This window comes from Pseudomonas sp. CHM02, assembly GCF_000612585.1.
In the GTDB taxonomy this organism is placed as follows: domain Bacteria; phylum Pseudomonadota; class Gammaproteobacteria; order Pseudomonadales; family Pseudomonadaceae; genus Aquipseudomonas.
This window is the reverse complement of record NZ_JFCA01000029.1, coordinates 57,672-100,984: the sequence shown is the minus strand read 5'-3', so window position 1 is coordinate 100,984 and position 43,313 is coordinate 57,672. Positions and strand designations below refer to the sequence as shown.

Annotated in this window: 41 protein-coding genes and 1 pseudogene (1 of these 42 only partly in view); 19 read left to right on the top strand and 23 right to left on the bottom strand. The window is 61.4% G+C overall.

Annotated elements, in window-relative coordinates; all coding sequences use genetic code 11:
• Positions 1-25: 25 nt before the first annotated feature.
• Positions 26-1,651 (bottom strand): methyl-accepting chemotaxis protein, encoded by a 1,626-nt coding sequence (locus BM70_RS0118165; RefSeq protein WP_025857296.1) that lies wholly within the window; start codon positions 1,649-1,651, stop codon positions 26-28.
• A 234-nt stretch (positions 1,652-1,885) separates the two neighbouring features.
• Between BM70_RS0118165 and BM70_RS0118160 the strand changes: the two genes are divergently transcribed.
• From BM70_RS0118160 to BM70_RS0118150, 3 genes and pseudogenes are all read left to right on the top strand, one after another.
• Positions 1,886-3,313, top strand: coding sequence for a nucleobase:cation symporter-2 family protein (locus BM70_RS0118160; RefSeq protein WP_025857295.1), 1,428 nt, complete (start codon positions 1,886-1,888; stop codon positions 3,311-3,313).
• Between the two features lie 13 nt (positions 3,314-3,326).
• Positions 3,327-3,788 carry an LEA type 2 family protein gene (locus tag BM70_RS0118155; protein WP_025857294.1) on the top strand — a complete coding sequence of 154 codons (462 nt, stop codon included), beginning with the start codon at positions 3,327-3,329 and terminating at the stop codon, positions 3,786-3,788.
• A 41-nt stretch (positions 3,789-3,829) separates the two neighbouring features.
• A pseudogene (locus BM70_RS0118150) lies at positions 3,830-4,021 on the top strand (hypothetical protein); the annotation flags it as partial.
• On the opposite strand, the gene BM70_RS0118145 reads toward BM70_RS0118150, so the two are convergent.
• A complete protein-coding gene (locus tag BM70_RS0118145) occupies positions 4,011-4,937 on the bottom strand; it encodes a carbon-nitrogen hydrolase family protein (RefSeq protein ID WP_025857292.1) in 927 nt (308 codons plus the stop codon). The pseudogene BM70_RS0118150 and the gene BM70_RS0118145 overlap by 11 nt on opposite strands.
• A gap of 201 nt (positions 4,938-5,138) precedes the next feature.
• Here BM70_RS0118145 and BM70_RS0118140 point away from each other — a divergent pair, with 201 nt between their 5' ends.
• Positions 5,139-6,032, top strand: coding sequence for a LysR family transcriptional regulator (locus BM70_RS0118140; RefSeq protein ID WP_025857291.1), 894 nt, complete (start codon positions 5,139-5,141; stop codon positions 6,030-6,032).
• Here BM70_RS0118140 and BM70_RS0118135 read toward each other — a convergent pair.
• A complete protein-coding gene (locus BM70_RS0118135; RefSeq protein WP_003190904.1) occupies positions 6,025-6,279 on the bottom strand; it encodes a hypothetical protein in 255 nt (84 codons plus the stop codon). The genes BM70_RS0118140 and BM70_RS0118135 overlap by 8 nt on opposite strands.
• A gap of 163 nt (positions 6,280-6,442) precedes the next feature.
• Between BM70_RS0118135 and BM70_RS0118130 the strand changes: the two genes are divergently transcribed.
• Positions 6,443-6,772 (top strand): YqjD family protein, encoded by a 330-nt coding sequence (locus tag BM70_RS0118130; RefSeq protein WP_025857290.1) that lies wholly within the window; start codon positions 6,443-6,445, stop codon positions 6,770-6,772.
• Between the two features lie 38 nt (positions 6,773-6,810).
• On the opposite strand, the gene BM70_RS0118125 is transcribed toward BM70_RS0118130, so the two are convergent.
• Complete coding sequence (locus BM70_RS0118125) at positions 6,811-7,848, bottom strand: Ldh family oxidoreductase (protein ID WP_025857289.1); 1,038 nt, start codon at positions 7,846-7,848, stop codon at positions 6,811-6,813.
• 266 nt (positions 7,849-8,114) lie between these two features.
• Positions 8,115-8,384 (bottom strand): PepSY domain-containing protein, encoded by a 270-nt coding sequence (locus BM70_RS0118115; protein ID WP_025857288.1) that lies wholly within the window; start codon positions 8,382-8,384, stop codon positions 8,115-8,117.
• A 153-nt stretch (positions 8,385-8,537) separates the two neighbouring features.
• Between BM70_RS0118115 and BM70_RS0118110 the strand changes: the two genes are divergently transcribed.
• From BM70_RS0118110 to BM70_RS0118080, 7 genes are all read left to right on the top strand, one after another.
• Complete coding sequence (locus BM70_RS0118110) at positions 8,538-9,533, top strand: FecR family protein (protein WP_025857287.1); 996 nt, start codon at positions 8,538-8,540, stop codon at positions 9,531-9,533.
• A 329-nt stretch (positions 9,534-9,862) separates the two neighbouring features.
• A complete protein-coding gene (locus BM70_RS0118105; protein ID WP_025857286.1) occupies positions 9,863-10,315 on the top strand; it encodes a hypothetical protein in 453 nt (150 codons plus the stop codon).
• 1 nt (position 10,316) lies between these two features.
• Positions 10,317-10,880 (top strand): hypothetical protein, encoded by a 564-nt coding sequence (locus tag BM70_RS0118100; RefSeq protein ID WP_025857285.1) that lies wholly within the window; start codon positions 10,317-10,319, stop codon positions 10,878-10,880.
• A 67-nt stretch (positions 10,881-10,947) separates the two neighbouring features.
• Complete coding sequence (locus BM70_RS0118095; protein WP_025857284.1) at positions 10,948-11,670, top strand: hypothetical protein; 723 nt, start codon at positions 10,948-10,950, stop codon at positions 11,668-11,670.
• Positions 11,671-11,731: 61 nt separating this feature from the next.
• A complete protein-coding gene (locus BM70_RS0118090; RefSeq protein ID WP_025857283.1) occupies positions 11,732-12,409 on the top strand; it encodes a C39 family peptidase in 678 nt (225 codons plus the stop codon).
• A gap of 37 nt (positions 12,410-12,446) precedes the next feature.
• Positions 12,447-13,196 carry a hypothetical protein gene (locus BM70_RS0118085; RefSeq protein WP_025857282.1) on the top strand — a complete coding sequence of 250 codons (750 nt, stop codon included), beginning with the start codon at positions 12,447-12,449 and terminating at the stop codon, positions 13,194-13,196.
• Between the two features lie 51 nt (positions 13,197-13,247).
• Entirely contained in the window at positions 13,248-14,552 is a 1,305-nt protein-coding gene (locus tag BM70_RS0118080) for a transporter (protein ID WP_025857281.1), read from the top strand.
• A 178-nt stretch (positions 14,553-14,730) separates the two neighbouring features.
• Here the strand turns inward: BM70_RS0118080 and BM70_RS0118075 are convergent, their stop codons facing one another.
• Entirely contained in the window at positions 14,731-16,056 is a 1,326-nt protein-coding gene (locus BM70_RS0118075) for a sigma-54 dependent transcriptional regulator (RefSeq protein ID WP_025857280.1), read from the bottom strand.
• Positions 16,057-16,398: 342 nt separating this feature from the next.
• On the opposite strand from BM70_RS0118075, the gene BM70_RS0118070 reads away from it, so the two are divergent.
• Entirely contained in the window at positions 16,399-16,659 is a 261-nt protein-coding gene (locus tag BM70_RS0118070) for a hypothetical protein (RefSeq protein ID WP_025857279.1), read from the top strand.
• 65 nt (positions 16,660-16,724) lie between these two features.
• On the opposite strand, the gene BM70_RS0118065 is transcribed toward BM70_RS0118070, so the two are convergent.
• Genes BM70_RS0118065 through gnd form a run of 3 tightly spaced genes read right to left on the bottom strand, consistent with a single transcriptional unit; the run spans position 16,725 to position 20,049 of the window.
• Positions 16,725-17,549, bottom strand: coding sequence for a Cof-type HAD-IIB family hydrolase (locus tag BM70_RS0118065; protein WP_025857278.1), 825 nt, complete (start codon positions 17,547-17,549; stop codon positions 16,725-16,727).
• Complete coding sequence (gene zwf / locus BM70_RS0118060; protein WP_025857277.1) at positions 17,546-19,069, bottom strand: glucose-6-phosphate dehydrogenase; 1,524 nt, start codon at positions 19,067-19,069, stop codon at positions 17,546-17,548. Before zwf ends, BM70_RS0118065 begins: the two co-directional genes overlap by 4 nt.
• Positions 19,066-20,049: a phosphogluconate dehydrogenase (NAD(+)-dependent, decarboxylating) gene (gnd, locus tag BM70_RS0118055; RefSeq protein ID WP_025857276.1), complete on the bottom strand. Its 984-nt coding sequence runs from the start codon at positions 20,047-20,049 to the stop codon at positions 19,066-19,068. The genes zwf and gnd overlap by 4 nt, the downstream gene beginning before the upstream one ends.
• Before the next feature lie 271 nt (positions 20,050-20,320).
• On the opposite strand from gnd, the gene BM70_RS33130 reads away from it, so the two are divergent.
• The 4 genes from BM70_RS33130 to BM70_RS0118035 all read left to right on the top strand — a co-directional run bounded on the left by BM70_RS33130 (position 20,321) and on the right by BM70_RS0118035 (position 25,119).
• Complete coding sequence (locus tag BM70_RS33130; RefSeq protein ID WP_155952171.1) at positions 20,321-20,500, top strand: DUF6026 family protein; 180 nt, start codon at positions 20,321-20,323, stop codon at positions 20,498-20,500.
• Between the two features lie 161 nt (positions 20,501-20,661).
• On the top strand, positions 20,662-22,410 hold the full coding sequence (locus BM70_RS0118045) for a phosphoethanolamine transferase CptA (protein WP_025857275.1): 1,749 nt from the start codon (positions 20,662-20,664) through the stop codon (positions 22,408-22,410).
• 114 nt (positions 22,411-22,524) lie between these two features.
• Positions 22,525-24,753, top strand: coding sequence for a TonB-dependent siderophore receptor (locus BM70_RS0118040; protein ID WP_025857274.1), 2,229 nt, complete (start codon positions 22,525-22,527; stop codon positions 24,751-24,753).
• 144 nt (positions 24,754-24,897) lie between these two features.
• The gene (locus BM70_RS0118035; protein ID WP_025857273.1) at positions 24,898-25,119 is read left to right on the top strand and encodes a hypothetical protein; all 222 of its coding nucleotides are present in this window, start codon (positions 24,898-24,900) and stop codon (positions 25,117-25,119) included.
• Between the two features lie 102 nt (positions 25,120-25,221).
• Here BM70_RS0118035 and BM70_RS0118030 read toward each other — a convergent pair whose 3' ends face one another.
• From BM70_RS0118030 to BM70_RS0118015, 4 genes are all read right to left on the bottom strand, one after another.
• Positions 25,222-25,713 carry a GNAT family N-acetyltransferase gene (locus BM70_RS0118030; RefSeq protein ID WP_025857272.1) on the bottom strand — a complete coding sequence of 164 codons (492 nt, stop codon included), beginning with the start codon at positions 25,711-25,713 and terminating at the stop codon, positions 25,222-25,224.
• A gap of 173 nt (positions 25,714-25,886) precedes the next feature.
• Positions 25,887-26,990 carry a cell division protein ZapE gene (gene zapE / locus BM70_RS0118025; protein WP_025857271.1) on the bottom strand — a complete coding sequence of 368 codons (1,104 nt, stop codon included), beginning with the start codon at positions 26,988-26,990 and terminating at the stop codon, positions 25,887-25,889.
• Between the two features lie 15 nt (positions 26,991-27,005).
• Positions 27,006-27,341, bottom strand: coding sequence for a nuclear transport factor 2 family protein (locus tag BM70_RS0118020; protein ID WP_025857270.1), 336 nt, complete (start codon positions 27,339-27,341; stop codon positions 27,006-27,008).
• Positions 27,342-27,393: 52 nt separating this feature from the next.
• On the bottom strand, positions 27,394-28,110 hold the full coding sequence (locus BM70_RS0118015) for a YafY family protein (protein ID WP_025857269.1): 717 nt from the start codon (positions 28,108-28,110) through the stop codon (positions 27,394-27,396).
• 157 nt (positions 28,111-28,267) lie between these two features.
• Between BM70_RS0118015 and BM70_RS0118010 the strand changes: the two genes are divergently transcribed.
• Positions 28,268-29,314, top strand: coding sequence for an aldo/keto reductase (locus BM70_RS0118010; protein WP_025857268.1), 1,047 nt, complete (start codon positions 28,268-28,270; stop codon positions 29,312-29,314).
• Between the two features lie 52 nt (positions 29,315-29,366).
• Here BM70_RS0118010 and pepN read toward each other — a convergent pair whose 3' ends face one another.
• The 6 genes from pepN to BM70_RS0117980 are packed head-to-tail and all read right to left on the bottom strand — an operon-like array spanning position 29,367 to position 35,867.
• Positions 29,367-32,024: an aminopeptidase N gene (pepN, locus tag BM70_RS0118005; protein ID WP_025857267.1), complete on the bottom strand. Its 2,658-nt coding sequence runs from the start codon at positions 32,022-32,024 to the stop codon at positions 29,367-29,369.
• A 13-nt stretch (positions 32,025-32,037) separates the two neighbouring features.
• A complete protein-coding gene (locus tag BM70_RS0118000) occupies positions 32,038-32,868 on the bottom strand; it encodes a DUF2797 domain-containing protein (RefSeq protein WP_025857266.1) in 831 nt (276 codons plus the stop codon).
• Positions 32,865-33,125 (bottom strand): YeaC family protein, encoded by a 261-nt coding sequence (locus BM70_RS0117995; protein ID WP_025857265.1) that lies wholly within the window; start codon positions 33,123-33,125, stop codon positions 32,865-32,867. Before BM70_RS0117995 ends, BM70_RS0118000 begins: the two co-directional genes overlap by 4 nt.
• A 14-nt stretch (positions 33,126-33,139) precedes the next feature.
• Positions 33,140-34,009: a rhomboid family intramembrane serine protease gene (locus BM70_RS0117990; RefSeq protein ID WP_025857264.1), complete on the bottom strand. Its 870-nt coding sequence runs from the start codon at positions 34,007-34,009 to the stop codon at positions 33,140-33,142.
• Positions 34,006-34,980, bottom strand: a complete 975-nt coding sequence (locus BM70_RS0117985) for a metallophosphoesterase (protein WP_371262163.1) — start codon at positions 34,978-34,980, stop codon at positions 34,006-34,008. Before BM70_RS0117985 ends, BM70_RS0117990 begins: the two co-directional genes overlap by 4 nt.
• Positions 34,977-35,867 (bottom strand): NAD(+) kinase, encoded by an 891-nt coding sequence (locus BM70_RS0117980; protein ID WP_003217892.1) that lies wholly within the window; start codon positions 35,865-35,867, stop codon positions 34,977-34,979. The genes BM70_RS0117985 and BM70_RS0117980 overlap by 4 nt, the downstream gene beginning before the upstream one ends.
• Before the next feature lie 145 nt (positions 35,868-36,012).
• Here BM70_RS0117980 and BM70_RS0117975 point away from each other — a divergent pair, with 145 nt between their 5' ends.
• Positions 36,013-36,960, top strand: coding sequence for a DUF1853 family protein (locus BM70_RS0117975; RefSeq protein ID WP_025857262.1), 948 nt, complete (start codon positions 36,013-36,015; stop codon positions 36,958-36,960).
• On the opposite strand, the gene BM70_RS0117970 is transcribed toward BM70_RS0117975, so the two are convergent.
• The 4 genes in view from BM70_RS0117970 to cobW are tightly spaced (at most 3 nt apart) and all read right to left on the bottom strand, a layout consistent with a single transcriptional unit that may run on beyond the window.
• A complete protein-coding gene (locus BM70_RS0117970) occupies positions 36,957-37,685 on the bottom strand; it encodes a VWA domain-containing protein (RefSeq protein ID WP_155952170.1) in 729 nt (242 codons plus the stop codon). The two genes, BM70_RS0117975 and BM70_RS0117970, sit on opposite strands and share 4 nt — an antisense overlap.
• A complete protein-coding gene (locus BM70_RS0117965; protein ID WP_025857260.1) occupies positions 37,610-38,608 on the bottom strand; it encodes an ATP-binding protein in 999 nt (332 codons plus the stop codon). Before BM70_RS0117965 ends, BM70_RS0117970 begins: the two co-directional genes overlap by 76 nt.
• On the bottom strand, positions 38,608-42,369 hold the full coding sequence (cobN, locus tag BM70_RS0117960) for a cobaltochelatase subunit CobN (RefSeq protein WP_025857259.1): 3,762 nt from the start codon (positions 42,367-42,369) through the stop codon (positions 38,608-38,610). The genes BM70_RS0117965 and cobN overlap by 1 nt, the downstream gene beginning before the upstream one ends.
• Positions 42,370-42,372: 3 nt before the next feature.
• A protein-coding gene (gene cobW, locus BM70_RS0117955) for a cobalamin biosynthesis protein CobW (RefSeq protein WP_025857258.1) crosses the window boundary here: on the bottom strand, positions 42,373-43,313 show its 3' portion. 127 nt of this gene lie beyond the right edge of the window; only the last 941 of its 1,068 coding nucleotides appear in the window; its start codon lies beyond the right edge, outside the window; the stop codon is at positions 42,373-42,375.

Genomic DNA, 43,313 nt, shown 5'->3' with positions numbered 1-43,313 from the left:
TACAAAAAGCAGGTTCCTGACGCCTTCAAATCACAAAACGCGCCACCATCCCATTCAAATCCACCGCCAGGCGCGACAGCTCATGGCTGGCCGCGCTGGTCTGGTTGGCACCCGCCGCCGACTGGGTCGCCAGGTCGCGGATGTTGACCAGGTTGCGGTCCACTTCGCGGGAGACCTGGGCCTGTTCTTCCGACGCGCTGGCAATCACCAGGTTGCGTTCGTTGATCAGGCTGATGGACTGGGTGATCTGCTCGAGGGCAACGCCAGCGGCGCGGGCCATTTCCAGAGTGTCCTGGGTGCGCTGGTTGCTCTGTTGCATGGACTGCACGGCTTCACCGGTGCCGTTCTGGATACCGGCGACCATTTTTTCGATTTCCTGGGTCGACTGCGCAGTGCGATGGGCCAGCGCCCGCACTTCGTCGGCCACCACCGCAAAGCCACGTCCGGCTTCACCGGCACGTGCGGCTTCGATGGCTGCGTTGAGCGCCAGCAGGTTGGTCTGTTCGGCAATCGCGCGGATCACGTCCAGCACCTTGCCGATGTCACGCCCCTGCGTGGCCAGGCCCTCGATCATCGCCGCGGTGTTTTGCACATCCTGGGTCATGGTCTGGATCGCGCCGACGGTTTCCATCACACGGTCGCGGCCTTCACGCGCAGCCTGGTTGGACTGCCCGGACGCTTCGGAAGTCGACACCGCATTGCGTGCCACTTCTTCCACCGCCGCCGTCATCTCGTTGACCGCCGTGGCGGCCTGGTCGATTTCATTGTTCTGCTGCTGCAAGCCCTTGGAAGCTTCTTCGGTGACCGCGCTCAGCTCTTCCGCGGCGGAGGCCAGCTGCGTCGCCGAACCGGCGATATGCTGGATGGTCTGGCGCAGATTGGCCTGCATGGTCGACAAGGCGTTGAGCAACCGTGCGGGCTCATCCTTGCCATCGTCTTCGATGGTCTTGCTCAGGTTGCCAGCGGCGATGGTTTCAGCCACTTCCACGGCCTTGCGCAACGGCGTGACGATGCTGCGGGTGAGCAGCCAGGCGAGCAATACGGTGAGCAACGCGGCAGCCACCGATACGGCGATCACACCGGTAATCGCGCCTTGGTAACTCAGCCCGGCTTCATCGTCGGCCTGCTTGGCGTCGGCCGCATTGATGGCAATGAGCTTGTTCAATTGCTCGCCCATCTGGTCGGTGCCGTCCTTGATGCGGCTGTTGATCAGTGCACGCATCTCATCGACCTTGCCTTGCTTGGACAGGGCCAGCATCTCGGCCTGGGCCTTGAAGTAGTTGTCCAGGGTGACCACAAACACCTTGTATAACGCAGCCTCTTCCGGGCCGGCAGGCAACGCGGCGTAACTGGCCTGGGCGGTTTTCACCTTGTCGGCCAGCACCCCCATGCGGGTTTCGGCTTCCTGCAGGCTGGCAGGCTCACGGTTGACCAATACGCGGAACGACAGGATACGCAGGCGCAGCACGTTTTCCGTGATGATGCCCAATGAGGTCACGCTGGGCAGTTGGGTGAGGCTCATGTCCACCGAGGACTGGCGGATCTGCGTCATGCGGTTGACCGCAAACACCCCCAGTAAAACCACCAACAACGCAATGAACGCAAAACCGAGGAACGCTCGAGGGGCAATATTCAGCTGACGGAGGGACATAGGGGGAGCTCTCAGAAATAGTGTTTGCGAGCGTCCCTGCCGCGAAACGATCCATCAGCGTCAACGCGCTGCTCAGACCTTGGTCACCACTGTTGTCATGGGTATGTGGGCCTATATGAGATATCGGCAGGGCCTGGGGTTTTGCGCAGGGGCCTTATAAATATTTTTTTACACTTCTGACGACCGGCAGTTTCTGGCATCCTGCGCCTCCATTTTCTGACCCGAGCCCGCATTTTGTCTGACGCTCAAGCTCCTCGCCCCCGCTATAAATCCGACCTGATCTACGGCCTGGAAGACCGCCCGCACTTCACGGCAGCGATTTTTGCCGCCTTGCAGCACGTGCTGGCGAGTTTCGTCGGGATCATCACCCCCACGCTGATCGTCGGCGGCGTGCTGGGCCTGGAAAGCGAAGTGCCGTACCTGGTGAGCATGGCGCTGTTTGTGTCGGGGCTCGGCACCTTTGTGCAGGCGCGCAAGTTCGGCCCGATCGGCTCGGGGCTGTTGTGCCTGCAGGGCACCAGCTTTTCCTTTATCAGCGTGATTCTCAGCGCGGGTTTCATGGTCAAGGCCCGGGGCGGCGGCACCGATGAGATCCTCTCGACGATCTTTGGCATCTGTTTTTTCGCGGCGTTTATCGAAGTGGTGCTCAGCCAGTTCATCGGCAAGCTGCGCAAGCTGATCACTCCGGTGGTCACCGGCACCATCATTACCTTGATGGGCCTGTCGCTGATCAAGGTGGCGGTCACCGACATGGCGGGCGGTTTTGGCGCCAGCGACCTCGGCGCCGCGAGCAATATGGGCCTGGCCGCGCTGGTGTTGCTGACCATCGTGGTGCTCAACCGCTTCAACAACCCGTTCCTGCGCCTGGGTTCGATCGTGATCGGCCTGACCCTGGGTTTCGTGGTGGCTTGGCTGCTGGGCCGCGTGGATATGGCCGCACTGCCTCACGTGCCGCTGATCAGCGTGCCGGTACCGTTCAAATACGGGTTCTCGTTCGACTGGGTGGCGTTTATCCCGGTGGCGGTGATCTTCCTGATTTCGCCCCTGGAAGCCGCCGGTGACCTGACGGCCAACTCGATGATTTCCCAACAGCCGGTCAAGGGCCCGCTGTACATCAAGCGCATCAAGTCCGGCCTGTTGGCGGACGGCCTCAACTCGGCGATGGCCGCCACTTTCAACAGCCTGCCGATGGTGACGTTCGCCCAGAACAACGGCGTGATCCAGTTGACCGGCGTGGCCAGCCGCTACGTGGCGTACTTTATCGCCGGCCTGCTGGTGCTGCTGGGCCTGTTCCCGATGATCGGCGCGGTGCTGCAACTGATGCCCAAGCCGGTACTGGGCGGCGCGACCCTGATCATGTTCGGCACCGTGGCCGTGGCCGGGATCAAGATCCTCGCCGAAGCCGGGCTGCACCGACGCAATGTGCTGATCGTGGCGATTTCGCTCGGCATGGGCCTGGGTGTCGCTGCGGTGCCGGAAGTGCTGCGCGACCTGCCCAAGGCATTGCATAACATCTTTGAATCGCCGATCACCGTGGGCGCGTTCTGTGCAATCCTGCTGAACATTTTCCTGCCGGAAGAGTTCATAGAACTGGAAGAAGATGAATTTGATCCAGAGTCCTCTACCCTCAAAGTCATGCAGGACCCGGACGTCACGAAATAGGAGCACTTTTTACATGCGCAAGCTCATGGTTCTATCGCTGTTGCTGCTGACCCTGAGCGCCTGCGCCCTGTTTCCCAACCGTGATCCGGTGAACATCAACGTGGTGGGCATCGAGCCCCTGCAAAGCCAGGACCTGGAAGTACGCTTCGCCGTGAAACTGCGGGTGCAGAACCCCAATGAAACGGCGATCGACTACAACGGCGTGGCCCTGGACCTGGAGGTCAATGGCCGGCCGCTGGCGTCAGGGGTCAGCGACCAAAGCGGATCCATCCCACGCTTTTCCGAGACCGTGCTGATGGTGCCGGTGAGCGTTTCGGCGTTTTCTGTGTTGCGTCAGACCCTGGGCCTGAGCCAGACCCAGAGCTTGAACAACCTGCCCTACGTGCTGCGGGGCAAACTCGCGGGAGGCCTGTTCGGCACGATGCGCTTTGTGGACCGTGGCACGCTGGACCTGCCGAATACCGTCACCTGGTAAACGCCATGCAACCGACGCTGTTCACCGAACACCTGATCCTGCGCCCGTTGCTGCGCGTACCCAAGGCTGCACCGAACCTGGGATCGCGACGGATTTCCGAGCGCACCGGCATGCGTTTGATCAGGACGGATACAGGCAACTTCGTCGAAGGCACCTTCCCACGGGACATCTGGGAAATGACCCGTGAGGAATGGCTGGCATCACACCCTCTGCAGGAGCCGTTCAGTCGGTGATGTAGCGCACGCCAGGCTTGGTGCGCTCGTCCACTACCAACTCGAATACGTCCGGCCGGGCGTAGTGCCCCACCACGTCATAGTCGTACCGCGCGCGCACCAGTTCATCGGTATCGATGCGGGCCGTCAGCAGCCCGGCTTCACCGCGCAGCGGCCCGGCGAGAATGTCGCCCATGGGGCCGATGATCACGCTGCCGCCGGCAATCAACGGACGGTCCGATGGCCAGTTGGCAACCTCGACGCCCAGGGCTTCAGGCGAGGCCTGGACCTGGCACGCGCTGATCACAAAGCAGCGCCCCTCATGGGCGACATGGCGCATGCTCACTTGCCACATCTCGCGCTCGTCCACGGTCGGCGCGCACCACACCTCCACGCCCTTGGCGTACATCGCCGTGCGCAGCAGCGGCATCATGTTTTCCCAGCACACTGCGCCGCCAATGCGCCCCACCGCTGCGTCGATCACCGGCAGCGTCGAGCCATCGCCCTTGCCCCAGATCAGCCGTTCGGTGCCAGTGGGCATCAGCTTGCGATGCTTGGCCACCAGGCCATCGGCGGGCTCGAAGTACAACACGGTGCAGTACAGGGTGCTGCCACTGCGCTCGATAACGCCAAGTACCAAACTGGCAGCGGTGCGCGCGGACAGGCCCGCCAGCGCCTCGGTCTCTGCACCAGGCACCTCAATCGCGTTGGCGAAATAACGCGCATAGGCTTCACGCCCTTCAGGCAGGCGGTAGCCCAACTGCGTGCCGAAACCTTCACCTTTGGGATAGCCCCCCAGCAGCGCTTCGGGCATGACCACCAGTTGCGCACCACTGCGCTGGATGTCGTCCTCATAGCTGAGGATTTGCGCCAGGGTCTCGGCCTTGCCACCCGGCAACGCGCCAATCTGCAAAGCCGCCACAATAGAAACAGGCATCACGATCACTCCGAATAAAGAAGATAGGCAGCCCATCTGGAGCGAGCTTGCTCGCGAAAAACGTCAACGATAACGCCTTACTGACGGGTTACCACGGCGCTCCCAAACGCTTCGCGAGCAAGCTCGGTCCTGCAAGGGTTGGGTTGCCCATTCTCTTGCGTGCAGCGATCATGAATAAAGCCCACCTCAGTGCTGAATGATATGAGCCAGATGAATATCGCGAATATTGACCTGAACCTGCTGAAAACCTTTGAAGCCCTGCATGACGAGTCCAGCGCCAGTCGCGCGGCGTTGCGCCTGGGCGTGACGCAATCGGCGATCAGTGCGGGCTTGCGGCGTTTGCGCGAGGTCTATGACGATCAACTGTTCGTGCGCACCGGTCGGGGACTGGCGCCGACGTTGCGGGCCAATCAGTTGAAGCCGGTGATCAGCGAAGCGCTGGACCGCTGTCGGCAGAGCCTGGCGATGGTCAATCCGGATAACCAGCAGTACCAGGGCCGGTCCGTGGTGCTGGGTTTGTCCGATGATTTCGAGATTGCCTACGGCCGCCGGCTGATCGCTGAGATTGCGCAACGAGCGCCCAGACTGCGGGTGATTTTCCGCCAGACTCACAGCCAGATCGTCGCCGGTGCATTACTCGATCGCACCCTGGACCTGGCGATTACCGCCGGCGGTTTCGCGCACAGTCGGTTGAGCCGGCAGGTGCTGGGGGAAGGCGATTATCGCTGCCTGGTGGATTCCGACCAACCCGAGATCAGCCTGGACGAATTCGTCGCACGCGAACATGTGCTGGTGTCTTCAGGCGGGTTTATCGGGATCACTGACGAAGGCCTGGCCGCACACGGATTGAGCCGCCAGGTGTGCGCGTCCACCAGCCACTTTGCTGCGCTGCCCTTCTTGCTCAAGGGCAGCCAGGCGGTGGCGACCATTCCGGGGCACGCTGCGCAGGCCATCGCCGACATGACCGGGCTGCGCGTCCTGCGCTGCCCGCTGGCGCTACCGCGCTACCCGGTCGAACTGGGCTGGCGCACCCAGGCGCAGCTCGATCCGGTGGTGCTGAAAGTGCGCGAGGCCATTGTGGCGAGTTTTATTTAGCCGCGGCCATCAGCTTGTTGACTTCACTGCGCACCATGTTGGAAAACTCCGGCGGCGACATGCCGTCGAGTTCGGCGCGCACCCATTCGGCCCACTTGCCCTTGCGCTTGGCGCGTTCGCCGAACAACCGTGCCGCTTCGCCCTTGGCCTTGCCCAGGTTGGTTTGCCACAGGTCGTAGAGACGGGACTTTTCATCTTCCAGCTCGGCGCGTTCGGCGAGGGTCTTGTTGGCGAGATTGAAGCTCATGTTGAATTACCTGCTGCATAAATAGGTGCCATCTTACACTGTAGGTCGAAATTTCCTGATCCGGAATTTACCCGAACCCACGCCGAGGGAAAAAAACTGCAACTTTTGCCACCGCCCGGCACTCCATTGTTCACTGTCACATTCACCTGCAAGGAGTCACACAATGGCCCGCAAAACCGCCGCCCAAGCCGCCCAAGCTGTCGAAGATCAAATCAAGGATCAAGCCTTCAGCGAACTTACGGCGCTGATCGAAGAGTCTGACAAACTGCTCAAGAGCAGCGCTTCCCTGGTAGGTGAAGAAGGTGAAACCCTGCGTGAGCAGGTCGCCATCAAACTCAAGCAAGCGCTGGACTCGGTGTCCAACGTGCGCGAGCGCAGCAAGCCAGTGGTCGACGCGACCGAAACCTACATCGGTGGCCATCCATGGCAGACCGTGGCCATCTCTGCCGGCTTCGGCCTGGTGGTCGGCCTGTTGCTGGGTCGCCGCAACTGATCTGCCGGGTGGCGGCGCCGGCTGGCGCCGCCACCTGTTCAATCGACCGACAATGCCTGCAATCGCGCCAGTTCCTGCGCGTCCAACTCAACACCCTGCTGCTCCGACTTCGCCCGTGTGCGATGACGTCGATCCCCCGGTAAACGCCGCAAGCCCGCCGCATGCATCTGCCGCACCAGTTCCTGGCTGCGCTCGGCGAAGCTTTGCCCGGCGGTTTTGCTCGGGTCGATGACAATCAGCAACTGGCCGGTCCAGGGCGTGCGGGCACCGGGGTGGTCGGCCCAGTTGAACTCGAACGAGAAGTTGCCACCGGTCAAGGCCGCCGCCAGCAGTTCGACCATCATCGATAACGCCGACCCCTTGTGCCCGCCGAAAGGCAGCAGTGCGCCGCCTTCGAGCACGGCCTTGGGGTCCTGGGTGGGCTGGCCGAGGCTGTCGACGCCCATGCCCGGCGGCAGGCGCTCGCCCTTGCGGGCGGCAATCTGTACGTCGCCGTGGGCGATAGCGCTGGTGGCCAGGTCGAACACAATCGGCAAGCCGTCGGCACGCGGCGCGGCGAAGGCGATGGGGTTGGTGCCGAACAGCGGCCGGTCGGCGCCATGGGGCACCACGCAAGTCATGCTGTTGACCACGCTCAACGCCACCAGCCCTTCTTCGGCGAAAGGCTCGACATCCGGCCACAGCGCGGCAAAGTGATGGGAGTTGTGGATGGCCAGCAGCGCGATGCCGGCGCTGCGTGCCTTGTCCACCAGCAGTGCACGGGCCGCTTCAAGGGCCGGCTGGGCGAAGCCGTTGCCTGCGTCTACCCGCACGAAGCCGGACGCCACATCCGTGACCACAGGCACAGCCTTGCCATTGACCCAACCACTGGCCAGCGTGCTGAGGTAACCGGGGATGCGGAAGATGCCGTGACTGTGCGCACCGTCGCGCTCGGCGCTGGCGCAGTTGCGCGCCAGGATCGCGGCAACCTCGGGCGAGGTGCCATGTTTGACGAATATGGCGTGCAGCAACCCCACCAGGTCGTTGAAACCGATGAAGGCTGAAGGACTGTCGACTATCGGGGACTGGGCAGACATCTGTAGCTCCGATTTTATAATTGGAAGAGACAACAAGAATCCAGATCGTCGATTAAACAACGCCTCCCGTGCCTGCTGTCAACGGGCGCTTGCGATCCGCCTCCGTTATCTACCGCCACACGCACGGTGCCCGGGCATTGTTCATGAGCAACGTCGATAAACGGATTGACACCATGCTGGCCAATGCCGACTCGATCACCTGCATGATCAGCCAGTTGGGGCGGGAATCGGATGCGGGAGCCTGAGCAGGCTCCCGGCGGGGAACGTCAGTCTTTCTGGTCACGCAGGATATTGCCCGACGCGCCGTCGATTCGCGCTTCGTACACGGTGCCGTCGGACTTGCGCCCTTTGACTTCCCAATAGCCGTTGTCGTCGGCCTCGGCTGCATATACCTCGATATAGCCGGCCTTGGTCTTGGCCACTTCGATGGCTTTCTCAATGGTAATCCAGCCCGCCCCCGGCTTGTCGGCCAAGGCAGCGCCCGCGCTGAGCAGAGCAGTGGTTGCACACAGGGCGACTAAGGTTTTCTTCAGCATATTCGTACTCCATTGTGGGAATGACAGACTCATGTCCTGAATTTTTTGGGCATTGCCAAACGAGAATAAGTTCCAATTGATGTGCAATCGCCATGATGGCTGTTCTCGCCATCCGCCTCGGGAGGTTAGAATGTCGGAAATCAGGATGAGTAAATGAGCGAAAAAGCCCTTTCAGAAGCCGAATATGACGCCATCACCGACGCCGCTGCGCATTGGTGCATGCGTCTGCACGCGTGTGATTGCACGCCTGGCGAGCGTCAGGCTTTTGCGCAATGGCACGATGCTCATCCGCTGCACGCCTTTGAATACGCGGCCATGCTCGAAATCTGGGACGTCGCCGATCACCTGCCCCGCAGCGAACCTACCCCTGTGGTGGTGCCGTTCAAGCCCCGCAGCCGGGTGCGTACCTATGCGGTGGCGGCAGCGATTTGCCTGGCCGCCCTGCCCCTGGCCGCCTTTACCGGCTGGGAGGCCGGGTGGCTACCAAGCGCCTATGAACGCTTCGACGCCGCCAATGGTTTACGCCAGGTCACGCTGGGTGATGGCAGCCAGGTGGAGCTCAACCTCGGTACCGAGCTGATCTACAGCAATTACAAGGACCAGCGCCGGGTCACGCTGAAAAAGGGCGAGGCGTTCTTCAAGGTCAGCCATGACAACAACCACCCGTTCATCGTGCATGCAGCCAATGGCCAGGTGCGGGTCACGGGAACCCAGTTCAACGTCTGGAAATACGAAGACCAGGTGCGAGTGATGCTGCTCGAAGGCTCGGTACAGATTGCCAGCGACCAGGTGCACGGCAGCGTCCCGCTCACCCCCGGCATGCAGGCCAGCTATCAACAGGGCGATGCCACACCCCGTGTGCGTGCGATCAACCCCAACGATACCGCGCTGGCCTGGCGCCAGGGTAAACTGATCCTCGACAACCTGGCCCTGGCCGATGCGTTGCCACTGATCAACCGCTACCTGAGCAAACCGGTGATGCTGGCAGACGCCAGTACCGGGACGATTCGCATCGGCGGCATCTACAACATCAACGAGGTCAACAACCTCGTCCCCTCCCTGCCCAAGGTCTTGCCGGTCTACCTGACCCAGAACCAGGACGGCAACCCCGTACTCAATTCCATACCGCGTAAAGCCCCCAAAGGCTGAGCCCCCGCCAGCAGGCAAAGGCTTGCGCACGCCTGAAGTGTCCGTTTTTTTTACACCTCCCTGCCCTGAACCGCCCGTGGCAAGCGGATTCATGCTTTTGTCATGCGCGGTGTTACAGCGCTGATACAGGGTGGTGAAGCGATTGTGCAGCGGCTGGGTAGCCTGGGATTCATGGGTCGCTGTCTCACGGCTGATACAGCGCGGCCATCATTTTGCCTGGCCTTTTGCGCAACCCTTTGAATAACCGAAACAAACAAAAAGCGGCACAGCTTCTGCTCTATCCCTTACAGCGCTGTTTAGGGTCAGCGTGAAGAATAAGGAATATTGCCGTGGTCACTCACACTCAAGGTTCATTGAGCCTCCTTCTGATCAGCTGTGTACTCAGTACCAGCGTGAGCCTTCCAGCGCTCGCCGAAGGTAACGGTGTGATCGTGATTGAACGCGCTGTCCGTGGCCACATGTACGGCCGCACCGCCGGCTCCGACCCCAGCCCGACCACCGCGAATGCCAACCCGTCCGTCCAGATCTATCGCGCCCTCAACAACACTGAATTGAACGACAGCGACATCGCCGGGATCGCCAGCGGCTCCAGCCTCACTCGCACGATCATGCCAGGCGGCAACCTTCCCGGATTTGACAATAACGGCGGCGGCATCGGCCTGGGTGCAGGCGCCGCAGCCAGCCATGTCGGTGGCAGCAGTATTTCCGGCACGGTCAACGGCGCAGTCTCTCGCGGCCTACAACCGCTGAACAACATCGGCAGCATGGTCGGAGGGCGCTGAGATGAAGTATTCCTGGATGATCCTGACCGTGCTGGGTTGCGGTGCCGCGATGGCCGACAGCAACAACAACGCAACCATCGACAACTCGGGCAAGCACTACAACGGCGTAGTCACGGTCAACCAGGCCGCCGGCGACCAGCAGCAACTGAGCAATAACGTCGCCATTGCGGTCGGCCACAACGCCCAGGCGAACATCAATGTCACCCAGCACATCAGCGGCGCTCCCTCCGACCGCAACCTGAACGCCAAAGCGGCCATCCAGGGCAACTCATTCAGCAATGGCAACGGCGTACTGAGCATCAACCAGTCGGCCGGGGCCCAGAACCAATCGATCAATGCCGTGCGCATCAGCATTAACGCTGGCCCGCAGAGCATCGATGACAGCGTCATGTCGCAACAGAACGTTGCGCTTGCAACAGACTCAGGGTTGACCCCTACCACTGGCAGCCGCCAGGTCGTTACCAGCGACCAGGCCTTCACCGGCAGCCGTGGAGTGGTACAGGTCACCCAGAGCGCCGGGGTGGGGAACCGAGTGGCTAACACCCTGAACCTGCGACTCAACTGATGGAGCTGAGTCGATAGCTAGACCGTACCAACACTTAACCAACTAAATAGAAGCAAGGAGAAACACCATGAAACCTACAATGGCTCTTAAACCACTGGCTTTCGCTCTCGCTGCTCTCATGGCTGTTGCTGCTCACGCTAACCCACCAGGCGGCGGTGGCGGTGGCGGCCCACAACCGGCTCCAACCACTTCAGCCACCGCTACGTCCAACGACGGTCAAAGCAACCATGGCAACGTGGTGCTCAATGACAAAACCAAAAACAACGCTTCGGCCAATGAGTCCTACAACCACATCAGTGGCATTGCCAACGGCAACGTGCTGAGTGGTGACAACAACCAGGGCAAAAACGACGTAGTCGTTCAGTCCGCCGATGCAGACTTCGTGTTCGCGACCGTGAACTCGGCTCAATCGAACACCGGTAACCTGGTGATCAACAGCAGCACCAAAAACAACGCTTCGCTCAACGACAGTGGCAACAATGCTTCCGGCGTGCTTCAACTGAACGCCGCTTCGGGTACCTCCAACCAGGCCAGCAACAGCACCGTTATCCAGGCTAACAAAGATGGTACCGGCGGCGCTGCAACCGTCAATGGCGTGCAGGATGTGTCCGGCAACCTGACCCTCAACCTGGCCAGCGGCCATGGCTGGAACACCAAGCCAGTGGTCAACAACGCCAGCGTGAACAACTCGATGAACTTCAGCTCCGGGGTGTCGAACTCCAACGTTCTGTCGGGTAGCAACAACCAAGGTCAGAACAACGTAGTCGTGCAGTCCACCACTCGCTTCTGATCCTGACAGGGCCTTGGCAACAAGGCCCTTTTCATTCCAGTGTCCAACAGGTCATACGATCATGCGCCTCGTTGCCTTCCTCCTTCTGCTAGCACTCACCGGCCCGACCTGGGCGGGGCAAATGGCTGTGGTCATGCCGGGTGGTGGGTTGATCTACAAGAAGGTCGAGAGCATCCGCGAACGCAAATTCGCCAACCTGGTGGAACAGAAAACCGATTTCAGCTGTGGCGCCGCTGCACTGGCCACCATCCTGCGTCAAGCCTATTGGATGGATGTGGATGAAGACCACGTCATCAAGGGCATGCTGGTCAACGCAGACCAGGACCTGGTGCGCACCCAGGGCTTTTCCATGCTCGACATGAAGCGCTATCTGGAAAGCATCGGCATGCGCGCCAAGGGCTACCGGATTACGCCAGAAGTGTTGATCACCGTCAAAGTCCCGGTTGTGGTGCTGCTGGAAATCCGCGGCTACAAGCACTTCGTGGTGTTGCAGCGCGCCGACAAGGACTGGGTCTATATCGGCGACCCCGTGCTGGGCCACAAGCGCTATACAAAGGACGATTTCATCAAAGGCTGGAACGGCATCGTTTTCGCCGTATTGGGTGAAGGCTACGACAAGACCAACGCCCTGCTCTCCCCGCCCACACCGTTGACCGCCAAGAACCAGCTGAACACGTTCAGCCCCGTGCGCGACAGCGAATTGATGGACTTCGGTTTCATCCAGAGCGACTTCTTCTAGAAGCGCAATAAGGGGCAGGACGCTCCAGGAGCAGACGATGAACACTTACCGTTGGCTGACGGTCATGTGCCTGGCGGCCTCAATGCCCGCCTATGCGTCATCGGCCTTCAAGCCTATCGAGCTCAAGGATTCGGAAATGGCGGATCTGCGCGGGCGCTTCGTAATGCCTGGGCGGATCATCAGTTTCGGCATCGTGATGAGCACCACCTGGACCAACTCCAGCGGCGCCACCGTGACGGGCAGCGCCAGCATGCAAATCGACAAATCGACCGTCACCCCGCAGTTCTACGTACAGATCACCGGCAACGATGGCAACGGCCAGACCCAACAACCCAACGGCACCGGCACCGTGGTGGGCGGCGCCGGCCTGGGCACCGGCCAAGGCGTGACCCAAAGCGTGCGCGCTGCCGGGGATGGCAACACGGCCAACAACGCGGTGGACATCAACGTCACCAAAAACGGCCTGGCGCCGGCCAACTACGCGCAATCCGGCCAGGCCCTGGTCGCCGGTCAACCGATCACCGGCAGTACCGCCGCAGGCCAGGTCACCGTCTCGGCCAAGAATGGTGGGCTGCAGATGTCGCTCCTGGCCAATAACAATCAGGGCAATGTGGTGCAGCAGATCGGCGGTGGCAATGTCCTGCAGGGCACCGTTATCAGCGGCAACAGCAACTTCATCAACAATTTGACCCAGCTTAACGTGGTGATGGGCAACAACGGTTTGAACAACATCACGCAGAACCTCAACTTGGATCAACTCAAGGGCCTACGCACTATCGGTTATTGAACTACGCTGAGCCACGACACTTACGCATTAAAAAAAGGGACGGCTTACTTCATGCATCGATCTTTATCGTTACGTGCCGTGGTTTGTTTGAGTACGCTCCTGCCTGCAACGATGTTGTATGCCGCGCCGGATGCCGATATTGAAACGCTGAAACAGGAACTCCTGGAACTCAAGCAGCGTTACGAAGTACAGCAAAAAGCACTGGCGGTATTGGAGCAAAGGGTCAGGCAGGTAGAAGATCAGCCAGCCACGCCGGCGCCCAGGCGCCTGGCCAAATCCCCGGCTGATTTCAGCAAGAGCACCACCGTGGCCGGCGCGCCCGGGGTAGGCGCGGCGGCCGCATCGGGCGGTGCGGGCGGCGGCAGTTCCTATGGGCAAAGCCTCAAGGATGATTCGGCCCCCGCACAAAGCGTCAGCAACCTGTACAACGAGGCCAGCGGCTTTTTCGGCAATGGCAAGTTCAGCTTCGAGACCGGTATCACCTACGCCCGTTATGACGCGCGCCAGCTGACGCTCAACGGTTTCCTGGCACTGGACTCGATCTTCCTCGGCAATATCAACCTGGACCGGATCAAGGCCGATAACTGGACCCTGGACCTGACGGGGCGCTACAACCTCGATAACCGCTGGCAGTTCGATGTAAACGTGCCGGTGGTGTACCGCGAGTCCACTTACCAGTCGGGTGGTGCCAACAACAGTGGTACCACCACCTCGGAAGCCTCGGTCACTCGCGACCCGACCATCGGCGACGTAAACTTCGGCATTGCCTACAAATTCCTCGACGAAACCGACACCCTGCCGGATGCGGTGGTATCGGTACGGGTCAAGGCGCCTACGGGTAAGGAACCCTATGGCATCAAACTGATCGAGTCGCCCAACAACGACAACCTGTTCGTGCCGGAAAGCCTGCCCACGGGTAACGGCGTCTGGTCGGTCACACCGGGCATTTCGCTGGTCAAGACCTTCGACCCCGCCGTACTGTTCGGCTCGTTGTCCTATACCCACAACTTCGAGGACTCGTTCGACGACATCAGTTCCAATGCCAATCAGAAAGTCGGCGGCAAGGTCAGCCTCGGCGACAGCTTCCAAGTGGGCGTGGGCGTCGCCTTCGCGCTGAACGAGAAGATGAGTATGTCGTTCTCGGTCTCCGACCTGGTACAACGCAAGAGCAAGCTCAAGCCTGACGGCGGGGACTGGCAATCAGTGGTGTCCAGCGATGCGAACGCCGGCTACTTCAACGTGGGGATGACGATTGCGGCGTCGGAAAACCTGACGATCGTGCCGAACCTGTCGATCGGGATGACGGACGATGCGCCGGACTTTACGTTCAGCCTGAAATTCCCGTACTACTTCTAACCGCAGACACGGTAGGAGCGGGCTTGCCCGCGAAGGACGGCAACGATAACGCGTGGTACCAGGAAAAATGTGGTGCCATTGCGTTTTTTCGCGAGCACGCTCGCTCCTGCAGGTTTTGAGGCCAAGGAAAAGCCCCGCAACGATAAGGGTCGTTGCGGGGCTCTTCGGTTTACCCGCCCTAGCGGATCTGGTGTTTGTGCAGCAACCGGTAGAACGTGGGCCGGGAAACCCCCAGCACGCGGGCGGCGACGCTGAAGTTGTCGCTGTGCCGGTTGAGCACATCGCACAGTGCCTGGCGTTCGGCACGGTGCTTATAGTCTTCCAGTGTAGCCATGGGCGGAGAAATTGCCTGCTGGCCCTGCAATCCCAGATCAACGGCTTCGATCTGACGCCCTTCGGCGAGCACCAAACCGCGGCGCACACGGTTGGCCAGCTCACGCACATTGCCCGGCCAAGCGTGTTCGCCCATGACCACCAAGGCATCATCACTGAAGCTGCGCGGGCGGCGGCCGGTTTCCTGGCTGTAGAAGCGGGAAAAGTGGTTGGCCAACATTGCGATATCGCCATGGCGCTCACGCAAAGGCGCGGTGACCACTTGCAGGACATTGAGCCGGTAATACAAATCTTCACGGAAGGCGCCCTTCTCCACGGCGGCTTCCAGGTCGACGTGAGTGGCCGCCAGCACCCTTACATCCACGGGAATCGGCTGGCTGCCACCGACGCGTTCGATCTGTTTCTCTTGAAGAAAACGCAGCAGGTTGGCCTGCAGCTCCATGGGCAGGTCGCCGATTTCATCCAGGAACAGCGTGCCACCGTTAGCGGCTTCGATGCGCCCGACCTTGCGCTGATGGGCGCCGGTAAACGCGCCCTTTTCATGGCCGAACAGCTCGGATTGAATCAAATGCTCCGGGATCGCCCCGCAATTGATCGCCACGAACGGTTTGGCGTGGCGCTGGGATTGGCGATGCAGGGTCTTGGCGACCAGCTCTTTACCGGTGCCGCTGTCGCCACGGATCAACACCGGGGACTCGGTGGGCGCCAGTTTGGACAGCAATTTGCGCAGTTCGCGGATCGGTCGACTGTCTCCCAGCAGTTCATGCTCGGGCTCGTCCACCGGCGTGTGGCCCTTGCCGCGCAAGCGTGCCATGCCGAAGGCGCGGCCCAGGGTGACCTGTACACGGGCGACGTCGAACGGCAAGGTATGAAAATCGAAAAACCACTCGCAGACGAAGTCACCAACGTTCTGCAGGCGCAAAACGTCCTGGCTGAGCACGGCAATCCACTCGGTACCGCTGCGGCCAATCAGTTCCTTGACCGCCTCCGGACGTTCGAGGTGATAAGGCTGCAGGCGCAACAGGCCGACATCACAGGACCGGTCACCCACCGCTTCCAATGTGCAACTGTCGACTTCCCACCCCGCCGTGCGCAAACCGGGCAGCAGCCCGTGGCAGTCGTCGCAGGGATCGACCACTAGCAATCGGCGCTGAACGGGGGGCACACCCATGACTGTTCCTTGGCGTCAAAATTGTTAAATTTATTTAGAAACAACAGTTTGTGACGTCTGCAGCTAACCCTAGCAAGGTCTTGACGCAAGGCTTGTACCGTTTCGCTATAAGTCTGGGCAAAAAGCCACTTCGCCGCGTTTACGCCAAAAAAGTTAGGCCAGGTCGAAACTTTCATTCAGCTTTCAAAACAGCTGCTTACATGACGTTAATCACTAAAAGTCGAAAAAAGTTGCTCTAACATGTGACCCGTACCCGGCCATCGTGCATCAGTACAAGTAACCCGCCGCACGGTCAGCCCAACCGCCGGCACTCACTTGAATGGGCAATGAGAGAGAACCCACATGAACGCCCCGCTCCGCATCAACGAAGCTCTTTTGATCGCAGACCGTGCTTTCCAGCCCTTTCAGTGCGTGGCCTGGCACGATGGCAACGGCGCCCTCAGCCTGAGCGTCATCGACCGCACCAATACCCGTATCGGCAGCAAACAATTATCGTCGAGCGCTTATACCGACCCTGCGCAGTTGGAAGACTTGCTGTTGCAAGCCCGCGCCGAGCTCGATAAAGATGGCTACCAGTTGCAATCCTGGGCAATGCCGAAGTAAGTCGGCACTGTAACTTGCGCGCCGTGGATTAATGGCGCGCAAGTTCAGCGTTAGAGCGCAATCGCTTATTGCGCGGCAAGAATAAATCGTTCGATCGCTTCCGCCGCGCCATCCTCGACATTGCTGCCAGTCACCACACTGGCCTGGCGCTTGACGGTTTCTTCCGCCTGCCCCATGGCAATCGACAACCCCGCCATGTGGAACATCGCCGGGTCATTGCCGCCATCACCGATCGCCGCCGTCTGCTCCATGGGAACACCCAGGTGCGCGGCCAAGGTCTTCAAGGCCTCGCCCTTGTTGGCCAGCATCGCGGTCACGTCCAAGTACACCGGTTGTGAACGCGACACCTGGGCCAGCCCCTGCACCTTGGGCTGCAAACGCGCCTCCAGTTCCACCAGCAACTGCGTGTTGTTACTGGCGGCGACGATCTTGTCGACCCGGTCCAGGTAGGGCTCGAAGCTCTCCACCACTACCGGCCCATAGCCCAGGCCATCGGCCTCGCGCTGCACCATCGGCCCTGGCGGGTCGCGGCGCAGCCAGTCACCATCGGCAAACACCCACACTTCCACATCCGGCTCGCCCGAAAACAGCGCCAGGGTGACCAGCGCTGCCTCCGCTGGCAGGTGATGGGCAACCAGGATGCTGCCATCCGGGTTGATCAAGGTGCCGCCATTGAAACCGGCCACCGGCACATCGATACCGAAGGTCTCGATCAACTGCAGCATGGCCTTGGGCGGTCGCCCGCTGGCCAAGCTGAAAAACACCCCACTGTCGCGCAGCGCACGCACTGCATCAGCGGTGCGCTGGCTGAGACTGTGATCCGGGTGCAGCAAGGTGCCGTCCACGTCACTGAGGATAAAACGGATGGGATGAATCGCTGCGTCACTCATCCGAGGCTATGCCAGGCACGCCCATCGCGGGCCAGCAACGCATCGGCGGCGGCCGGACCGTCTTCACCTGCCTTGTAGGCCTGGATGCCGTCGTCTTCCTTCCACGCATCGAGGAACGGCTGCACCGCACGCCAGCCGTTCTCGATGTTGTCGGCGCGCTGGAACAAGGTCTGGTCGCCGGTCATGCAGTCGTAGATCAGGGTTTCGTACCCGGTCGATGGCTGCATTTCGAAGAAGTCCTTGTAGGCAAAGCCCAGCTGGATGTTCGCCATGTCCAGGGTCGGCCCGGGCTTTTTCGCCAGCAGGTCGAACCACATGCCTTCATTGGGCTGGATCTGGATTTTCAGGTAGGTGGGCTTGAGCTCATCGACCTCGGTGTCGCGAAACTGTGCATAGGGCGCCGGCTTGAAGCAGATGACGATTTCGGTGTCGCGCACGCTCATGCGCTTGCCGGTGCGCAGGTAGAACGGCACGCCGACCCAGCGCCAGTTGTCGATCATCACCTTGAGGGCGACAAACGTCTCGGTGCTGCTGTCAGGCGCCACGTTGGCTTCTTCGCGATAGCCCGGCAGTTGCTTGCCGCCGATTTCACCGGCGGTGTACTGCCCACGAACCGAGTTGGCCCGCGCATCTTCCAGCGACCACGGGCGTACCGCACCAATGACCTTGGCTTTTTCACCGCGCACAGCGTCGGCGCCAAAGGCCGCGGGCGGTTCCATGGCCACCATCGCCAGCAACTGAAACAGGTGGTTGGGCACCATGTCGCGCAGGGTGCCGGTTTTTTCGAAGAAATTGCCCCGGGTTTCCACGCCGACGGTTTCGGCGGCGGTGATTTGCACGTGGTCGATGTAATGGTTGTTCCAGAACGCTTCGAACAGCACGTTGGAGAAACGGCTGATCAGGATGTTCTGCACCGTTTCCTTGCCCAGGTAATGGTCGATGCGATAGATCTGCTTCTCGCTCATCACCTTGAGCAGGCTGGCGTTGAGGGCTTCGGCGGTGGCCAGGTCGGAACCGAAAGGCTTCTCGATGACCACGCGACGGAAACTGTCATCGGTTTCGGTCAACAGGCCGGCACTGCCCAGGCGCTGCACCACGTCGCTGAAGAAACGCGGTGCGGTGGCCAGGTAGAACACCGCGTTGCCGGTGCCGCTGTCGGCGATTTTCTTGCCAATGTCGGCATAGGTGCTGTCGTCGAGGAAATCGCCCTCGACGTAGCTGATGCCCTTGGCCAATTGCGCCCACCGCTCAGGGTCCAGGGCGTTATCGGCATTGCCCTTGACCTTGCTCGCGGCCTCGGTGCGAATGAAGTCCTCGAGTTTCTTGGCGAAGTCGGCGTCACTGATGGCGTTGTGATCAACGCCGACAATGCGCAAGCCATCGCCCAGCAGGCCATCACGGCTGAGGTTGTACAGCGCCGGCATGAGCAGGCGCTTTACAAGGTCACCATGGGCACCAAACAGAAACAGGGTGGTGGGCGGAGCGGGTTCGGCCTTGGGTTTCTTGCCGTTGGCGGTCATTTTTTGGAAGTCTCCACGTGACCACCAAAGCCGAAGCGCATGGCAGAGAGCATTTTGTCACCGTAGGTGCTTTGCTGGCGCGAGCGGAAGCGTGCGAACAGCGAGGTGGACAGCACCGGTACCGGCACGGCTTGTTCCATGGCGGCTTCGATGGTCCAGCGGCCTTCGCCACTGTCGGCAACCGAGCCGGAGTAGCCGTCGAGTTTCGGATCGGTGGCCAGGGCGTCGGCGGTCAGGTCCAACAACCAGGACGAGACCACGCTGCCACGGCGCCAGACTTCGGCGATATCGGCCACGTTGAGGTCGAAGCGCTGGTCTTCCGGCAGGTTTTCCGAGTTCTTGGTCTTGAGAATGTCAAACCCTTCGGCGAACGCCTGCATCATCCCGTACTCGATGCCGTTGTGGATCATCTTGACGAAGTGACCGGAGCCCGCCGGGCCTGCGTGGATGTAGCCCTGCTCGGCGCGCGGGTCGGCGCTGGCGGAGCGGTCCTTGGTGCGCGGGATGCTGCCCAGGCCCGGGGCCAGGCTCTTGAAGATCGGATCAAGGCGCTGCACGGTCTCGGCGTCGCCGCCAATCATCATGCAGTAGCCACGTTCCAGGCCCCAGACGCCGCCGGACGTGCCGACGTCGACATAGTGCAGGCCCTTTTCAGCCAGGGCCTTGGCCCGGCGAACGTCGTCCTTGTAGTTGGTGTTGCCGCCGTCGATGATTGCATCACCGTCTTCGAGCAGCGTGCTCAATTGGTTGATGGTGTCTTCGGTGGGCGCGCCCGCCGGCAACATCACCCACACGGTGCGCGGCTTTTGCAGCCCGGCAACCAGGGCCTTGAGGTCGGCGACGCCGGTGGCGCCCTCTTCGCTCAGGCCTTTTACAAATGCTTCGTTACGGTCGTAAACAACGGTGGTATGCCCATTGAGCATCAGGCGCCGTGCAATATTCCCGCCCATGCGGCCTAGTCCGATAATCCCCAGTTGCATGTGCTGATGCTCCTAACTACTAAAAAAATGTGTGACATAGTTTATAGCGCAATGAGGCTAATGAGGGTTAGTCCAGCGCGGTTACGTGTAGTTTCATGGAAAAAAGTTGCCATCGTTTCACCATCACAGCACAAAAAGTCACACGACCATCAAAAATAAAAAAGTTCCCTTGCCCGCAAAAAGAATTCAGAATTGGCCTCGACTGCTGCCGAGAACCTCGACTCAAGCGTTCTGGCACACCGCGATACACCGGCTATTTGCGAGGTAAGCAATGAGCACTGCACAGATGAACCGTCCGCCACAGACCCTCTACGTCACCATTCGACGTGATGAGCTGCGCCAGTTGAAAGACGAACGCGAACAGCTGCAGCAGGAAGTCATGCGCCTGCGTTCGCACATCATCCAAGCCCAGCTGGACCAGCCTTCCAGCACTCAGCCTGCGCTCTGCTAAGCCTGTTCATCGCTTTGTAAGATAACCGCTACAAAAATCTCACAAAGTTTTCACACGCCCCTCCCGATACTCCCGCCCCCAAGGGCCACCCCATGCAAGGGTGGCCTCTGTTGCGCGCGCCCCTGCGCGTCAGCTGAAAAATTATCGGGTTGGAGCGCTGGATGGCGATGTTCAAACGCAGCACCACGTCTGCGAAAGGCTTTGATTGGGCCGGCCTTGGTTGGCTGTTCCTGTTTTTCTGGTACTTCTCGGGCATTACCCAACTGCTGATTCAGCTGACCGGCACGTCCGGTTTCAGCGGCTTTCGCCAAGCCTTCTTCATGAGTGCGCTGTGGCTCGCGCCCATGCTGTTGTTTCCCCGTCGTACACGACTGCTCGCCGCGGTGATCGGCGCAGTGCTGTGGGCGTGCTCCATGGCCAGCCTGGGTTATTTCTTCATCTACCAGCAGGAATTTTCCCAGAGCGTCATCTTCATCATGTTCGAATCGAACATCTCTGAAGCCGGCGAATACGCCACCCAATATTTTGCCTGGTGGATCGTGCTGGCGTTCATCGCCCATACCGCTTTCGCCGTGTTCCTGTGGACGCGCCTGCGCCCGGTCTACCTGCCTCGCGGCCAGTCGATGCTGGCAGCGGCAGCCATTGTGCTGGCGGTGGTGGGCTACCCGCTGGTCAAGCAGATCGCCACCAGCGACAACATGGACCAGGCCATCGATCGCTTTGAAACCCGTATCGAGCCCGCCGTGCCGTGGCAGATGATCGTGGCTTACCGTCGCTACACCGAGCAGTTGGACAACATGCAAGGCATGCTCACCAGCGCCAGCCAGATCCCGCCCTTGAAGAACCTCAAGGACAGCATGGCTGGCCAGCCGTCCACGCTGGTGCTGGTAATCGGCGAGTCCACCAATCGCCAGCGCATGAGCCTCTACGGCTACCCGCGCAACACCACACCTGAACTGGACAAGCTGCGCGACGAGTTGGCGGTGTTCAACAACGTCATCACCCCGCGGCCCTACACCATCGAAGCACTGCAACAGGTGCTGACCTTCGCCGACGAAGAAAACCCGGACCTGTACCTCAAGACCCCGTCGATTGTCAGCGTGATGAAACAGGCCGGCTACAAGACCTATTGGATCACCAACCAGCAGACCATGACCAAACGCAACACCATGCTCACGACCTTCTCCGAACAGGCCGACGAACAGGTGTACCTGAACAACAACCGCAACCAGAACGCCCGCCAGTATGACGGCGACGTGCTGGCACCGTTCGCCAAGGCAATGGCCGACCCTGCCGAGCGCAAGTTCATCGTGGTGCACCTGCTGGGCACCCACATGAGCTACCAGTACCGCTACCCGCCGAGCTTCGACAAGTTCACCAACCGCCAGGGCGTGCCGGATGGCGTCAGCGATGCGCAGTTGCCGACCTATAACAGCTACGACAATGCCGTGCTGTACAACGACTTCGTGGTGTCGAGCCTGATCAAGGACTACGCCAAGACCGACCCCAACGGCTTCCTGCTGTACCTCTCGGACCATGGCGAAGACGTCTTCGACTCTGCCGGCCACAGCACTCTGGGGCGCAACGAAGGCAAGCCGACGGCGCCGATGTACACCATCCCGTTCATGGCCTATGCCTCACCGAAGTGGCGCGAAACCCACGACTGGAGTTTCGCCGGCGATCTGCATCGCCCGTACAGCAGCTCGCAGTTGATTCACACCTGGGCCGACCTGGCCGGCCTGAGTTTCGATGAGTGGGACCGCAGCAAGAGCCTGGTCAGCGACAGCTTCAAGCCGCGCCCGTTGATGATCGGCAACCCCTACGAGCGCCAGCAGAAAGGCTTGATCGACTTCAGCTTGATCAAACCGAAGAAGAGCACCACCGAAGTGGTGCTCCAAGAGCCCTTGTAACAGAAAGATAACAATCGTTCTCGTTTAGTCCTAAAGTTCCGCGCCTCCTTTCGTCTTTGAGCCAAGGCCTTCTCTTACTGAGAAGGCCGCAAAGACGACAAGGAGTCTTCCGCGATGTTCGCGCCCATTACCCGTTCCATGACCCTCACCCTCGGCCTGTTCACTGTGGTAGTGAGCCCGGATCTACTGGCTGAAACCGATCCCGAAAACAAAGCCCTCGAACTCGGCGCCACCAGCATCACCGCCGAAGGCCTGGGTGCCAACACCGAGCACACCGGGGCCTACACCACCGGTTCCATGAGCACCGCGACCCGCCTGAACCTGTCGATCAAGGAGACCCCGCAATCGATCTCGGTGATCACACGCCAGCAGATGGATGATTTCAATCTCAATACACTGACCGATGCTTTGCGCCAGACCACTGGGGTGACAGTCCAGCACCTGGATTCGGACCGCGCCGGTTACTCGTCGCGCGGCTACTCCATCAACAATTTCCAGGTGGATGGCATGCTCAATACGTTTGGGCGCATGAAGTCCGACTCCGACACCATCATCTACGACCGTATCGAGGTGGTACGCGGCGCGACCGGCCTGACGACCGGTGCGGGCGATCCCTCGGCCACTGTCAACATGATCCGCAAGCGCCCGACTGCGCAGTGGCAAGCCAAGGCCGGCGTCAGCGGCGCCAGCCATGACAACTACTACAGCTACCTGGATGTGGGCGGCCCGCTGGCCTTTGATGGGCGCCTGCGCGGGCGTACCGTAATGGCTTACCGTGACAGCCAATCCTTTCGCGACAACTACGCCCTGCAAAGGGAAGTCGGCTACGGCATTCTCGAGGCCGATCTGACAGACGATACCGTGGTAGCCGTAGGCTTCGATTATCAGAACAAGCATGTCCAGGGCACCTCATGGGGCACACTGCCCTATTGGAACAGCGATGGCAGCAAGGCCCGCTTGTCACGCTCCGCCAATATGGCAACCGACTGGAGCTCCTGGCCGCTGAAGGACAAGACCACCTTTGCCTCCCTCGACCACAAACTGTCCGAGGACTGGCGCTTGAAAGCCGCCTACACCCACCGACAGAGCGATACCGACGGCAAGGTGTATTACGGCGGCGCGGGCTTCCCGAACCCGGACGGCAGCGGCATGACCGCCTGGACCAACCAGATGGTCGGCACGTCGAAAATGGATGCCGTGGACTTCAACCTCGCCGGCGCCTACACGCTGCTGGGCCGCGAGCATGAATTGATGGTGGGGTATGGGGAGTCGGAGCAGAGGGACTCCTCGCCCTACCAGCGTTACAGCACACCCGCAGGCTACGAAACCATCCCGGATTGGCAACACATGGGCGGTATCGTCAAGTTCCCCGACCGTACCACCGGGCTCAAGGGCCCACACTCAAGCAAACAGCAGAAAGCCGGGTATCTGGCCACTCGACTGAGCCTGACCGACAGGCTGCACGCGGTACTGGGCAGCCGGTATGGCAGTTGGGAAATCGAAAATACCCCTGTGGACTACGACGCCAATTACCAGCGTATCCCCGAACCCAAAACCCGCCAGACCCACAACGACATGTGGACGCCCTACGCCGGGCTGCTCTACGACCTGACGCCGGAATACACGGTGTATGCCAGCTACACCGATATCTTCAACCCGCAGGACGAACGTGACGCCAGCAAGAAATACCTGGAACCGGTGGTGGGCAGCAACTATGAGATAGGCCTCAAGGGCAGCCTGCTGAACGAGCGGTTGAACCTGGCCGCCGCGTACTTCTGGAGCCCCCAGGATAACGTGGCCGAACTCGATAACACCGCGCCACCGGACCCGGTCACCCGCGAGCAGTTCTACAAATCCGGCGGCAAAGGCAACAAGGTGCAGGGCTTTGAAGTCGAGGTGTCAGGCGAAGTGATGCCTGACTGGAATCTCACCGCCGGCTACACCTACACCCACTCGCTGAACGGCGATAAGCAACGCAACAACACCGACCAGCCGATGAACCTGCTGAAGATGTCGACAGCCTATCGCCTGCCCGGCGAATGGCGCGGGTTGACGGTGGGTGGCGCGGTCAATTGGCAGAGCGATTTCTACGCCTTCGCCGGACGGCCGACCGGCGGCCGGGATCAGGACGGCGACCTCATCACGACACCGACCAAGATCACCCAGCAGGCCTACACCGTCGTCAACCTGATGTCGCGCTACCAGTTCGACGAGCATGTTTCGGCGTCGGTTAACGTCAACAATCTATTTGATAAAAAATATTACGAACGTGTTGGTTTCTATAACGGCGTGTATTGGGGCGACCCGCGCTCGATCACTCTGGCATTGGACTGGAAGCTGTAAGAATTTTTAACCTGAAGTTAACGAAATTGTTAACTTCGGGTTTTTTTCGCGTTAATTCCTACTTAATAAACTCACGCCACACTCGCCCCATGAATCTGATCAAGGACAGAGCGGATACCGATCACTCTTAATGGGAATACTGCGATGAAACTCTCGACCCTGATGCTTGCCAGCCTGATGACCCTGACCTCCGCCGCCGCCTTTGCCGAGGGCGGTTCCGAGCGCTCGAAGGAGTTCTACAACAACTTCACGTTCATGCAGCAGAAGACTCATGGCACTGCTGAACAGACCGCGCAGGCCGATGGGAAGAACGCGAAGAAAGAGACGGCCGGTCAATCCACCGCCGAGCAACAACCGAACACTTGATTCAACTGATTTAACCGCACTGCCCTTTACCATCCTGCTCCTATGGCTAAGGTGAACTTGGCGCCATTTAATTAATGGCGCCTTTTTTTTGCCTGTTATTTATTACAGCGGTTTGCTCCAGAACAACATACGCCCGTGGGCTGGATCGAATATCGAATCATCAAAACCAAACTTGCGATACGCCGATTGAGCCACGGCATTGCCTTCCAGTACCTCAAGGGTGATCTTGCAGCAGCCGCGCTGACGGGCGATTTCCTCGACCTTCTGCAGCATTTTCTGGCTCAGGCCCAAACCACGAAACGGCCCCATCACCACCACATCGTGGACGTTGACCAATGGGCGACAGGCAAAGGTGGAGAAGCCTTCAAAGCAATTCACCAGACCCGCCGGCTCACCGCCCACAAACGCCAGCACGCTGAATGCATGGGGACGCTTGGCCAGTTCGCCCGGCAATTGCTCCAGAAGGTCGGCAGGCAGGCTGTGGCCGCCGCCCATCGGGTCTTCAGCGTAATGGTTGAGCACGCGACCAATCGCTTCGGCATGCACAGGGTTGGTGTAGCTGGCTTGCAGCACCAGGATATCTGGGGTGTCCATTTCCATCCTCGATCACGACTAAAAGGGAATCGGCTCCCTGTGAGGGGCACGATTGTAAGCGTGGAGCAGGCGCCAGATGAAGGAGATTAACTACAAAAATGCGCATGAAAACGCGAAGGTTGAGCGATTGAGAACGCGCAATCAGACGAGTCTGGATTTTTTTCCCACCGGCCTTAGCCGAAACGCTGCAACTGCATTTCCTTCAGGCGGCTCAGCGTCCTGCGGAAGGGAAACTCCAGGTAGCCTTCGGTATAGAGGCACTCCAGCGGCACCTGGGCCTCGATGAACAGCGGCACTTTGCGGTCGTAGCACTCGTCCACCAAGGCGATAAACCGACGCACGCTGTCATCATGCACCGACAACTCCGGCAATTCGCGATCACCGGCCACTACCCTCTGCGCGCCGTCTTCGGTGCCGCGGGCAATTCGGCCAGGGCGTTTTTGCGCACTGAGATTGGGCACTTCGCCGAGCAGGATCGCCTTGAAACGATCGCACAGCAGCATGAAATCCATGGCCGCCAGGGGCTGCTCGCACAGTTCGGCGTAGCGGCACCAGAGCACGGTGGCGCTGGACTGCACAACGCTGATGGAACGATGCCCCACAGCAACCGTCCCGCTGCAGGTTGGCTGGCCGTCGGTCAATTGCTTGAACACACCCGCGAGCGCCTCCGGCTGGTTGACCCAGTAGCGCTGAATGCCCAAGCCCGGATGCAGCCGGTGGTCCTCGCCCCCTTCCACCGCGACCACGTGCATATGCTGCTTTATTGCCGCAATTCCCGGCAAAAAGCGCTCGCGATTGAAACCCTCGGCGTACAACTGGTCAGGCGGCTGGTTGGACGTGGAGACCATCACCACGCCTTCCTCGAACATCACCTGGAACAGACGCCCAAGGATGATCGCATCACCAATGTCGTTGACGAACAGCTCATCGAAGCACAGTACGCGCACTTCCTTGCTCAACTCGCGGGCCAGGGCCTGCAAGGGGTCGTGGATGCCTGTCAGTTGGAACAGACGCTGATGCACCCAGCCCATGAAGTGATGAAAGTGCTGACGTCGCGCAGGCACTCGCAGGCTTTGATAGAACTGATCCATCAGCCAGGTCTTGCCACGGCCCACTGGCCCCCACAGGTACACGCCGGTGATCGGCGCATGGCCTTGGTGCAGGGCTTGATGGCAGGCTTGCAGGGCGTCCACGGCGTGGCGCTGGGCGTCGTCGGTAACGAAACCCTGTTGAGCGATGGCGTGTTGGTAAGCGGCGAGAGGCGAGTCGAAAGTCATGCCCGCCAGTATGACCTACAGGGAAATATCCAGCCGTGAAATCTTGCCCTGCTCGTTCAAGCGAAAGGTGTAGCGCAGCTCCAATGGGCTGCCAGGAAAATTCCCGGACACCACATTGCTGACCAGCACCTTGCCGGTACGATGCTGCACCTTGAGCACTTCGACCCGCGGCTGGTAACGACGCCCGGTGTCTTCCATCCAGCGCGCAATGGCGGCGGTGCCGATCTGGTGCTGGCCCTCATCGAACACGTTGGCATCCTCGGCAAAACACTGGGCGATGGCCGAGGTGTCACGGGTGTTGGCCGCTGCGATGTAGGCCACGATGGCCGGCGCCAACTCAGGGATAGACATGGCACAGCTCCTTTCCTGGTGATTTGTACTGCCATGCTAAGCCAGGGGTGTGTCAGTTTTTGTCAGGAGTGAACGGCCCGGATTCATTCTCCTCCAGCAGCTTGCGCCAGCCTCGCAGCCAGTCACTGCGGCGCCCCGGGTAACGCTCACCAGAGGCTTCGGCACTCGCCACGCGGTCGGTGCGAAAGGTGCGATAGGCGCCGCGCAATTCACACCAGGCCACGATCACGCGCACCTCGTTCAGGAAACCCAGGGCCAGTGGCCAGATCAAGCGCTGGCTTTGGGCCTGGCTGGCGTCTGCGTAATCGATATGCAATTTGGCCTGGTTGCGAATGGCTTCGCGAAACACATTCAGCGGAACGCGGTTTTCCGGGTAGCCAAACCCTGGCGGGCCGGGCAGCACCGTGGGGTTGCGCAAGGCCTCCTGAGCCGCCGGGTCGAGCACGTCGGCGATCTTCGCCAGGGCGTTGGCGGCGGCACGGCTGAGCACGTCATCGCCGCGCTGGTCCACATAACGCAGCCCGAGCACGATCGCTTCGGTTTCCTCGGCGTTCAACATCAATGGCGGCAGAAACAGCCCGCTGCGCAATACGTAGCCTACTCCGGCCTCGCCGAATATCGGTGCGCCCAACGCGGTCAGTTCGGCGATATCGCGGTACAGCGTGCGCTCGGACACCTCCAGCTGCGCCGCCAGCACGGCGGCGGTCACCGGACGTTTCTTGCCCCGCAGGGCCTGGAGCAAAGTCAGTAGACGAGTGGTACGCGACACAGGAATACCTGCGAAAAAAGGAAAAGTGCCGCAGCTTAGCAGAGCCCCCTGTCAGAAAACGTCAGCAGTAAAAAGCTTCTTGACCGAATACATTACCGGCATCATATTAAATACATGTCGCAAACCATGTAAAAATCACTGCCTCAGGAGTCCTTGTATGCGCAATAAAGTCTTTGGCCGCCGCAGCGGTCTGCTGGTATCTGAACTGGCCTTGGGCACCGGTAATTTCGGTACGGGCTGGGGTCATGGCGCCGAGCGCGATGAAGCCAAGCAGATCTTCGACGGCTACCTTGAAGCCGGCGGGAATTTCCTCGATACCGCCAACGGCTACCAGTTCGGCCAGGCCGAAAAGCTGCTGGGTGAATTTATCGCCTCCGAGCGCGACAACCTGGTGGTGGCCACCAAGTACACCTTGCGCACCCAGCCGTCCGATGAAGGCACGATCAAGCTGGGCAACAATCGCAAGAACCTGGTGCGCTCGGTGGAAGAAAGCCTCAAGCGCCTGAACACCGACCGCATCGACCTGCTCTGGGCGCACATGAGCGACAACATCACGCCCATGGAAGAGATCCTGCGCGGCCTCGACGACCTGGTCCGCGCCGGCAAGATCCACTACGCCGGCCTCTCCAACTTCCCCGCCTGGCGCATTGCCCGTGCCGACCTGCTGGCTGAAGTGCGCGGCTTCGCGCCCATCATCGGCATCCAGGTGGAATACAGCCTGGTCGAGCGCACCGCCGACCGCGAACTGCTGCCGATGGCCGAAGCGCTGGGCCTGGCCGCCACAGCGTGGTCACCCCTGGGCGGCGGCTTCCTGACCGGCAAGTACCGCAACACCCAGGACGATAACCGTGCCAACAAACTCGGGATCCTGGTCCACGCCGAACACAGCGGACGCGAAACCGCCGTGCTCGATACCCTGCTGGCCGTCGCCGGTGAAGTCGGCGCCACACCCACCCACGTCGCCATCGCCTGGCTGAGGGAAAAGGCGCGCCGCTCCACCACGGCACTGATCCCGATCCTGGGCTCACGCACCCGTGCGCAGCTGGACAGCACCCTCGGCGCCCTGGAAGTGCAACTGTCGGCCGAGCACGTTACCAGCCTCGACACCGCCAGTGCCATACCACTGGGCGTGCCGCACGGCATCATCGCGGAGCGTTTCCCCGTCGATAACGGCCTGGACACCCCTCGCCCACCGGTTATCTGAGGCGAAAAAAAACGGCCTGATCAACAGGCCGTTTTTCATTCAACGGTGCAGCTTAAGCAAGGCTTTTGCTGACCACCTCAAACACATCACTCGACAACTCACCCGAAGCCCGAATGCGCTCCAGCTCGGCCTTCATCAGTGCCTGGCGCGCGCTGTCGTATTTACGCCAGCGGGTCAGCGGCGCCAGTTGACGCGAAGCGATCTGCGGGTTGAAGCCATTCAACTGGATCACCAGGTCCGCCAGGAAGCGATAGCCCGAGCCATCCGCCGCGTGGAAGTTGATGAGGTTCTGCCCGGCAAAGGCGCCAATCAAGGCGCGCACCTTGTTCGGGTTCTTGAGGGTGAACGCCGGGTGCGCCATCAACGCCTTGACCCGCTCCAGTCCGCCCGGCAATACGCTGCCGGCCTGCACGCTGAACCACTGGTCCATGACCAACGGGTTGTCTTTGAAGTTCTCGGCAAACACCGCCAGTGCCTGGGCCTTCTCCGCTTCGAACGGCGAGTTCACCAGCACCGCCAGCGCGGTCAGGCGCTCGGTCATGTTGTCGGCGGTGTCGAACTGCTCGATGGTCGCCGACAACACTTGCGGCTTGCCGCTGAGCATCAGGTACGACAGCGCAATATTCTGCAACGCGCGACGGGCAAAGTGCTCGGCCGCGGCCACATACGGCGTTTGCCTGGACAGCTCGCGATTGGCCTGGTAACGCAGCCACAGCGCTTCGTGCAGGTTGTCCGCCAGTTGCTTGCGCGCAAACTCACGGGCGGCGTGGATGGCTTCCACATCTGCTACGTCGCTGATTTCGGTCAGGTAGGCTTCGCCCGGCAACGACAGCATTTCGGCAACCATTGCCTGATCCAGGCTTTCGTCGCTCAACACACTGCGCAGCGCAGTGATCAAGCGCTGATCCATGTGCAAGGCCTCGCCCTGTTGGTGCTGGGCGATCAACCCCTGCAACACTTGCACCGACAACTGCTGGCCGGCATCCCAGCGATTGAAGCCGTCGCTGTCATGCTGCATCAGGAACATCAGTTGGTCGCGGTTGTACGGGAAGCTCAGCTTCACCGGCGCCGAGAACCCGCGCAGCAGCGAAGGCAATGGCTGCTCCGGGATGTCCACGAAGGTGAAGGTCTGCTCGGCTTGCGTCACCGAGATCACGCGCGACGTGGCGCCAGCGGCCGCTTCACCGGCCAGGCGCAAGGCGATACCGGCGCCCTTGCCGTCCAGCAAGCCCAGTTCCACCGGAATCACGAACGGCAGTTTTTCCACCTTGTCCGGGGTTTCCGGGCAGCTCTGGCGGAACGTCAGGCTGTAGGTTTTCGCGGCTGCATCGTAGGCCTCGCTCACCGCCAGACGCGGCGTACCGGCCTGGCTGTACCAGCGTTTGAACTGCGTCAGGTCGGCGCCGTTGGCGTCTTCCATGGCCTTGATGAAGTCATCGCAGGTCACGGCCTGGCCGTCATGGCGTTCGAAGTACAGGTCGCTGCCTTTGCGGAAGCCTTCGGCGCCGAGCAGAGTGTGGATCATGCCGACCACTTCCGAGCCCTTTTCGTACACGGTCAGGGTGTAGAAATTGGAGATCTCGATAAAGCTGTCCGGGCGCACCGCGTGGGCCATCGGGCCCGCGTCTTCGGCGAACTGGTGGGTACGCAGGTACGCCACGTCCTGGATGCGCTTGACCGTGGCCGAGTTCATGTCGGCAGAGAAGCCCGAATCCCGGAACACGGTGAAGCCTTCCTTGAGCGACAGCTGGAACCAGTCGCGGCAGGTCACGCGGTTGCCCGACCAGTTGTGGAAGTATTCATGGGCAACGATCGCCTCGACCCGCTGGTGCGCGGCGTCGGTGGCGGTTTCGGCGCGGGCCAGCACGGCGCTGGAGTTGAAGATGTTCAGGCCCTTGTTTTCCATGGCGCCCATGTTGAAATCATTCACCGCCACGATCATGAAGATGTCGAGGTCGTACTCGCGGCCGTAGGTTTCTTCGTCCCAGCGCATGGACTTTTTCAGGCTGGTCATGGCGTGCTGGCACTTGTCGATGTTTTCCGGCTCGACATAGATGCGCAACGCCACGGTGCGGTCGGTCATGGTGGTGAAGGTATCCTCGACACACCAGAGATCACCGGCCACCAAGGCAAACAGGTACGCCGGCTTCTTGAACGGGTCTTCCCACGTCGCCCAGTGACGGCCGTCTTCGCCCGGACCGCTGGCGATCGGGTTACCGTTGGACAACAGGATCGGGTAGCGGTGTTGCTCGGCGATCACCGTGGTGGTGAAGGTGCTCATCACGTCCGGGCGGTCGAGGTAATAGGTGATCTTGCGGAAGCCTTCGGCCTCGCATTGGGTGCAGAACATGCTGCCGGACTTGTACAGGCCTTCCAGGGCAGTGTTGGTTTCCGGGTGGATTTTTACCGTGGTATCAAGGGTAAAAATCTCGCTCTTCGGATGCACCGTCAGGTGACTGTCGGTCAGTTGATAATCATCCGCCGTCAGTGCCAGATCGGCCAGGTTCACACTCAGCAGTTCCAGCTGTTGGCCGTCCAGCACCAATGGCGGCAACCCCGCGCCACGCTCGGGGTTGCGGCGCATCACCAGCTGCGCGTGGACCAGGCTGTGGTCCTCGAACAACTCGAAGGTCAGGTGCGTCTCTTCGATCAGGTAGTCCGGCGCCTGATAGTCCTTCAGGTAAATCATCTTCGGTTGTTCGGTGCGCATGGATGGCATCCTTCTACTGATGCACGGCGAGCTGGTAGGCCGTGTACTTACGAATATTGATAACGCCGGTGTCGAAGATCAGGTATTGGCCCTTGATCCCCAACAGCGTGCCTTCGGCAATCGGGTTCTTGTCCAGGTTGAAGCTGACGATCTTGGCCGGATACTGCTCGACCGGGTAGCGGATATCGAGCGGCTCGATGTCGGTCACCGGTTGGATGGCCTGCAGGCCAAAGCGTTCCTGCAAACCCAGCAGGCCGTCGGCGCAGGCGGCGAACAGCTCGTCACGCACCTGCTTGAGGTCGACGGCTTGGGCGTCGCCCTTGAGCAGCGCACGCCAGTTGGTCTTGTCGGCCACCTGGCTGCGGAACAGGTCTTCGACGAACCCGGATTGCTGGCGGGTTGCCACACGCATGATCGGCAGCGCCTGGCTTGCACCCTGGTCCAGCCAGCGCGTCGGCAGCTGGGTGGCACGGGTGATGCCGACCTTGATCCCGGACGAGTTGGCCAGGTACACCACGTGGTCGGTCATGCAGAATTGTTCGCCCCAGCCGGGATCGCGGCAGGTACCGGCGTCGTAATGGCAACGCTCGGGGCTCATGATGCACAGGTCACACTGGGCCAGCTTGGTCATGCATGGGTAGCAATAGCCCTGGCTGAAGCTGGTCTTGGTCTTGCGGCCGCAATGGCTGCAATGAATGGCACCGAGGTATTCCAGGCGCACGTGAGTGCCGATCAACGGGTTGACCGGCACCTCGGCGTCGCCCAGGCGAAACGCGTATTGAACGGTCGGCTCACCGAGTTGCGCCGACATCTTGCTGACTGCACCGCGACCAATTTCAATCAATGGATCGCATCCGACTTGAACAGGATGTTCGGCACCGGCGCGGCCTTGGACGCGCATTCCTGCGGGCCCATATAGCCGGTGCGCTGGTCTTCCGGCAGGTTCTGGATTTCCCAGGCGATCACCGCCTGCAGCGACAGCTCGCGCTGTTCGGCGGTGAGCTTGCGACCATCGGACCACTTGCCGATTTCCACGGCGAGCTTGAGGCTCTCGTAGATGTCCGGGGTGATGTTTTCGATCATTTCAGCAAAAGAGGACATAAGGCTCTTCCTTATCAAATAGACGCTTTGCGGCGGCTGTACAGCCCACCCAGCAAACCCGTCAGGCAACCGATAACCAGGCCGCCGACATGGGCAGCGTTGGCGATTTCGCCGAAACCGATCATCGAGACCAGCCCCGACAGGCATAGCAGCAGCCATACCAGCATCATCACCAGCACCCCACGGGGTAGGCGATAAGCCGGGTTAGGCGACAGTAATTGAAAAATCCAGCAATGCCCGAGCAAGCCATACAGCACGCCGGACAACCCACCGAACAGGCCGGGACCGCCATAAGCATATTGAGCGTAGTTGGACACCAGGCTGAACAACAGGGTCAGGCCCAGCAAGTTGATGCTGCCCTGGCGCGCTTCGATGCGCCGGCCCAGTTCCCAGTACCACATGCCATTCATGGCGAGGTGCAGGATGCCGAAGTGGATCAGCATCGGCGTGACCAGCCGCCACCACTGCCCCGCCGCCAGGCTATCGGCCAGCGGTGTGAACTGGATGTACTCGCCCACGATGCGAAATTGCAGGAACGTCAGCCAACTCATGGCTTGCAGGTTTTCACCGAGCAAGGTCGCGGCGCCAACAATGATACTGGCCAGCAACACCAATGCGGTCAATGGGCTGTGCCGCAGTTGCTGGACAAACCCAGGGCGCTTGACCGCAGCCTGCTCGGGAATATCCAGTTGCTGGTCCGGGTCACCGGCGGGAAAGCGTTGGTACAGCACGCGCACGTCGTCGCTGATGTTCTCGGGCACCCACAACACCTGCTCGCCCGCCTCTTCACTGACACGATGGGGAACTTGCATGCGCTGCAGCAGCAGGACAAAGCCGCCCAGGTCGACGTTCAGGGGTAAGCGCAATACCGCCACGGCACTCATTTGATGACCTCGGGCCGCTCAACGTCGACCCAAACGAACTTATTGGGATCCAGCCGCGTCTCCTGATCCAGACGATAAGCCACCAGCTTGCCGTACAGCACCGCGCTGTAGTCCAGGCAGGCCAGGTTCGGGCGGATCGGCGCCGGTTTGCCGCTGCGCCAGTAATGCCCGACGAACAACAACGGTTCGTCGACGCCGTAGCGCAGCAGGGAATTCTTTTCGGTGGACGACAACGGTGTACGTGCGACCGGCTCCGGCAAGGCGTCGGGCTGGAACACGATGTCGCCGTAGGTCTTGGGGTCGTCTTCCCAGAACTTGGTGCGGAAGAACGAGCGCGTCAGGCCATCACCACCGGTCAGTGTCAAGCCATCCGGCAAGCGCATGTCGGTGCCGCGCAGCAGGCGGTCGAAGGCGTTGCAGGCAAAACTGCCCGGCACGGCGGCGGCCTGCAGGAAGTGCTGGTCGATGCAGCCGTCCGCGAAGGTCGCGCGCAGCGGCTGGATAAAGCCATCGTCCCAGCACGCATGCACCACGCGAAAGCGCCCGGCGTCGACAAACAGCGGCATGTCGTAGAACCAGCCGAGGAAGTCGTGCCAGTCGGCCGGGTGGTGTTCGAACTGAGTCAGGGTCTCCTGGATCAACCGCGCATGCCGTGGGTTGTGCTCGCGCACGAACTGCTTGCCACTGCCCGGCGGTGCCGGCGTGGTCCAGCCCAGCGCGTTGAATTCATGGTTGCCCATGATGCACAGCGCCTGGCCGGCCTCGGCCATGTCGTGGACGATATGCAACGCCTCGCGGATGCGTGGGCCACGGTCGATGATATCGCCGAGGAACACCGCCATGCGCGACGGATGGCGCCAGGTGCCGCCCTGCTTGTGGTAGCCCAACAGGTCGAGCAAGTGCTCAAGGGTATGAGCGCAACCGTGCACGTCACCAATCAGGTCGTAGCTACGCGCGGGATCGAGCATCAGTCGCCTCCACCCCCCAAGCGGCTGCCCCAGCCCAGCTTGGTGCGGCACACTTCGTAGTAGTTGTGGTCCAGTGGGTGGATCAACCGCAACTTCTGTGCCTTCTTGCTCACGGTGATGGTGTCACCGGGGGCGCAGGTGAAATGGTTCTGACCGTCGCAGGACACCTGCGGGTAGATCTGCATGTCTTTGGACACCACGATTTTCAGCTCACTGTTGCCGTCGACCACGATGGGCCTGCTCGACAACATATGGGGGTACATCGGCACGATCACAATGGCATCCAGCTTTGGATGCATGATCGGCCCACCCGCGGACAGCGCGTAGGCCGTGGAGCCGGTGGGCGTGGCGACGATCAGGCCGTCGGCCTTCTGGCTGCACACGAACTGGCCGTCTATATAGAGTTCGAACTCGATCATCCGCGTGGACTTGCCGGGGTGCAGCACCACGTCATTCAAGGCATCGCCCTGGCCGATGGCTTCGCCGTGACGGCGCACTTCGGCTTGCAGCAGGAAGCGGTTTTCCACCAGGTAATGGCCGTCGAGCACCTTGGCCACTTCGACTTCCAGCTCATCGGGGCGGATATCGGTGAGGAACCCCAGGCTGCCACGGTTGATCCCCAGCACCGGCACGTTATGCCGCGCCAAGGCCCGGGCCGCACCCAGCAGGCTGCCGTCGCCGCCGACCACGATGACCATGTCGCAGACTTCGCCGAGCATCTTGCGCGACGAGGTTTGCAAGCCGTGGCCCGGCAGGATTTCAGCGATGGTGTCTTCGAGGATCACATGCAGGTGGCGTTCCAGCAGGAATTTTTTCAGCCGGCGGACGGTGTCCAACACCTGGGTACTGCCCAGGCGACCGATAATGCCGATATTGCGAAATTGCTCCATGGGGCTCCTGCGGGATGTGGGGTGTGGCAAAAAGAAGGATTATGGGCGAAAGGCCGCCCCAGGCAAAATCCTTTGTCGCCATGAAGCCTTGATGACAACGGTTCTCAGCCACCTCCAGCGCAGTTAAAAGGCTATGCTCGGACACATGACTGTGTTCCCGGATCTGCACAACCTGCCCCGCCAGCTGCGCCACCCCGAAGTGCGCGACCTGGCGTGGGTCATGCTCGCCCCGCCGATGCTCGCGCAAACGCCGTGGCCGCAGCGCCACCCTTTGGCCGGCAGCGACTGGGTGCAGGCGCCCCATTTGCTGGAACGCTGGCTGCGCCAACTCGACCAGGACAGCAGCGCCTTGCAGCAATGGCTGAGCCTGTCCCGCACCCGGCGCCTGGGCCTGTATTACGAACGCCTGTGGCAGTTCGCGGTGCAGCAGGCGCCGGGCGTGGAATTGCTGGCGGCCAACCTGCCGATCCGCCGCGCCGGGCATACCCTCGGCGAGCTGGACATGCTGCTGCGCGACCGCGATGGCGTGCATCACCTGGAGCTGGCGATCAAACTCTATCTCGGCCCACAGGACGGCAACGGCCAGGACACGGCGCAGTGGCTGGGCCCAGGCTGTCATGACCGGCTGGACCGCAAGCTGGCGCACCTGGCGCAGCATCAATTGCCGATCTCGGCACGGGCGGAAAGCCGTGAAGTGCTGGCGGCACTGGACATCCAGCAATTCGATGCGCACCTGTGGCTGGGCGGTTACCTGTTGTATCCCTGGCCCGGCCAAGCCCAAGAGCCCGTTGGCGCCCACCCGCAACACTTGCGTGGGCGCTGGCTGCATCAGCGTGATTGGCAGGTGTTTGTCAGCCGCAGCCAGCCCGGTCGATGGCAACCCCTGCCACGGCATGCCTGGCTGGCGCCGGCGCATTACCCCGCGAATGAGGTGTGGAGCGAAGAGCAGATGCACGGCTGGCTGGCCGACCTTGACCCGATGGCACCGGCGCAGTTGCTGGTGCGACTGGTACAGGCGGGTGAAGACTGGGAGGAAGCCGAGCGGCTGTTCCTGGTTGCCGATCTTTGGCCGAATGTGCCGGGCACTCCCTAATCGTCAATATGCCGGTAATCCAGTTGCAGCCCCGCCGCCAGCGCCTGGGAACGGCCTAGCCTGATCGGCCCGCGCTCGATGTCCACCAGCAAGCCAGGGCACTCCAGCAACGGCAACCCGGCGATGTCCTTGAGTCGCCCGTCAGTGATCACCAGTAACCGCTGTTGTTCAGCCGGGTAGCGCTTGCGCCGCAATGCCAGCCAATTCCCGGCCTCGACAAGCGCCGCCAGCAATGGCGTACCGCCGCCCGCGCCCAACTGTTCCAGCCAACCCGCCAAGCCCTTGGCCGCTTTCAACCCTTGCACCTGCCACGTCGGCACTTGCCCGCTGACTGTCAACAACGCCATCCGTGCCCGCTGGCGGTAGGCGTCATCAAACAACTGCGCCAACAAGCCCTTGGCGTCGGTGAGTGCGCGATGCCGTCGGGTGGATGCCGACGCATCGACAATCACCAACCACAGCTCATGGGCCGCACGGCTGCGCAGGTGAAACAGCAAGTCCTGTCGCGTTTGTGGCCGACCACCGAGCAAGGTACCCGGCCAGTTGATCGCGCCTTGTTTCGCGCTGCGTGCCGTGCCTTGCCTGCCATTGCCGAGTCGCCCTGCCTTGGGTCGCGCATCCGCCCCCGCGTCAGGTCGAGGGCGAATGCCTAGGGCTTTTTTGGCCAGGTGGGCACATCCCGGCGTGCACCCGTGGGCAGGGCCGGTGCAGGCATATCGCCCCATTGGCCCTGACCTGGGGAGGCGTCGGAGGGTTTCGGCGACTGCCCTTCACTCGGCGGGCTGGCCGGTGGGGACTGTTCCTGACGGCGATGGCGAAGAGCGAATTCAGCAACCGCTTGGATATCTTCCTCAGCAATAGCGCTGGCTCCCCGCCATGCGGCATGAGCCCTGGCGCCGCGCAACCAGACAAGGTCCGCACGCAGGCCATCAACCCCCGCCGCAAAGCAGCGCTCGGTGATCTGCGCCAGTGCCTGGTCATCCAGTGCAATGCTGTCCAGACGCGCCCGTGCCTGGGTGCAACGCTCGCGCAATGCCGCTTGTGGCACGCCCCATTGCGCGCAGAACGCCGCAGGGTCGCTGTCGAAATCCAGGCGACGCCGGATGATCTGCCCACGCTCGGCCGGCAAGGTCTGCCCGCTCAAGGCCACGTTGAAACCGAAGCGATCGAGCAGTTGCGGGCGCAACTCGCCCTCCTCCGGGTTCATGGTGCCAATCAGCACGAAGCGCGCCGAATGGCGATGGGAAATGCCGTCACGCTCGATCAGGTTGGTGCCGCTGGCGGCCACGTCCAGCAGCAGGTCTACCAGATGGTCGGGGAGCAAATTGACTTCATCGACGTACAGCACGCCGCCGTCGGCCTTGGCCAATACGCCGGGGGAGAATTGCGCCCGGCCTTCGCCCAATGCGGCGTCCAGGTCCAGCGTGCCGACTACGCGCTCTTCAGTGGCGCCCAAGGGCAAGGTCACGAACTGACCACTGGCCAGCAGGTCGGCCAAACCCCGCGCCAGAGTGGATTTGGCCATGCCGCGCGGACCTTCGATCAGCACCCCGCCGATCTTCGGGTCGATAGCAGTCAGGCACAGCGCCAGTTTCAGGTCATCGGCGCCGACCACGGCGGACAGCGGGAAATGGGGAATGTCAGTCATCAGCTGTCTTCTTCTATATCCAGCAACAGGTTTTCCAACGCCTCGCGGTACGCCCCAGGTTCCTGCCACAGGCCACGCTGCTGGGCCTCCAGCATGCGTTCGGTCATGTCGCGCAGTGCATCGGGGTTGTGCTGTTGCACAAAGGCCCGGGTGTCGGGGTCGAGCAAGTAGGCGTCGGCCAACAGCGCGTATTGGTGATCGTCAATCAGTGCGGTGGTGGCGTCGAAGGCGAACAGGTTGTCCACGGTCGCCGCCATCTCGAACGCACCTTTATAGCCGTGGCGCTTCACGCCTTCGATCCACTTGGGGTTGGCGGCGCGGGAACGGATCACCCGGTTCAGCTCTTCCTTCAGGGTACGGATCTTCGGCAAGTCCGGCTGGCTATGGTCGCCATGGTAGCTGGCAGCCTTGTCACCACTCAGGGTTTCCACGGCAGCGAGCATGCCGCCCTGGAATTGGTAGTAGTCGTTGGAGTCGAGCACGTCGTGCTCGCGGTTGTCCTGATTCTGCAAAACGGCCTGGACCTGGCTCAGACGCTGGGCGAATTGTTCGCGGGCAGCGGTGCCTTCGTCAGCGCCGCCATAGGCGTAGCCGCCCCAGTTCAGGTAAACCTCGGCCAGGTCTTCGCGGCTTTGCCACAGGCGGCCGTCGATCGCACCCTGCACACCGGCACCATAGGCGCCGGGCTTGGCGCCGAAAATGCGCCAGCCGGCCTGTTTCGCCGCCGCGTCTTCATCCAGGCCAGATTCAAGCAGAGCCTTGCGTTCGCTGCGTACCTTGGCGGCCAGCGGGTTCATATCGTCCGGCTCGTCCAACGCAGCCACCGCCTGCACCGCCGCATCGAACAGACGGATCAGGTTGGCGAAGGCGTCGCGGAAAAAGCCGGACACCCGCAGCGTCACATCAACCCGTGGTCGGTCGAGCAGGCTGATCGGCAGGATTTCAAAGTCATCCACCCGCTGGCTGCCCGTCGCCCACACCGGGCGCACGCCCATCAGTGCCATGGCCTGGGCGATATCATCGCCGCCAGTGCGCATGGTCGCGGTGCCCCACACCGACAGGCCGAGCTGGCGCAGGTGGTCGCCATGGTCCTGCAGGTGCCGCTCGAGAATCAGGTTGGCCGACTGGAAACCGATGCGCCAGGCCGTAGTGGTGGGCAGGTTGCGCACGTCGACGGTGAAAAAGTTGCGCCCGGTCGGCAGCACATCCAGACGCCCGCGACTCGGCGCACCACTGGGGCCGGCCGGCACAAAACGGCCGCTCAAGGCATCCAGCAAGCCGCGCATTTCCGCCGGGCCACAGGCATCCAGCCGAGGCGCCACGACAATACGCAGGCTTTCGATCACGGCTTTCACATCTTCCCAGCCGGGTTCTTCCAGCTGTTCAAGCGGCCCTTCCAGGGCTTGCTCGATCAACCGCGCGGCGTACAGCTCCAGGCGCTCGCGGGTATCACCGGCGGTGCGCCACAACTGCCCATCGATATTCTGTAGTACCAGCGGCCGGCGCCCGGTCCAGGGTTCGGCCAAGGCGCAGTCCAGCGGGTCGAAGCCCAGTTCGAAGGCTTTGGCCAACACGCGCAACAGGCTCGATTGCGGGCCACGGCCGTCGCCACGCGGGATGCGCAGCAAGGCCAGCAAGGTATCGATACGCAAGCGGCCTGCCGGGGATTCGCCAAAGATATGCAGGCCGTCGCGGATCTGCGACTCCTTCAAATCGCACAGGTAGGTGTCCAGGCGCGGCAGCCACACGGCGGCGTCCGCATCGTTGTCCAACTCCAGCTCCTGGTCGATACGGGTTTCGCGCACCAGTTTGAGAATGTCTTTTTGCAGTTCCAGGGCGCGGCGCGGGTCGAGCAATTGCGCTTCGTAATACTCGTCCGCCAACAGCTCCAGGTTGCGCAGCGGGCCGTAGGTGTCGGCACGGGTCAGCGGCGGCATCAGGTGATCGATGATCACCGCCTGGGTACGCCGCTTGGCCTGGGCGCCCTCACCCGGGTCGTTGACAATAAACGGGTAGATATTCGGCAGCGGCCCCAGCAGTGCGTCGGGCCAGCAGTTTTCCGACAGGCCTACGCCCTTGCCTGGCAGCCATTCCAGATTGCCGTGCTTGCCCACATGGATCACGCCGTGGGCGCCGTAGGTGTGGCGCAGCCAGAAATAGAACGCCAGGTAAGCGTGAGGCGGCACCAGGTCCGGGTCGTGGTACACCGCGCTGGCGTCCACCTGATAACCCCGCGCCGGTTGGATGCCGATAAAGGTCAGCCCCAGGCGCAGCCCGGCGATCATCATGCGGCCATCGCGGAACATCGAATCGTGTTGCGGTGTGCCCCAGCGCTCCAGCACAGCTTGGCGATTGGCCGCGGGCAAGCGCTTGAACATCAGCTCGTAGTCGTCCAGGCCCAGGCTTTGATGGCACGGGCGCAGGTCGAGACTGTCCAGGTCGTTGGTGACACCGCCGAGCAGGTCGTGGATCAGCGCCGTGCCGCTGTCGGGCAACGTTTCCGGGAGCGGATACCCTTCGGCCTGCAGGGCACGCAGGATATTCAGCGCGGCGGCCGGGGTGTCCAGGCCTACGCCGTTGCCGATACGGCCGTCGCGGGTCGGGTAGTTGGCGAGGATCAGCGCAATACGTTTGTGCGCATTCGGCACCCGCGCCAACTCGACCCAACGCCGCGCCAACTCAGCGACAAAGTCCATACGCTCGGGCGCTGCGCGGTAGCACACCACGTCCGACTGGCTGCGTTCGCTGCGCCAGGCCAGATCCTTGAAGCTGATCGGCCGGCTGATGATGCGCCCGTCCAGCTCCGGCAAGGCGATGTGCATCGCCAAGTCACGCGGGCCCAAGCCTTGCTCGCTGGCCTCCCAGCCGGGCTGGTTGTCCTGTGCGCAAATGGCCTGGATCACCGGGATATTGCGGCGAAACGGGCGCAAGTGCGGCGCTTCGGGGCTGGATTGGGCAAAGCCGGTGGTGTTCAGGATCACCGCCGCGCCGACCTCATCCAGCAGGTCCTCGACCACCGTCAGGCAGCCGGGCTCTTTCAGACTGGCCACCGCCATCGGCAACGGGTTGAGACCCGCCGCCTGCAAGCGCTGGCAGAACACATCGATAAAACCGGTATTGGCTGCCTGCAAATGCGAGCGATAGAACAGCACCGCCGCCACGGGCCAGTCGGCATTCCAGTCAGCCTGCCAGTCATTCAGGTGCGCGTTGGCGTGCCGGGGGTGATAAATCGCCGTGCGTGGCAGGGTCTGCGGTGCTTCCCAGGCGTAGTCGCGGCCCAGGTAACCACTGGCCAGGCAGCGATAGAAATCCAGGGCATTGCCCATGCCGCCCTGGCGCAGGAAATGCCAGAGGCGATCACGTTCTTCTGCGCCGACGGTACTCAGGCCGCTGAGCTCCGGGTCCGGGCGATCATCCCCCGGCACCAGGATCAGTTGCACGCCACGCTCGGCCAGTTCCACCAGGCGCTCGATGCCGTAGCGCCAATAACCGATGCCGCCATGCAGCGAAATCAGGATGACCTTGGCATGGCGCAGCACCTCATCGACATACAGGTCGACCGAGGCATGGTTCTGCACCTGCATCGGATTGGCCAGGCGAAAGCTGGGGTAATCGTCGGGCAACTGCTGGGCCGCTTCGGCCAGCAGCGCCAGGCTGGAATCACCGCTGCACAGGATCACCAGTTCAGCGGGGGTCTGGCCAAGGTCGGCAATATTGTCGTCCGAGACGAAACCCCCGGGCTGGGTCCTGAGCAGGTGCATGGGTTAAACGCTGAGGGCTGCGCGCAGTTGCGCTTCGAGGCCTGCCGCGTCCAGCGCCTGACCGATCAGCACCAGGCGTGTGATGCGCGCTTCCTCGGCGCCCCAGGCACGGTCGAAATGCTTGTCGAAACGCGTGCCCACGCCCTGGATCAGCAAGCGCATCGGCTTGTTCGGGATGGCGGCGAAACCTTTGACACGCAGGATGCCGTGCTGCACCACCAGTTGCGTCAGGGCGTCGAGCAGCAGCGCTTCGTCGGCTTGCGGCAGGTCGATGGAGATCGAATCAAACGCGTCATGGTCATGGTCGTGATCCTCTTCACCGTCGTGGTGATGATCGTGATGGCTATGGCGGCCGTCGATGTGCTCTTCGGAGCCGGCGCCCAGGCCGATCAACACGTCGAGTGGCAGGCGGCCGCTGCTGGCTTCGATGATCTTCACCGCCGGCGGCAGTTCTTCGGCGACTTCCAGGCGCACGCGGGCCAGGTCTTCGGCGCTGATCAGGTCGGTTTTGTTGAGGATCACCAGGTCGGCGCTGGCCAACTGGTCGGCGAACAGCTCGTGCAGTGGCGATTCGTGGTCCAGGTTCGGGTCGAGTTTGCGCTGGGCATCGACTTGGTCCGGGAATGCGGCGAAGGTACCAGCGGCCACGGCCGGGCTGTCGACCACGGTGATCACCGCGTCAACGGTGCAGGCGCTGCGGATTTCCGGCCACTGGAAGGCTTGCACCAGCGGTTTTGGCAGGGCCAGGCCGGAGGTTTCGATGAGGATGTGGTCGAGGTCCCCACGACGGGCGACCAATTCGCGCATCACCGGGAAGAATTCTTCCTGCACGGTGCAGCACAGGCAGCCATTGGCCAGTTCGTAGACGCGGCCGTTGGCTTCTTCTTCGGTGCAACCGATGGAGCACTGTTTGAGGATATCCCCGTCGATGCCCAACTCGCCGA

Coding starts and splice junctions, on each gene's coding strand:
- pepN (WP_025857267.1), bottom strand. CDS start 32,024: ATGCGCACCGAACAACCGAAGATGATTTACCTGAAGGACTATCAGGCG.
- BM70_RS0118110 (WP_025857287.1), top strand. CDS start 8,538: ATGAGCGAAAAAGCCCTTTCAGAAGCCGAATATGACGCCATCACCGAC.
- BM70_RS0118115 (WP_025857288.1), bottom strand. CDS start 8,384: ATGCTGAAGAAAACCTTAGTCGCCCTGTGTGCAACCACTGCTCTGCTC.
- BM70_RS0118125 (WP_025857289.1), bottom strand. CDS start 7,848: ATGTCTGCCCAGTCCCCGATAGTCGACAGTCCTTCAGCCTTCATCGGT.
- BM70_RS0118045 (WP_025857275.1), top strand. CDS start 20,662: ATGGCGATGTTCAAACGCAGCACCACGTCTGCGAAAGGCTTTGATTGG.
- BM70_RS0118075 (WP_025857280.1), bottom strand. CDS start 16,056: ATGGGTGTGCCCCCCGTTCAGCGCCGATTGCTAGTGGTCGATCCCTGC.
- BM70_RS0118085 (WP_025857282.1), top strand. CDS start 12,447: ATGAACACTTACCGTTGGCTGACGGTCATGTGCCTGGCGGCCTCAATG.
- zwf (WP_025857277.1), bottom strand. CDS start 19,069: ATGACCGCCAACGGCAAGAAACCCAAGGCCGAACCCGCTCCGCCCACC.
- gnd (WP_025857276.1), bottom strand. CDS start 20,049: ATGCAACTGGGGATTATCGGACTAGGCCGCATGGGCGGGAATATTGCA.
- BM70_RS0118065 (WP_025857278.1), bottom strand. CDS start 17,549: ATGAGTGACGCAGCGATTCATCCCATCCGTTTTATCCTCAGTGACGTG.
- BM70_RS0118130 (WP_025857290.1), top strand. CDS start 6,443: ATGGCCCGCAAAACCGCCGCCCAAGCCGCCCAAGCTGTCGAAGATCAA.
- BM70_RS0117970 (WP_155952170.1), bottom strand. CDS start 37,685: ATGGGGCGATATGCCTGCACCGGCCCTGCCCACGGGTGCACGCCGGGA.
- BM70_RS0117980 (WP_003217892.1), bottom strand. CDS start 35,867: ATGGAGCAATTTCGCAATATCGGCATTATCGGTCGCCTGGGCAGTACC.
- BM70_RS0118095 (WP_025857284.1), top strand. CDS start 10,948: ATGAAACCTACAATGGCTCTTAAACCACTGGCTTTCGCTCTCGCTGCT.
- BM70_RS0118100 (WP_025857285.1), top strand. CDS start 10,317: ATGAAGTATTCCTGGATGATCCTGACCGTGCTGGGTTGCGGTGCCGCG.
- BM70_RS0118020 (WP_025857270.1), bottom strand. CDS start 27,341: ATGTCTATCCCTGAGTTGGCGCCGGCCATCGTGGCCTACATCGCAGCG.
- BM70_RS0118070 (WP_025857279.1), top strand. CDS start 16,399: ATGAACGCCCCGCTCCGCATCAACGAAGCTCTTTTGATCGCAGACCGT.
- cobN (WP_025857259.1), bottom strand. CDS start 42,369: ATGCACCTGCTCAGGACCCAGCCCGGGGGTTTCGTCTCGGACGACAAT.
- BM70_RS0117975 (WP_025857262.1), top strand. CDS start 36,013: ATGACTGTGTTCCCGGATCTGCACAACCTGCCCCGCCAGCTGCGCCAC.
- BM70_RS0117965 (WP_025857260.1), bottom strand. CDS start 38,608: ATGACTGACATTCCCCATTTCCCGCTGTCCGCCGTGGTCGGCGCCGAT.
- BM70_RS0118165 (WP_025857296.1), bottom strand. CDS start 1,651: ATGTCCCTCCGTCAGCTGAATATTGCCCCTCGAGCGTTCCTCGGTTTT.
- BM70_RS0118030 (WP_025857272.1), bottom strand. CDS start 25,713: ATGGACACCCCAGATATCCTGGTGCTGCAAGCCAGCTACACCAACCCT.
- BM70_RS0118135 (WP_003190904.1), bottom strand. CDS start 6,279: ATGAGCTTCAATCTCGCCAACAAGACCCTCGCCGAACGCGCCGAGCTG.
- BM70_RS0117990 (WP_025857264.1), bottom strand. CDS start 34,009: ATGAGTGCCGTGGCGGTATTGCGCTTACCCCTGAACGTCGACCTGGGC.
- BM70_RS0118155 (WP_025857294.1), top strand. CDS start 3,327: ATGCGCAAGCTCATGGTTCTATCGCTGTTGCTGCTGACCCTGAGCGCC.
- BM70_RS0118040 (WP_025857274.1), top strand. CDS start 22,525: ATGTTCGCGCCCATTACCCGTTCCATGACCCTCACCCTCGGCCTGTTC.
- BM70_RS0118080 (WP_025857281.1), top strand. CDS start 13,248: ATGCATCGATCTTTATCGTTACGTGCCGTGGTTTGTTTGAGTACGCTC.
- BM70_RS33130 (WP_155952171.1), top strand. CDS start 20,321: ATGAGCACTGCACAGATGAACCGTCCGCCACAGACCCTCTACGTCACC.
- BM70_RS0118140 (WP_025857291.1), top strand. CDS start 5,139: ATGAGCCAGATGAATATCGCGAATATTGACCTGAACCTGCTGAAAACC.
- BM70_RS0118010 (WP_025857268.1), top strand. CDS start 28,268: ATGCGCAATAAAGTCTTTGGCCGCCGCAGCGGTCTGCTGGTATCTGAA.
- BM70_RS0118090 (WP_025857283.1), top strand. CDS start 11,732: ATGCGCCTCGTTGCCTTCCTCCTTCTGCTAGCACTCACCGGCCCGACC.
- BM70_RS0118035 (WP_025857273.1), top strand. CDS start 24,898: ATGAAACTCTCGACCCTGATGCTTGCCAGCCTGATGACCCTGACCTCC.
- BM70_RS0117995 (WP_025857265.1), bottom strand. CDS start 33,125: ATGTCCTCTTTTGCTGAAATGATCGAAAACATCACCCCGGACATCTAC.
- zapE (WP_025857271.1), bottom strand. CDS start 26,990: ATGACTTTCGACTCGCCTCTCGCCGCTTACCAACACGCCATCGCTCAA.
- BM70_RS0118145 (WP_025857292.1), bottom strand. CDS start 4,937: ATGCCTGTTTCTATTGTGGCGGCTTTGCAGATTGGCGCGTTGCCGGGT.